Below are 56,467 nucleotides of genomic sequence, written 5' to 3' on the forward strand. Positions count from 1 at the left end.
CCGTGATGGTGTTCGCCATGATGTCATGCCTCCAGTGAATATTACCTGGAGTGTAGAGAAGGCCATTGCGCCTGTTTGGAAGAATTTACGAATTGTGATCTGGATGGAGAGGCGCGCGTTTCCTGAACTACCACGAATTTAAGCGGTTCAGGCCCCGGGCAACTATTTCAACCCCTTTCCAAAAAATGCTTGTTACTCAATTAGATTGAATGTTAATAATATTTTGCTAGCAGGTTATCAAAATTAAACAACTTCACTTGTCACGCGTAACGCTCTGTTTTTAACATCGCCTATGGAAAAAAATGGTTTGTTTAGTCAGCGCATTCGTTTGCGCCATCTGCATACTTTTGTGGCCGTCGCTCAACAGGGAACACTGGGACGCGCGGCTGAAACCCTTAACCTGAGCCAGCCTGCGCTTTCAAAAACGCTGAACGAGCTGGAGCAGCTCACCGGCACGCGCCTGTTCGAACGTGGACGCCTGGGCGCGCAGCTCACCCTGGTGGGCGAGCAGTTCCTGACCCACGCGGTCAAAGTCCTCGATGCCCTGAATACTGCGGGCCAGTCCCTGACCCGGCGCAACGATGCGCCGGGCGACGTGGTGCGCATTGGCGCGCTGCCGACCGCGGCGCTGGGCATTCTTCCGGCGGTCATCGGCCAGTTCCATAAACAGCAGCGCAACATAACGCTGCAGGTCGCCACCATGAATAACACCATGCTGCTCGCGGGGCTGAAGTCCGGCGAGCTGGACCTGGGCATGGGAAGAATGTCCGATCCGGAGCTGATGAGCGGCCTGAACTATGAGCTCCTTTTTCTGGAATCTCTCAAGCTGGTGGTGCGTCCGCGTCATCCTATCCTCAATGATACCGTGACCCTAAGCCGGGTGATGGAGTGGCCGGTGGTGGTGTCGCCGAAAGGCACCGTGCCGCGCCAGACGGCGGAAACCCTTCTCCAGACCCAGGGCTGCAAACTGCCGTCGGGCTGTATTGAGACCCTTTCGGCCTCGCTGTCGCGCCAGCTGACGGTGGATTTTGACTATGTCTGGTTCGTCCCGTCCGGGGCGGTGAAAGAGGATCTGCGCCAGGGCACGCTGGTGGCATTGCCGGTCACCACTCCCGGCCCCGGCGAACCTATTGGGGTTTTAACCCGCGTTGACGCCCCGCTCTCCGCCGCCACCCAGACGCTGCTCAGCGCGATACGTAAATCCATGCCGGTGTGATCACACTTCCCTCCAGCCCGTCTTGATGACGGGCTTTTTGTTTCCATTACTCAAATAATGCGAAATCATTCATTAACAATTGCACTAAACAATTTAACAGATTTATCATACCCGCCGAATTCACCAAATGGTTCATTCAAACAACACAGCGGTGACTTCTTTGGCGCTACATTGGCGTCATGTTCGACTTTTTCATCAAGGATCTTCTCTTCTGTTACCCATTTGGTTCAGGGTTGAGTCTGCCCTGTCCAGTGAAGACAAGATTATTCAGGAGACAGAAATGGCTATAGGTAATTCGCTACGTGGGTTCCCCAGGATCCTGCAGTGGCTGCTGGTCGGTCTGATGGCGCTCATCGGACTGGCCGTCGGTGGACTGGGCTTTAAGCTTGCCACCGTCGGGGGAAGCTGGTACTTCCTGATCATGGGCGTGGTGATGCTTGTCGCCGCGTTTATTATTGCGCGCGGTCGCACAGGCGGCATCATTCTGTATGCGGTGGCGTTTATCGCCTCGCTGATCTGGGCCGTGAGCGATGCGGGCTGGGATTTCTGGCCGCTCTTCTCGCGCCTGTTCACCTTCGCGGTGCTGGCGTTCCTGTCCGCCCTCGTCTGGCCTTTCCTGCGCGGTGCGGATCGTCCGGTCAACAAAGCCCCGGCCTTTGGCATTGCCGCCGTGCTGGCGGTTGCGATGCTGGTGAGCTTCGGCTGGATGTTCAAGCCGCAGACCCTGGTCAGCGCCAGCGAGCCGGTGCCGGTTAAGCCGGTGGCGGAAGGCCAGCAGCAGAAGAACTGGGAGCACTGGGGTAACACCACCCACGGCGACCGCTTTGCGGCGCTGGACCAGATTAACAAGCAGAACGTCAACGATCTGAAGGTGGCCTGGGTTGCCCACACCGGCGACATCCCGCAGAGCAACGGCTCCGGCGCGGAAGATCAGAACACCCCGCTGCAGATTGGCGATACGCTCTTTGTCTGTACCCCATACAGCAAGGTGCTGGCGCTGGACGTCGACTCCGGTAAAGAGAAGTGGCGCTATGATTCCAAAGCCACTGCGCCAAACTGGCAGCGCTGCCGTGGTCTGGGCTATTTTGAAGACACCACCAGCGTGACAACGTCACCGACAGAGACGCAGCCCGCCGCCTGTGCGCGCCGTCTGTTCCTGCCGACGACCGATGCCCGTCTGATCGCCCTTAACGCCGACAACGGCAAGGTCTGCGAAGACTTTGGCGATCATGGCGTGGTTGACCTCAGCGTCGGCATGGGTGAAGTGAAGCCTGGCTACTATCAGCAAACCTCCACCCCGCTGGTGGCGGGCAACGTGGTGGTTGTGGGCGGACGCGTGGCGGATAACTTCTCTACCGGCGAGCCTCCGGGCGTGGTGCGTGCCTTTGACGTGCATACCGGGAAACTGGCCTGGGCCTGGGATCCGGGCAATCCGAACATCACCGGGCTGCCGCCGGAAGGCCAGACCTACACCCGCGGGACGCCGAACGTCTGGTCAGCCATGTCCTATGACGCGAAGCTGAACCTGATTTACCTCCCGACCGGTAACGCCACCCCGGACTTCTGGGCCGGCGAGCGTACTGAACTGGATGATAAATACAGCTCTTCGATTGTGGCGGTGGATGCCACGACCGGACAGGTGCGCTGGCATTTCCAGACCACCCACCACGACCTGTGGGACTTTGACCTGCCGTCGCAGCCGCTGCTGTACGATCTGCCGGACGGTAAAGGCGGCTCCACGCCGGTACTGGTGCAGACCAGCAAGCAGGGTATGATCTTCATGCTCAACCGCGAAACCGGCCAGCCAGTGGCGAAGGTGGAAGAGCGTCCGGTGCCTGCCGGTAACGTCGAAGGCGAGCGTTATTCCCCTACCCAGCCGTACTCTGTCGGCATGCCGATGATCGGCAACCAGACCCTGACCGAATCGGACATGTGGGGTGCCACCCCGGTTGACCTGCTGCTGTGCCGCATCCAGTTTAAAGAGATGCGTCATCAGGGCGTCTTTACCCCGCCGGGTCTGGATCGCTCCCTGCAGTTCCCGGGCTCGCTTGGCGGGATGAACTGGGGCAGCGTGTCGGTTGACCCGAACAACAGCCTGATGTTTGTGAACGACATGCGTCTGGGGCTGGCGAACTACATGGTGCCGCGCGCAAATGTTGCTAAAAACGCCAGCGGGATTGAGATGGGGATCGTGCCGATGGACGGTACGCCGTTTGGCGCCATGCGCGAACGCTTCCTGTCTCCGCTGGGCATTCCGTGCCAGAAACCGCCGTTCGGTACTATGTCTGCGGTGGATCTGAAGTCCGGCAAGCTGGTGTGGCAGGTGCCGGTGGGTACCGTGGAAGATACCGGCCCGCTGGGGATCCGCATGCATATGCCAATCCCGATCGGTATGCCGACCCTGGGCGCGTCGCTCTCCACCCAGTCCGGCCTGCTGTTCTTCGCCGGGACTCAGGATTTCTACTTGCGCGCGTTTGATACCGCGAACGGGAAAGAGATCTGGAAAGACCGTCTGCCGGTGGGCAGCCAGTCCGGCCCGATGACCTACGTGTCGCCGAAAACCGGCAAGCAGTACATCATCATCAACGCCGGCGGTGCGCGTCAGTCTCCGGATCGCGGGGATTACATCATCGCCTACGCGTTGCCTGATAAGAAGTAAGCGCGTTAGCGTCAAGCCGGCCCTCAGGTGGCCGGCTTTTTTTTGCTTACGGCTTCGCGGTGAGTGAGTTTTCGATCCAGGTCGCCGTTGTGCCGTTCTGATAACTGACCACCAGGTTCTGATGGACCCCGGCTGGCCAGCAGCTGCGCATTACCGCGCGTTTGGTTTCATCGAAGAAAGGTTTATCCCCTGCCGCTTCGTAGTCCGCTGCGCGGCCGTTCAGCTTGACGTTAAACGACACCGTCACCCGGCCGGAATATTTCTGCGCCGCGGCCTGCTCAGGATAGCGCGGCTGCACCCGGTAGACGTCGCCGTCGCAGTCCACCTGCCCGTTATCCGCGGTCGACGAACTGCCGCCCACCGGAAAGGAGAGCCCGACGCCCACCCCGCTGTTGCCCCCGCCGCCGCCAATCCCTATTCCGCCAATGCCCACGCTGCCGCCCGATGCACATCCGGCCAGCAACCATGTGACGCAAATCACCTGCGTAAACTGTTTCATTGCCTTTTCCTCTTCAGCCCTTACAACCAGCATAGCGGGGAATAAAAAAGGGTTCATGTCGAAACATGAACCCTTTTTTTGCCCGGCGGCGCTTCGCTTGCACGGGCCTACATGCTGTGCCGAACCCGTAGGCCCGGTAAGGCGCAGCCGCCACCGGGCAAATCACGCATCAGACCCGTAGGCCCGGTAAGGCGCAGCCGCCACCGGGCAGGATACGCGTGGGGATCAGAAGGTTTCCCAATTATCGCCATCGGCGACGGCCGGGCGCAGCGGTGCGGCTGGCGCTGCTGGTGCGGCCTGAACGCTGCTGCGGGCCGGGTTCATACCCTGCAGGCGGAAGGTGCCTACCGCTTCGGTCAGACGCGCAGCCTGATCTTCCAGTGAGGCTGCTGCCGCAGAAGCTTCTTCCACCAGCGAGGCGTTCTGCTGGGTCACTTTATCCATCTCCGAGATGGCCTGGCTGACCTGCACAATACCGCGGCTCTGCTCGTCGGAGGCGGCAGCGATCTCCAGCATGATATCGGTGACGCGTTTAACCGCTTCGACGATCTCGTTCATGGTGTTCCCTGCGGCAACCACTTCGCCGGAGCCCTGGTCGATAAGGGAGACCGATTCGCTGATCAGCCCCTCAATCTCTTTCGCGGCGTTGGCGCTGCGGCTGGCCAGAGTGCGGACTTCGCTGGCGACCACGGCAAACCCGCGCCCCTGCTCACCGGCTCGGGCGGCTTCCACCGCGGCGTTGAGCGCCAGGATATTGGTCTGGAAGGCGATACTGTTGATGACCGCGGTGATCTCAGAGATTTTCTTCGAGCTGCTGGAGATGTTGCCCATGGTTTTCACCACCCCGGAGACCATCTGGCCGCCGCGGCTGGCTTTGCCGGAGGCATCTTCCGCCAGCTTGCTGGCGTGGTGCGCGTTATCGGCGTTCTGCTTCACGGTGGCGGTCAGCTGTTCCATGCTGGCGGCGGTCTGTTCAATGGCCGCAGCCTGCTGCTCGGTACGTGATGAGAGGTCGGTGTTACCGGCGGAGATTTCGCTGGTGCCGCGATAGATCTCTTCCGCGCCCTGGCGCACGGTGCCCACGGTATTCACCAGCGAACGCTGCATGGTTTGCAGATCGTGGGTCAGACGGCCAATCTCGCTGCGCCCGGTCAGGTCTTCGGCCAGGGTCAGGTCGCCCTTCGCGATGTGCGCAATACGGTTCGCGGCGCGTTGCAGCGGGTTAATCACCGTGCGACGCAGCACGATAAAGGTGATCACCGTCAGCACCAGCGCCAGACCAAAGGCGCCAACCATAAACATCAGCCCCAGCTGGGTGCGGGTATGTGCCTGCTCGGTGAGCATATTGGCGCGATCGGTACGGATCTTAATCGCCTTCAGCAACACCTCGTTATAGGCGTCATCCAGCGGACGCGCCGATTCATTTTCATGGTTGATGATGGCTTCGAACATGCCGTTCTTGGCATATTTCAGCATCGGCTGCATGCCGTCGATATAAGCCTGGTAATTCGTTTTCAGTTCGCCGTCCAGCGCTTCGTCCGCCGGGGTGCGAACGCCACGGTTCATGTAAATGGCGAAGCTGTCCTGCGACTGTTTGATGCGCTGTTCGGCTTCGGCGATGTTCTTTTTCATCGCGTCCATTTCGGCGATACGGCTGGCCGCACCCGCGTGGATCATATTGATACGCGCTGTGCGCAGATGGTTTGAACTGTTTGATAACCCGGTACGCACCTGAATTTCAGACGTCACATCCTGCTGGTCTTTGTCCGCCTGCAGTAAAAAATAGCCTGCCAGCCCGGCGCTCAGGGCAAACAGCACAATAATACCACCCAAAATCGAGGAGATAAGCGGGAGCAGCCTGATGTGGTGCAGGAAGCCCAGCTTATGTTGCGCCCGAACTGTTGTTGTTTTGTCCATAGCCGTTGACTCTCTCATAGGTAAGATGCGTGGAAACACGCCTGTAAAGTAGTCATCGGCACTACAACGATTTTGATTACGGCTAAAATCGCAACACTGGTCACACTTTCGCAATGATTTTTAAAGAGATGTCGTCCCGCTGCCCATCAAGGCCAGCGGGAGAAAGGTTTATCAGTTATCGCCGAAATGGATAACGGTACGGATGGACTTACCTTCATGCATCAGATCGAAGGCTTCGTTGATCTGATCCAGCGGCAGGCGGTGGGTAATGAACGGATCGAGCTGAATTTTGCCCGCCATCGCATCTTCTACCATGCCCGGCAGCTGGGTACGGCCCTTAACGCCACCAAACGCAGAACCACGCCATACGCGGCCGGTAACCAGCTGGAATGGACGGGTTTTGATCTCCTGACCCGCACCGGCCACGCCGATGATGACGCTTTCGCCCCACCCCTTGTGGCAACACTCCAGCGCGGCACGCATCACGTTCACGTTACCGATGCATTCGAAGCTGAAGTCGACGCCGCCGTCGGTGAGTTCAACAATGACGTCCTGCACCGGCTTGTCGTAGTCGTTCGGGTTGATGAAATCGGTCGCGCCCATTTCTCCAGCCAGCTTGAATTTTTCCGGGTTGGTGTCCACGGCCAGAATGCGTCCGGCTTTCGCCTGCACTGCGCCCTGAATCACGGCCAGGCCGATACCGCCGAGACCGAATACCGCAACGGTATCGCCCTCTTTCACTTTTGCGGTGTTGTGGACGGCACCGATGCCGGTGGTGACGCCGCAGCCGAGCAGGCAGACTTTATCCAGCGGTGCCTGCGGGTTCACTTTTGCCAGCGAGATTTCGGCGCAGACGGTGTATTCGCTGAAGGTGCTGGTGCCCATGTAGTGATAGATCGGCTCGCCGTTGTAGGAGAAACGGGTGGTGCCGTCCGGCATCAGGCCTTTACCCTGGGTGGCGCGAACGGCCTGGCAGAGGTTGGTTTTGCCGGATTTACAGAACTTACACTCGCGACACTCTGCGGTGTACAGCGGGATGACGTGGTCGCCCGGCTGCAGGCTGGTGACGCCCTCGCCGACTTCCACCACCACGCCGCCGCCCTCATGGCCGAGCACCGCCGGGAAAACGCCTTCCGGATCGTCACCCGACAAGGTAAACGCATCGGTGTGGCACACGCCGGTATGGGTGATTTTGACCAGCACTTCGCCTTTTTTCGGTGGCGCCACGTCAATTTCAACGATTTTCAACGGCTGGCCAGGGCCAAATGCAACAGCAGCACGTGATTTCATCTTGCTTTCCTTTTAGTGATGTCAGGTTTTTATTTTAGATAAGAGCGCAGCAAATGGCCGACTTCCGCCATTCTGACGGCCCGCTGATCGGCAGTGGTCTCGCCCGCCACCAGCTCATCTTTGAGGTGAATTTCAACCATCTCGCCCATCAGGCCGTTTGCGGCGCCGCGCACTGCGGCGATCTGCTGCAGGATAGAGAGGCAAGGCTCGCCGGATTCAAGCGCCCGCTCCAGGGCATCGACCTGCCCGCGAATGCGGCGCACGCGCGTCAGGACACGTTTTTTGTCTTCAGGTGAATGTGGCATCGGAGGGCTCCTGGATACTGTAGGGGGGTATACTATTTTATTTTATACAGACCTGCAAACGGGAATGTCCAAAGATGTTTTGGGGGAACGCGAAAGTCTGGATGGGAAAGGTTTGATGAGAATACAGGAGAAATTGCTGCCCTGTTTAAGGGCAGTCGGCGTAGGCAGTATTATGCGTGATCGCTATTAAGCAACTTATGAATGAAACCCGTCAGGCATAAGTGATGCTTAAATATCATCCCGCGTGAAACCAACAACTATTTCGAGCGTATTGCGGATGACTTCGGCAGCCTCTTGATCGGATGTTTGTTCAAGGGCGTAAATCAACTGCAGAATAATTTGCTTATTGGTAAGGTTATCTCCGCTGAGAATAATACATCTTATCGCTGAACCTAAAACGGCAGCCTCAACGGACAAGGAACTTCCAGCTGAACGGAAGTAAGTTGCCAGCGCCTGATCCTGAAGTGCATTGAAATGCTGTGTATGCAGAGAAGTCGCAGTATTCATATTTTTCACTCTAAGGTTAATGTTTTTTATCGTATTTATGCTGTGCAGTATTCACCATGAGATGGTGCATGCTGTTGATAAGACAATTTTTTCTGGCTTCTGGGTGTACGCGACTACTGGATTTAACCTTTTGCTCAACCTCGACTGCGGCCGCAGAGAGCGCGCTTCTTCTTTCAGCGTCACGCTCCATGCTGGCCATAATTTTCAGTTTGACTGCCAGCGTCTTAAAATTTATTGGACCGTTGTCTTTTAAAATTAACAACACAGCTTCGCCAATAAGATCGTCTCTCAGTCTTTCAGATTTCGTTCTGTGCATAACTGTTCTCACGTGCCTGCTTTAAGCCACAGATGTGCTAACATTCTTTATCGTTCAAAAAACAGAGCGATCAGCTGATTGTAATGGGCAATTTCTTCTTCATCTTCCGTCTGTTCTACCCGGCGTAATAACCTGGTACAGATAGCAAGACGGCTTAGATTACGTCCCTCATTCAGGATCTCACCGACAATTAAGCCCAGCGTCTCCTGCTGGCTACGCATACTGGCTTTATTAAAATAGGCGGTGATTGCCTCAGCTGAACTTTGGCGCGAACTGTTGCCTCGCATAGGTGCTCCGGATTGACATTTAGGTTAGGGGTTAAACTGATGTTAAAAATATACTAAACCTCAGTAGTTGTACATGGCGACTGTACAAGTTTTTGCGATTTTAATTAGCCAGCTAAATTAGCTTTACAAATAACAGCGTGTTAACAAGCACTTAAAATTGTCAGGCGTTCAAAAATTTACAAAACTTTCTTGCGTAAGTCTTTCATTAATAAAACTTAAGTATTACCCATCAAGCATCTCTCCCTGCATGAAATCAGCGCTTTCAGCAGATCGTAAACCGCTCTACGGACCGCTCATTTCGACACAAAGGCTGTACAACTTCTTGCATGTTCAGATACGCCCTGGGAAAGGAGAAAATTTTGCAGGGCTGCGCCTGACGTTTAGCTACCCCAGTTTTTCACTGCATACGGTCATCAGGCGCAATCCCGGCCTTACACCGGCTTGATATTCTGATTCATCCGGAACAGATTCATCGGATCGTACTTACTTTTCAGTTCCACCAGCCGATCCCAGGTTGCGCCGTAGGCAAAGGCGATACGGTCGGTCTCCTCCTGGGTGAGGAAGTTGATATAGGCCCCGCTGCTGGCGAAAGGCTGGGTTTTGGCGAAGAACTCCCGGGCCCAGGCGACGCAGCGTTCATCCTCTTCGGCGGTTTCCCAGCGCCCGTGCACGTTCATGACGTAATTTGCATCCCGGCTTGAGTAGGCCATCGCCTCGGGCGCAACCTGGGTCGTATGGCCGCCAATGGTGCCAATGAAGATCTCGCAATGAGGTGACGGCAGTCTGGCGGCGTAGTCGACGATGGCATCGATGACGCCCTCGCTGATTTGCACGAAGTTGTGCGATTTCCAGTAGTTACGCGCCCCTTTTGCCAGCAGCGGATCGAAGGCCTGCTGCCAGGCGACGTAGGGCATTACGCCGATGTGCTCGCCGATTGCCGTGCCGAACCCGCGCAGCGGCGCAATGAGTTGCTCGCCCATTTCGGGATGGCCCACATAGCACAGAGCGAGCGCCACCATCTCCTTCCCGTGCGCCTCTTCAGGCAGGAAAGGCAGCGGCGGCGCCTTGCGGGTGACCATCCAGACGTTCAGCTCTTCCGGCATCGTCTGGGTGAAGCGGGCAAACTGCGATATCACGGACCTCGCTTGATCGAACGGAAAAACGATCAGCCCACTCAGCACGTCCGGTCCGACGGGGTGCAGCTGGAATTCAAAGCGCGTCACCACGCCAAAATTGCCCCCGCCGCCCCGCAGTCCCCAGAAGAGATCTGCGTTTTCGGATCCGCTGGCATGCAGCAGACGGCCATCTGCCGTAACAACTTCCGCCGAGAGCAGATTATCGATGGTCATACCGTACTTGCGGCTCAGCCAGCCAAACCCGCCCCCCAGCGTCAGGCCGGCCACCCCGGTGGTGGAATTAATGCCCAGCGGCGTGGCAAGCCCATGCGCCTGTGCCGCCGCATCAAAATCACCCAGCGTGCAGCCGGGCTCGACGGTGGCCCGGCGGGTGTTCAGATCCACCTCTACCCGCTTCATCAGCGAAAGGTCGATCATCAGACCGTCGTCACAGACGGCATTGCCCGCGATGTTGTGCCCTCCTCCCCGGATTGAGATGAGAAGATGTTGCTCGCGTCCAAACTGGATGGCTTGCACTACGTCCTCGGTGGATGTGCAGCGAACGATGAGCGCGGGCTTGCGGTCGATCATGGCATTCCAGATCTGACGCACCTCGTGGTAATCGTCATCTTCAGGAAAGAGTATCTTCCCCTGAAAATGCGCTCTGAACTCATCGATTTCTGCCTTTGATAACGCCTTCATGATTGTTCCCCCTGCTCTGTTTAACCCTACTAATTATGGTAGGTTTGAGAGCATCGGGCGTTAAAAATGGGGGAGCAAGCCGGGCCACAACCGACACTTTTCAGCTTAACCTTAAGGCAACATCTCTATTTCCCTACCAGACTTAGGCTTTTTACTTTTAAGGAGCCCACGCCATGAGGCGTCTGTTTACGTCGATTTTCTCCAGCCCCGAGTCGCTGCTACAGGTGATGAGCCAACAGGAAATTATTGAAGCCGTGGAGGACGGGGATCGCATTATTATCGATCAGGATGGTAACGCCTCGGTCAACTTCAAAAGCCGGGAGGTGCGGGAGGACTTTCTGCGCCATGTTAACGCGCTGAAGAGGGCCTGAGATGGGAACGGCGATCTTTATGGTGCTGATGGTTTCCGGGTACTGGTACACCAGCCGCGATCTCTCCACCCGCTTTAAAATCAAGCGATCCTTTGGCTGGGACGTCTATTTTCTCGTGGCGCTCTACGGCTGCATCTTCGTATTGCAGGGCGTGCTTGCCACCGGCCTGGTGTGGCTGGTGCTCCTCGCCGCCTCCTGGGCCGCCAATACTTTCCACTTTGCCTCGCAGGACTACGCCAACTGGCAAATGGACTTTATGAACTGGAGCTTTCTGGGGATTCAGGCACCGGTGGTGGTGATGCTGGCCTTCGCCATTCTGTTTTGCCTCTACCGTTCGAACTGGGCGGGCAGCGCCAGGCTGGATGGCGAAGGCCGCAAGCAGCTTTACAAGCGCCTGTCACAGGCCAGCGGTATTGAACAGTTGCTCTATCAGTGTATGGAAGAAGGCGAACTGGCGCTGGTGACGCTGAAATCGCGGCGGATCTATATCGGGATGATCCATACCGCGACCCTGGAATATGAAAAAACCGCCAATATCGTGCTGATCCCGATGCTGAGCGGCTATCGCGACGGCAAAACGCTGAGCCTGTGCATTGAGCATAACTACAGCAAATGGTACGCCGACCACGATATTACGCTCGATTCACAGCCCAAAAGCGCGATGGCTTTCCGCAAGGTGATCATGCTGGACCAAATTGAAAGTCTTTCACTTTTTGACCCTGCCAGCGCCAGTTCGCTGGATCTGGAACGGCACGCGGAGAGTGCAGAGTGAATTTTTTTCACGATCATGAAGATGGCTCATGTTGCAGTGAAATTTAGTCGCTTTCACTCCCCTCCTGGCTCTGGCATAACGTTACTCATATTAACGTATGAGCAACATAAAGGGTGATTTCGCAACAGCGTCACGCTTTATGCCAGAGCCAGGAAACGTCACCATGAATAACGATTTCACCTTTACCATTAAGCGCAGCCGTTTCGATGAGAATTACAATCCTTCGGAAAACACGCGCATCACCACTAATTTTGCCAATCTGGCCCGCGGCGATAACCGTCAGCAGAACCTGCGCAACACCCTGGTGATGATGGATAATCGCTTCAACACCTTAGCGCACTGGGACAACCCGAAAGGCGATCGTTATTCCGTCGAACTGGATATTATCTCCGTTGAGATGAATATCGCAGGTGAAGACAATGCCACCACCTTCCCGGCAATTGAAATTTTAAAAACCAATATCATTGATAAAAAAACCAACGAGCGTATCGAAGGGATCGTCGGGAATAACTTCTCGTCCTATGTCCGGGATTATGATTTCAGCGTACTGCTGCCCGATCACAATAAAAACCAGCCTGCATTCAGCATTCCGGATAACTTTGGCGAACTGCACGGCAACATCTTTAAGCACTTCGTTAATTCTGCGGAATATAAAGCTAACTTCAGCAAACCGCCCGTGATCTGCCTGAGCGTCTCCAACAAAAACAGCTACCAGCGTATTGGCAATGTGCATCCGGTTTTAGGCATTGAGTACCAGCAGGAAGGCACCTCACTGACGGAGGCCTATTTCAAAAAGATGGGCCTGCAGGTTCGCTATTTTATGCCGCCAGACAGCGCCGCGCCGCTGGCATTTTTCTTCTCCGGCGATTTGCTGAGCGACTACACCTTCCTGGAACTGATCGGCACTATCAGCACCATGGAAACTTTCCAGAAAATCTATCGTCCTGAGATTTACAACGCCAACTCGGTGGCCGGGCACTATTACCAGCCCAGCCTGACGAACCAGGATCACTCCCTGACCAAGATTGTTTACGATCGCGAAGAGCGTAGCCAGCTGGCGATTGAGCAGGGAAAATTTACCGAGAAACATTTCATCAAGCCGTACAAAAATATTCTTGAGCAATGGTCTGCTCACTGCGCGCTTTGATTAATTAAAACGATAAGGTCACCTGTTATGAAAACATTGCTCCCCACCTCCACGGCCGGCAGCCTGCCGAAACCGTCCTGGCTGGCACAACCGGAGACCCTCTGGTCGCCGTGGAAATTGCAGAACGAGGAATTACTCGCCGGGAAACAGGATGCGCTGCGTCTCTCTCTGGACGATCAGCTGCGGGCCGGGATTGATATCGTCAGCGACGGTGAACAGACCCGCCAGCACTTCGTCACCACCTTTATCGAGCACCTCAGCGGCGTCGATTTTGAGAAACGCGAAGTGGTGAAAATCCGTAACCGCTATGACGCGAGCGTGCCGACCGTCGTGGGTGCCGTCTCCCGCCAGAAGCCGGTGTTTGTTGACGATGCGAAGTACTTACGTCAGCTCACCACCCAGCCGATCAAATGGGCGCTGCCGGGCCCGATGACCATGATCGACACCCTTTACGACAACCACTACAAAAGCCGCGAAAAACTGGCCTGGGAGTTCGCAAAAATTCTCAACCAGGAAGCAAAAGAGCTGGAAGCGGCCGGGGTCGATATTATTCAGTTCGACGAACCTGCCTTTAACGTCTTCTTTGATGAGGTGAATGACTGGGGGATCGCCGCCCTGGAGCGCGCCATCGAAGGGCTGAAATGCGAAACGGCGGTGCACATCTGCTACGGATACGGCATTAAAGCCAATACCGACTGGAAGAAGACGCTTGGCTCAGAGTGGCGCCAGTACGAAGAGGCGTTCCCAAAACTGCAGACCTCAAATATCGATATTATCTCGCTGGAGTGCCACAACTCCCGCGTGCCGATGGATCTGCTGGAACTTATTCGCGGCAAAAAGGTGATGGTCGGGGCCATCGACGTGGCAACCCATACCGTCGAGACGCCAGAAGAGGTGGCCGCTACGCTGCGCAAGGCGCTGCAGTTCGTCGATGCCGACAAGCTCTACCCTTCCACCAACTGTGGGATGGCGCCGTTATCCCGTGAGGTGGCGAACGGTAAGCTCAACGCATTAAGCGCCGGAGCGGAGATTATCCGCAAGGAACTGGCGGGGAAATAAGCGTTCAGGCCGGGCTCGCGAGGCGCGCCCGGCTGATTACAAACGGCGGCCGCGAGCCCAGTAGGCCATAAAGCTGATTGTCTCCTTCGACAGGTTTCGTTCCCCGCTCAGATAACGTCGCAGATGCTTCACCGCGCTGGATTCCGCCGCCACCCAGCCGTGGAACCGATTATCGCTTTGCGCGCGATCCCACAGCAGTTCTCCTTCGGCCTCTTCCCGCACCTCCTGACTCCGGGTCAGGGCATACTCCGGCAGCTTCACGTGCTGTTTGACGGCCTGTAGCAGGGCTTCACCGTGGCAGGCCCCGGTCAACTCGCGCGCCCGCCAGTGCACTTCCGCAAAGTCATAGGCGCTGAGATCGATACAGTCGCCCTGCTTCGGCACTTCGATAAACACCTGTACCTGCGGGGGCGTATCACGCTGAGCAAGTTGCTCCAGGATCCCTTTCACCGCAGGCCAGGCCGTTTCATCCGCAATAATCAGTCCCTGTTCTGCCTGAGGATGGGGATCCCACTCGTAGCCCCCGCTGTCTTCGGGATAGTCACGGTTGGGCGCGACGATCTGCAGTTCATCGCCCGGTTGTGCCCCTGTTGCCCAGGCAGACGCCGGACCTTCGGTGCCATGCATGACAAACTCCACCTCCATCTCGCAGGCCTCAACGTTCACACGACGCAGCGTGTAGGTGCGCAGGATCGGCCGTATCGCTTCCGGCAGAGACTTGATTTGCTCCCACCAGGATCCTTCTGGGGTCAACGCCAATGGCGTGCCGTTCAGCGACGGGAAAAGCAGCTTAATACGCTGATCCGGTGCGTCTGATTTCATATGGCGCACGTCGTCGCCCCGGAACACGCAGCGCAGCATAGAGGGCGAAAGCACCTCTTTTCGCGCCAGTTTTACGTTGAATAAGCGATAACTCTGCACAGCCGACATACCTTCACCTTAACGCGCGTCGTGAATTTGTGATGTGCCGATGGTAACAAACGAAAATGATAATGAGAACGCTTATTAAGTGCGGAGTGCTGCGAATCAAAACCTTACTTTTCAAGGGCAGCCACGATAGCGGCTTCCATCTTCTCCGGGGTGGTTATCGGCGCAAAACGCTTGATCGGTTTACCGTCGCGCCCGATCAGGAATTTCGTGAAGTTCCACTTGATCCGCCCGCCCAGCACGCCGGGCAATGCGTCCTTCAGGTAACGAAACACCGGGTGCGCAGCCGCGCCGTTAACCTCGACTTTCTCGAACATCGGGAAGCTCACGCCGTAGTTGATGTGGCAGGTCCGGGCGATGTCATCAGCCCCGCCGGGTTCCTGTTTGCCGAACTGGTTGCAGGGAAAACCCAGCACCACCAGCCCCTGAGAGGCGTACTTTTTATAGAGCGTTTCAAGACCTGCATATTGTGGGGTGAAGCCGCACTGGCTGGCCGTGTTGACCACCAGAACGACTTTACCCGCATAGTCGGCCATGGAGATGGGCTCGCCATTCAGACGGGTGGCAGAAAGTTGATGAAAATTCGTCATCCAAAAAACCTCAAAATCATGATGGCACCCTGCCACCGGCAAGGTGCCCACAGAAAAACTTACTTCACCGTTTCAATTTTAGGCGGCTGCCAGGTGCCATCCAGAATCGGCTGTTCACCCCAGTACGCGCGAATGTAGAGGGACAGATTGCCCTCAGGCGCCGGAAGCCAGTTATTCACTTTATCATCCGATGGGCGGGTTTTGCTGACATACAGCGTCAGGGAGCCGTCATCGTTGTACTTCAGGTTTTTGTTTTTGGTCCCCAGCGAGAAGCGGTTCAGCTCGTTAGGGCTGAACAGATGCTTACTGTTATAGAGCGTTAATGACCAGAACCCTTTCACCGGCGGCAGTTCGCCTTTCGCGAAGGTCACCGTGTAGTCATGGTCGCCGGATAGCTGGGTGCCCGCAGCATCGTTATCGGTGTAGAAATACTGGGTTTCGTTCGGTTTGTTATCGAACATGTTCGATTTTGAGGTGCCGGTACGGTTGTAGTAGTCCACCCCAAACTCGGCGTTGTTTTTTGAACGGTTCCAGCCGTTGCCCGCCGGTACGCCGTTGTTCTTCCACTTAAAGAAATCAGCAATGACGGTTTTATCCGTCTCTACGGCGGCAGCATCCATCCATTTGCGGATTTCCGGGTTTTTCTTGCCGGCCTCGACAAGGTGACGGTACTGGGCGTACATGGCCTCTTCGCCAGGCAGCGGCGGCACTTTTTCCAGAACATTGGCGAACTGGTCGAAGAATTTCTCCGGAATAACCCAGCGCGTCTCGCCTGCGCTGGCATCCGGTTTATCGCCGATGGCCGGGATTTTCGAGTATTCGAAGGATTTCATTTTGCCGTCAAACTGACTCAGCGGGTAGGTCATAATCTCTTTGATCGGGGCCTGGATCGCCGCCCGGTCTTCCGGGGTGTCATCCATCTGGACGCGAGGAATAACGTTGGCCATTTCGGTGGAGGACTGAATCACACCGTTAATGCCCTGCGGGGTTTCCCCTTTCCAGTTGGGCCCGACAAGCAGATAAAAACCGGGTTTGGTGGCGTAAGGTTTACCGACGTTACCAATCTGATTGGTGCGGGCATCGTAAATGGCGTACACCCAGAAGCGATCGCCGAAATCGGGAACCTGAATGACGATCGGCTCTTTATCCAGTTCGAAGAAGCCCAGCCCGTAGGCCACGTCCTGGTTTGGACAGGTAACGAAGGTCTCCTCCGGCTTGATGTAGTCCGTCAGCATGCTGAGCTGGCCCATCGGCGCTACCGGCACCATGCCGCCGTTCAGCGCCGGGTAAGGCGCTTTGGTGATGGTTTCCCGACGGTTAAACTGATTCACCATCGGCCAGCCCCAGATATAGGCCTGCTGCGCGATGGCTTTGACATAGCTCTCCGGCATGGTGACATCCGCCGACGGCTGCGTGAGCTGATCGAACTGGGTGGCATGAGGAATGGTGAGCGGTTCGGTCTGGGCGAACGCGCCCGCGCTAAGCGCCAGAGTTGTAAACAGTGCCAGATACTTTATTTTCATCACGTCATTCACCTTTATTGGTTTGTCTGGACCAGGTCATCCGGGATCCATGTTTGATCGTAGAATCCGTCTTCGGTGCCATACAGACGCAGCGCCACGAGGAAATTGCGGTCAGGAACGGTTTTGATAAAGGCGCTGTCTTCCACACCGTCCGGTTTGTTCGGCCCGAACCAGAGGTCGATAGAGCCATCGTTGTTTTTCGGGATGTTGTAATAGCCGTTGGTGGACGGTAACAGCTGATCGGTTTCCGGCATGGTGCCGTCGGTAATGTTGTAGGCAGTCACGGCCCAGAACAGCGCCGCAGGTGGGTTTGGCGGCAGGTGCAACTTATAGGTATTGCTGCCGTTCAGGAACTTGCCGGACCCGTCTTTGGTGGCAAACGGATATTTGGAACCCGCACCGGTGGTATGCATCACCATTGCCGCCGCGCTGGAGTACGCAATCTGGAAGAAGGCCGCGCGCTGGTTGGCATCAAGGGTGCCGTACTGCATCCACTCTGCGGTAGCACCCGCCCAGGAGGTCTCCCACTGACGGTCTTTGTAATAGAGCTGACGCTGGTCATCACGCCCCACCTGACGACGCGCGAGGATCATGCGCGGCGCGGTTTCCACGGCTTTGTTCAGTAACTCCTGCTGTTTGGCCGTCGGGGTGAACGGCTTGCCCTTCACAATGCCGATGCTGAGCAGCGCGCTGCGGGTGGCATCCGGGATCGCGGTCAGCGGTTCATAATCCACAAAGGTTTTCAGCTTTTGCCAGTAGCTGGCGTCGGTGGGATAAACCATGTTCACCCGCTTCCCGCTGGCATCCGGGAACTGCATCGGCTTCACGTCCTTTTCCACATCCCAGAGGGGATAGACGCGGGTGGTTTCGGCATTTTTCACCGCCGGGAGCGGATCGGGTTTGCCTTCACCTTTCCCCATGATGGTTCTGAAGAAGAGGAAGACGTTATAGGTTGAGGATTTAAAGGCGTAATACCCCTGCGGCACAGGACCGTCGTAATCCGGCGGCAGAAGTAAATAGAGGCCACCCCGGGCGCGGTCTGGCCCGATGGCCCCCACGTCGGTAATGGTTTTCTGGAAGAAGTCGGTAAACATCCCGATGACGTTCGGTGGCGCTTTGATCACCAGCGGCCCCGTATCCTTCAGATCCAGATAACTCATGGAATAGATCACATCCCCGTTAGGCGTAGGCACCACCGCCCGGCTGTCCATTCGCTCTTTCCAGATCGGCAGGACGTTATAGCCTTTGCCAAACGCGGCTTCAGAGCCATCGCGCAGGCCAATGGTATTCAGCAGCGGCAGGGTCTGGATGTAGGCCTGAATCGCATCCTGATAATAGAGTTCGTCGCTTAATGACTGCGCTTCCTGCTCCGGTAACCAGTTACCGTTATTCAGTTGCTTCATCAGGGGGGAAAGCGGCGCGTCGGCGGCCATTGCGGGTTGGGCTAAAGCGAGTGACAGCACAACGGCAGAAGTGATTATTCGGAGTTTCATAGGTGTATCCCGATATAAGAGTAGTAAAAGCGAAATGAACGACTTACATACGATCGGTGATGACTTTTGGATTAAAACAAACGAGACAGAATGTTCTTAGAAAGGATAGTTGGTTTTGCAAAATGAATAGTGTTTTGAGCTATTTAAAATCCGGGAAATACACAACCTATACTTAAGAAAACCCTCGGAGGTAATTATGTGCGGACGTTTCGCCCAGGCGCAGACCCGGGAAGAGTATCTCGCCTTTCTTGCGGATGAAGCGGAGTGCGACATCCCCTACGACCCGGAACCCATCGGGCGCTATAACGTCGCGCCTGGCACCAAAGTATTGCTGCTCAGCGAGCGCGACGATCTGTTGCATCTCGACCCGGTGTTCTGGGGCTACGCCCCTGGCTGGTGGGATAAGCCGCCGCTGATCAACGCCCGCCTGGAAACCGCCGCCAGCAGCCGGATGTTTAAGCCGCTGTGGAACCACGGTCGGGCGATTGTCTTTGCCGACGGCTGGTTCGAGTGGAAAAAAGAGGGAGACAAAAAGCAGCCTTACTTTATCGCGCGCGCCGACGGACAGCCCATTTTTATGGCGGCGATCGGCAGCACCCCGTTTGAGCGCGGAGATACCGCGGAAGGGTTCCTGATCGTGACCGCCGCGGCAGATAAAGGGCTGGTGGATATCCACGACCGGCGACCGCTGGTGCTGACGCCGAAGTCAGCACGCGAATGGCTGCGCGAAACGGTGAGCGGCAAAGAGGCTGAAGAGATAGCCCGGACGGGCGCGGTACCCGCAGATGAATTCCACTGGCATGCCGTCACGCGGGCGGTGGGGAATGTAAAAAATCAGGGGGCAGAATTGATCAATAAAATAAGTGAGCCGTAAAATAAAACCCGATTTTATTAATAATGATTATTTGCAGAAATAACGAAGCGCCAGCAAATATACATTCATCACCAGCGTAGCGGTAAAATAATAATTCAGGAGGGCCAGAATTAACCCTCCCCTTTAACACCTAAACCACCTGTTTTGGCCAGCGTCTCCTTTTGGGAAGCGGCACGCATGAGTGTGCGGTGAGTCGGGTTCCGCAGACGGAACAAACAGCACCATGAGGTTGGGTTTGCGTGGGGCAAAAAGAGGTAAAACGAAACCTCTTGCTTGTGCAAACCGGGCACTCAAATTTTATGTTGGGAATAGCCCCTCCGGGCAGGTGAATAGAGTCACCACTATAGCGCAATTCTTAATCGCCCAGGGATATATCTTCCTTATCTGACAAATAATTACTTTTATCCTTTGCACTATTTTAGTGAAAGAGATTTATCTGACCCGAAGAAAGTCAGAAAAACGCGTGGTATATCGCGGGGATAACATTTCCCTTTTCATTTGCCATTTCTGCTCTATTCCCTGCCCGGCAAACCAGATGGTTCCGCGCCCTTGTTCATTAAGTTTATCGATAAGCGCCATTAACTCTGCGCTGTTGCGCCGGGGCGGATTTTCATCAAACAGATTCAGCTGCGCGACGCCAGAACTGAAAAAATCCCCCAGCATGACGCCGGCTTTCTGATAGCGCAGCCCTTCTCTCCAGATAATATCCAGACAGTGTGTCGCCGCTTCAATAATATCCCGGCTGTCTTCCGTTGGCGTCAGCAGTTTGGTTGAGGCGCTATTACCGTAATAAGGCTCGTTCAGCGCAAACGGCGACGTCTTCACGAAGGCTGAAATAAACCGGCAGTACTGGTGTTCAGCCCGCAGTTTCTCGGCGGCGCGGGCGGCATAGCTGCAGATGGCCTGGCGCATTGCCTCGTAATCCGTCACTTTTTCGCCGAACGAGCGGGAGCAGATAATCTCCTGCTTGTGCGGAGCATACTCTTCAAACCCCAGACAGGATTCGCCGCGCAGCTCGCGTACGGTACGCTCCAGCACCACGCTGAAATGTTTGCGGATCAAGGCCGTGGGGGTGTCCGCCAGTGCCAGTACGGTATTAATGCCCATCGCCTCCAGCTTTTTGCTCATCCGCCGCCCGATACCCCACACCTCGCCGACGGGCAGCGCCGCCATCAGCTTGCGCTGACGCTCAACGCGGGATAAATCCACCACGCCGCCGGTCTGCCGCTGCCATTTTTTTGCCGCAAAGTTTGCCAGCTTGGCGAGGGTTTTGGTGGGCGCAATGCCCACCCCGACGGTCAGGTGCGTATGTTGTAGCACCGTCTGGCGAATTTCGCGGCCAAAGGCCTCCAGATTGCAACAGTTGCTGACCCCGGTGAGATCGCAAAAAGCCTCATCAATCGAGTAGATCTCAACCCGCGGAGCCATCTCCTCCAGGGTGGTCATCACCCGATTGCTCATATCGGCGTACAGCTCGTAGTTACTGCTGAAGGCGACAATGCCGTGGCGGCGGAAAATCTCTTTCTGTTTAAAATACGGCGCCCCCATCGTCACCAGCCCTTTCGCTTCGGCGCTGCGGGCAATCACGCAGCCATCGTTATTCGACAGCACCACCACCGGCCGTCCCTTCAGGTCCGGGCGAAACACCGTCTCGCACGAGGCATAAAAGCTGTTCACGTCGACAAGCGCAAACATGGTTATTTGCGCCCTTTTACGGGCGCGGTAACGCGTGGGTAGATGGGTGGCATAGTCTCAAATCCGTTTAACTGTATATATATACAGTATCAATGATTTTGCGAACAAATCAAGGTGCTTACCGGCACAACGGCTGAGACTATGGTTCAGGTTAATAACCGAAGAGGCTTATTTGCAGGCCACCAGATCGGCCATCTGCTTAGCGTCAGGCAAACCGACGATCTGCTGCAGGGCGCGATCTTTATTCAGGTAATAAATGGCAGGCGTACCGCTGGCTCCGAGTTGCTCCATCAATTGCTGGTTCTGCTGGATCTGCTTAAACACCGCTGGCGGCGTATTACCTTTCAGCGCCGGTTTCGTTTTCCCGTCGCTGCTTTCAAGGTCATGCCACACTTTAGCCGGATCGCTGGCGGAGAGGATCGCCGCCGCGTACTGGGCACTGTCCGGGCGGATCACGCCCACCAGCAGGGTTTTGGTGCTGATGCTTTTATCCTTGAGATAAGGCTGGGCCTGATGCCAGAACTTGTTGCAGTACGGGCAGAAGGGATCGGAGAAGACCACCACCTGACACTTCGCGTCCGCGCTACCTTCTGCGATCCCCGGCGCGGCGGTGAGCTGTTTCCACATTTCGCGCCCGGCAGGAATATAGATCTCATCGTTGATGACCTTCTCGCTCAGGTTATTGCCCTCGGCATCGTACATATAGCCTGAAATCACGTGCTTTTTATCCGGGGTGAGATAGAGCGTGACGCCCATATCCTGATATTTCCCCAGCCACCCTTCCACCCCGCCGGGGGCGCTGAACGGTTTAATAATTTCAATGCCCTGTTTCTGGACGTGTTTAATGGGTTCGGGTAAATCAGCGGTCTGCGCCAGGGCGCTGAAGCTTAAGGTCAACATCAACAGGGACAGGATCTTGTTCATTTTTTTTCCTCAGTAAAATCAGATGGCGCGGCCGTGTCGGCCTTTGCCAGGGCGGTCAGCAAGGCGTCTTTGCTCAGCAGGGAGGGCAATACATGCCCCTGCGGAAGTGAAGGGCCAAAAATGGCGTTAAACGGAATGCCGCTGGCGCCGTAGCGCCTCAGGAACTGCTCGATTTCAGCGGAAGGCTGGCTCCAGTTGCCCTGCAACAGTACCACGTCGTCGCGGTTTAACGCGGCGATCACCTCAGGCCGGTGAAGCACCAGGACTTCATTCACCCGGCAGTTCAGACACCAGTCGGCGGTGATATCCACCAGCACGCGTTTTCTGGCGTTCAGCGCGTCACTGAGCGCGGCCTCACTCAGCGGCTGCCAGTTCAGGGGTGAACCGGCCTTGCCCTGGGGTTGTGGAGCCAGAAAAGCATACAGCCCGGCACCAAACAGCACGCCAAAGGCCAGGCTGCGCAGATTTTCCCGGTGGTTCGGCATGGCCTTCGCGCAGCGGTAAAGGAAAAACGCCACCATCAGGCCGCCGCCGATCAGCACATAGCGTGCGCCCCACTCCTTCATCAGCAGCGACATCAGCCAGATGCAGGAGCCGAGCATCAGGATCACCAGCACCAGACGCAGCTTCCCCATCCAGGGGCCGGGCTTCGGCAGCCAGCGCGCCACGCCCGGCACCATGCTGATGGCCAGCCAGGGCAGACTCATCCCGATACCCAGAACAAAAAAGATGAGCCACAGCTGATGGACGGGAGCCGCCAGGGCGAAGGTCACAGCCGTACCGAGGAAGGGTGCCGTACAGGGCGTGGCAAGCAGGGTCGCAAACGCGCCTTCGAGAAAACTCCCGCCGGTACCGTTGCCGCCCGCGGTCGCCAGCCGGGTGGTGAGCGTGGAAGGCAGACGGATCTCTATCAGGCCCGCCAGGCTGAAACAGAAAATCCACGTCACCAGCACCATCGCGCCGATGAACCAGGGATTCTGGAACTGAAAGCCCCAGCCAATCCAGGCCCCGGACAGCCGCAGCCCGGTCACGACCGCCGCCAGCACCAGAAACGAGAACAGGATCCCGGACGCGGTTGCCAGAAAACGCAGCCGCGTCTGACGGCGGGTGCTCTCTGCCAGGGTCATCAGCGACGCGAGCTTGATGCCCAGAACGGGCAGCACGCAGGGCATCAGGTTGAGGATCAGGCCACCCACCAGCGCCACAGCCAGAATCTGCCACAGCGAGGTAGAAGCATTGATATCAACGCTGAGCTGCTGACTCCGGGTGCCGTCGCTGACCAGCAGCGCGATCTGCTGTAGATGAGAGGCCTCCAGCGGTTGGCCCTGCTCATCGCTGACCCTAAACCGTGCCGTCAGGGTGTCGCCGTCGATCGTCGTCTGCGGCGGGGAAAGAGTCGCCCCCGCCGGGTTATCCGTGAACAGTTCAGGCCGGGACCAGCCTTCCGGTGAGGTCAGTTTAACCGTCAGCTGATCTGCGTCAGTGGCGACAGAGTTCACCGCCATCGCCCCGCTGGTTGCAGGAACCGCGCGCATCGCGTTATCCCACGCGCTGGCAAAGCCCGTCGACGGACCGGATGCCAGGTTGAGATCCAGCGGGAAGGTTTTGACCACGCAGAGGTTGCTGCACAGGGAAAGCGTCAGCTTCCCACGCAGTCGCTGCACCTCATCGGTGGTGATTTCCAGTGGAAACACCACCCGGCTCTCGTAGCCCACCGAGCTGAACCCGGCAGACGTAAAGCGCACGGGCCGCGGCCAGTGCCACTGCGTACTGGCCTGCGGCGTCCAGTCGATCACCGGCCGAAAGCCGCCGTCACCGGGGCTTCGCCAGTAGGTTTTCCACCCGTCATCGGGGGTGACATCCAGCAGCAGGCGCACTTTCCCGTTAGCGGGCGCATCGTGTAAGACATGCACCTGAGCATGGGAATTGTCAGGCTGCATCGGCCAGCCCGGGACCGCCGCATAAGCGGTGGACAGGCTGAATAACAGGAACCACAGGCTCCTGAAAAGCGTATTCATACATTTTCTCCGTGAAAAATTAACTAAACAGGGACAGCCCGTTCAGTCATTCACGGAAAACGCAGTTTTTGAGATGTATTCGGAGGAGCGGAGGACGAAACAGGATGACCGGCCTCGGCAGGACGCTGATTTTGATCAGCACCGCTAAAACGAGAACCAGCAGTGTGGGTAACAGCAGAAGGTTATCAAAATGAAGAGGCTGGGCGGCCAGCAGGGAGTGGGCGCTGAGCTCGCAGGGCGACAACCCTGGCGACGTCAGCTCCTGCGGGCTGTTTTCAGCGGTCAACGAGAGCGTGGCGGCTTTGACCTGCATGTGGTGCAGGATGCTGGCCCGCTGGGTCAGACAGATCAGCATGACAATACAGGCAACGAAAAGAAGCACGACGGCTCTTAGTTGCCTGTTTTTATGTTGAGTCGGACCCGTCAGGATATTCATGGGCAATGAGAATAGTGAGCGACGCGTCTTCGGGCAAGGAGCAATTTGTAAAGTAATGACAAGGTGCGGGGAACTCAGCTTACCGCGCAATCAGCCACAGGAAAGCATAATGCCGCTTAATCAACCGACGTCTCAATGCGCGTGCCTAATTTAAGGGCTAAGCGCATCACCCGGTAATTTTCGTATGCTTTCCGCGATAAAATAATTTCAGGAGAGTAAACGACATACAGCGACTCCCTCCTCCGGCGGAAAATCGACGAAGCGTTGACCGCAGGCCGGGGCGAGGCGCACGGATGCACCGAGAGGGGGCGACCTACATGGATGTAGGATCGCCCCCGACCCTAAGCCTGCGGGAATAAGCTGAGTGCACCGCGAAGCGGCGATTTTCCTGGCCGGGAGCCGGGATTGCTAAGGGGGCGGCGGCGAGCCCACTTAGCACGTTCACGGGTGACGGGGCTTACAGAGAAGCACAAAACATACAGTGAACGGAACCACCACCACAGCCGCATGCTCCCCCTCACCCCACCCCTCTCCCTGAATGGAGAGGGGGCAGGCCGTGCCAATATTTATTGTGGTGCTCCCTCAACCTGGTGCAGCGGACATTGCTTTTAAAGAAAAATAAATGCAATAATATTTTATAAATTTGCATTTTCCTCTCCTGAATCAGGGCGCCTGCATGAAAATTAGTGCACTCACTGAACGTATCTCACAGAAATTACTGGGTTTAATCGACAGCGGCGATATTGCTCCGGGATCGCATCTCAGCGTACCTAAGCTGGCGGAAACCTTTGATGTTTCGCGCTCCCCCGTTCGTGAAGCGCTGGTATATCTGGAACAGAAAGGGGTGCTGCTGCAAAAGCAAAACCGCGGTTTTTTCGTTAAAGAGGACTACGCCCCGCAGGCGGATACCCAACCGGCACCTTCTGAAGAGCTGGATCTGCCGGAGTATTACCAGCTTGCCGAAGACTGGCTGCGGGATGAGATCGAGTCGGAAGTGACCGAGCTGTTCCTGATGAAGCGCTATAACCTCACCAAAAGCCAGCTGTCGACGGTGCTGGCCCGGGGCATCAGCGAAGGATGGGTTGAGCGCAAGCAGGGCTACGGCTGGCGTTTTTTACCGGTCGCCAAAACCAAGACCGCGCTGGAGCAGATTTTCAGTTTCCGTATGGTCATTGAACCGATGGCTATCCTGGAGCCTACGTTCAACGCACCGCAGGAGAAGATTAACGAGATCCGCCGCGAGCTGGAAATGCTGCTGGAGAGCGGCATTGAGCGCCTCTCCCCTACTCAGCTGCAACTGGCGGGCTACCGTTTTCACGAAACGATCATCAGTTTTTCCAACAATCCCTTCTTTGAAATCTCTCTACGTAACGTCAACCGCATGCGTCGGCTGATGGACTATCGCATCATGGATGACCGCAACCGCTACTACGCGGAAGTGAAAGATCATATGCGCATCCTCGCCCTCATTGAATCCGGACAGCGGATTGAGGCGTCGTACACCATGAAGCAACACCTCTCCGTCGCCCTCGATAATAAAAAAATGCGCCGGATCAGCGCGGAAAATTAACCCTTGTCCCCAAAAAAACGGCTCACAGTGTGAGCCGTTTTGCTGTCAGCTGGCGACCGAATAGACCGGATAAAGCCCCAGTAAGAGCCCCGACCCGAGGAAGATCATGCACAGCAGGAACGCCCACTTGAAGGTGTATTTCTGATGGTCGCTGAATTCCACCCCCGCAAGCCCCACCAGCAGATAGGTTGAGGCCACCAGCGGGCTTAACAGGTGCACCGGCTGGCCCACCAGCGACGCGCGGCCTATCTCAACCGGATCGATACCGTAGGCTTTGGCCGCCTCGGCCAGGACCGGCAGCACGCCATAATAGAAGGCGTCGTTGGACATAAAGAACGTGCCCGGCAGGCTGATAAGGGCGGTGATCGGCGCCAGATACGGCCCCCAGGACTGGGGCAGCACGTCTAACAGCGTGTTGGACATGGCGGTCACCATCCCGGTGCCGGAGAGAATACCGGCGAAGATCCCCGCCGCCAGGAAGATAGAGGTCTGGTTCAGCGCGGCAGGCGCATGGGCCGCAATACGCTGGCGCTGGGCATCCAGATGCGGATAGTTAATCAGCAGCGCAATCGCAAAGGCCACCATAAACAGCACCGACAGCGGGAGCAGTTCCATCACCAGCGAGGCCATCAGCGCCAGCGTCAGGGCGGCATTGAGCCAGAACATTTTTGGCCGACGCAGCTCGTCATTCACCTCATTGATAGCAGGCAGATAGCTCTCGGCATCCTCTTCCGTGACCGCGCCGTTGCCGTTGGTCTGAATGCTCAGCTTGCCCAGGCGGCGGCGTTCACGGATGCCGATATACCAGGAGAGCACCAGCACCCCCACCAGGCCGCAGATCATCGAGGGGATCAGCGGGATAAACAGCTCGCTCGACTCCACCTTTAACGACGCCGACACGCGCGCCAGCGGCCCGCCCCACGGCAGCAGATTGGTGACGCTCCCGGAGAGGAACACCACGCAGGTCAGGGCCAGCGGGTCGAGACGAATACGCTTAAACAGCGGCAGCATCGCCGTCACGCAGATCATGTAGGTGGTTGATCCGTCACCGTCCAGGGAGACCATCGCCGCCAGCAGCGCCGTACACATCACCGCTTTAACCGGGTCGCCGTTAATAATGCGCAGGAAGAAGCGGATTATCGGATCGAATAATCCGGTATCGAACATGGTACAAAAATAAAGAATGGCAAAAATCACCATAATCGCGGTAGGCGCGACCTTCTTTAACCCCTCAATCATCATATCGCCCATCTCACCGCCAAAACCGGCAATAAGCGCAAACAGAATGGGAATAATAGTCAGGGCCGTCAGCGCGGATAATTTTTTGGTCATGATAAGGATCATAAAGACCACAATCATGCCGTAACCCAGGAACGAGAGCATAAGAGTCTCCGACGCAGATATTGCTAAATGCGTAATGAAGTTATGTACGTAATTTAATTGTTGTGGAAAAGCGATTAACTCATGTGCATGCCGCCGTTGACGGAGAAGTTCGCCCCGGTGGCATATCCGGCTTCATCGGAGGCAAGCCAGGCGCAAATAGAGGCAATTTCTTTTGGCGATCCCAGCCGCCTGACCGGTATTTCCTGCACAATCTTGTCGATAACCTGAACGGGAGTGACCGTCTTCAGTTTGCTGGTGGCAAGGTAGCCAGGGGAGACGGTATTCACCGTGACGCCGCGCGCCGACACCTCGCGCGCCAGGGCGCGGGTAAAGCCCCGGACGGCATATTTTGCGGTGGAGTAGTTCACCTGGCCGACGGTGCCAATCTGCGCGTTTAACGAGGAAATATTAATAATGCGCCCCCAACCGCGCGCCATCATGCTGTCCACTACCTGACGCGTGACGTTAAATAAGGAGTTCATGTTGGTATCAATAACCGCCTGCCACTCCTGGGGCTGCATATCGCGAAATAATACGTTGCGCGCCGTGCCGGAATTATTAATCAGCACGTCGACCTCGCCCACTTCCGCGCGGATCTTTTCAAAGGCTTTAACCGTGGAATTCCAGTCTGCAACGTTTCCCTCAGAGGCAATAAAATCAAAACCTAATTTCCTGTTATCTTCCAGCCAGGCGTTTTTTCTTTTGGAATTCGGCCCGCAACCCGCGATGACAATAAATCCGTCCTGCGCCAGCCGACGACAAATAGCCGTGCCGAGACTCCCCATTCCCGATGTTACATACGCGATACGTTGGGTCATACCCCTCTCCCGTTGCAGATTATTAACATTGCTCACTTCTCATTAACATTAAGCGGTGGGCATAGTCATTCCGCAACCTGACCTTGTTGGAAATGTGAGCAAGATCGTTCAATTTCTGCATTTGCAAATAATTAAATGCAATTATCAGGACAGAAAAGAATCTGCATTCGTTATCTTCATGGCAGGAAATCTGCCATCAAAGCCGCACAAACACAGGCATAACGAGGGTTGGCACTGAGAAACGAGACAACCATCACAGCACGATAATTGCATTTATATTATAAAAAATGCAAAGAAAACAGGAGCTCTCATGACAACCTATGCTTACGTTGGCTGCCGGACTTCGGCATGGCGCGGTGCGCGCGGTAAGGGGATCACCCTGTTCCGCATTACCGAGTCGGGTAAATGGGAGCCGCTACAGTGCCTGGCTTCCGTGCAGGAAAATCCCTCCTGGCTGACGCTTGATATGCGGCGCAACCGGCTGTATGCGCTGCACGGCGATGGCGACCGCGTGGCGGTGTTCGATCGCGATCCTGACACCGGCCTGCTGACGTTAAGTAGCGAGCAGACCACCGGGCCACGCCACCCTCACCCGGATCTGGAGCCCGCCCGCAGAAATAATCCGGTTGGGGCCGCGCTGACGCCCGACGGCAACACGCTGCTGATCGCCAACCATGAAGGGGGCAACATTGCCGCCCTGCCGGTCAGCGATAAAGGGCTGGAGCCGCCCATCGATTTCGCTCGCATCGCCGGTCATACCGGCCCTGACTCCCTGTCCCGTCCGCATGAGATCGTCTTTGCGCCGGGGTGCAATCTCTTTGCCGTCCCGGTTCAGGGCCGCAAGGCGGGCAACGGCATCGATATGATGCGCCTTTATCACTGGGAGCAGACCCGCTCATGCCTTGCCGATGAGGTGATGCTCCCGGCAGGCAGCTGGCCCCGCCACGCCGATTTTCATCCCAATGGCCAGTGGCTGTACGGCCTCAGCGAGCTGAGCAGCACCGTCACCTTTTTTCACGTTGACCGGGAAAACGGCACGCTCTCGCTGCGGCAAACTCTCAGCGCGCTGCCGGAGGGTTACGACCTGCGCAGCGACGCCAGTGAGATCGAGGTGCATCCTTCCGGGCGTTTTGTCTATGCCGCCAACCGCGGGCATGACTCCATCGCCGTGTTCAGCGTCAGCCCGCAGGATGGCTCACTCACCGCTGTTGGCTGGGTGCCGTGCGGCGGAAAAACGCCCCGCTTTACCACCCTGTCGCCCGACGGCAGGCAGTTCATCAGCGCCAACGAAGATTCCGACACTCTTCAGGTGTTCGACGTCGACAGTGAAACCGGCATGTTGTCGGCAACGGATGTCGTGGTTGCCACTGCCAGCCCCACCTGCATCTGTTTTGCCTGACTACTCCTGGCCAGGTTCACAGGGGATCAGGCTGCCGATAAGGGATTTAACCGACGGCGAGGCCTGGGCGTAATCTTTTACGCCCACCAGCAGCTCCCGCTGCGCCCAGGGCTCGGCGAGGGGAATTAACCGCACGCCGCGGTGCAGCGTTGAAGAGGCTACCTCGTTCACCGGAACAATGGCGATCCCCAGCTGCTGAGCCACCAGCTCGGCCATGGAGATAAAGCTGCTCACCCGCAGCCCGACGCTGAGGGTCTTACCGCAGGCGCGGGCCTGGCGCTCAAGGATGTGGCTCACGGCGCTGTTGCGGTGCGCGCCAATCAGCTTCTCATCAATAATGTCTTCAAATTTCAGCTCGCTGCGCCCCGCCAGGGGGTGAGTGGGCCACACCAGCACCGACAGCAGATCGTGCTGCCAGGGCCAGGAGACGATCCCCGCCGCAGACGTCCAGCTGGAGAAGAACCCGACGTCCGCCTCGCCCGACAGCAGCCCCTGCACCACGCTTATCCCGGTGTGCTCCTCAATCTCAATATCGGTCTGCGGATAGTGGGCCAGATAGTCGCTCACCACCCGCGGCAGGTTATTCATCAGCGCCGCCGAGATGGTGTAGATGCGGATATGGCCGCGGATCCCCGCGGCATAGTCACTGAGCTCTTCTTCCATCTTCTCAAGATTGCGGAACACCTGGCGGGCATGGTAGAGCAAGGAGTGGCCCGCCGGGGTAAGGGTGATGCCCCGGGGCATGCGCAGCATCAGCGGGGTGCCCACCTGCTGCTCCAGCTCCGCGATACGCTTGCTGACCGCCGATACCGCGGTATGCTTCCTGCGGGCCGCGTGGGTGAGGTTTTGCTCCTCGGCGACCGCCACGAACAGTGATAGAGAGACCAGATCAAAGCGCATTGTTTTATCCATGGTTAATGCTTCAGCGTTTGCTGAATAACATACGGCAAAATACCGCCGTGGCGGAGATAACGCAGCTCCTGCTGCGAATCGAGGGTCAGCGTCAGCCCGAATTCGCCCAGCAGGCTGTTGTCCCGCCGGATACGCATCGTCAGCTGCGTCCTGCCCGCCTGGAGGTTTTCCAGCCCTTCCACGTCGATCGCTTCGCGCCCGTCCATCTCCGGCAGGCGCGCGGCGTCAGCCGGGTCGAGATGCAAAGGCAAAATCCCCATGCCGATCAGGTTGGTGCGGTGGATCCGCTCGAAACTCTGCGCTATCACCGCCTTCACCCCCAGCAGCGCCTGGGCTTTAGCGGCCCAGTCCCGGCTGGAGCCCGCGCCGTAGCGCTCTCCGGCGAAGATCACCAACGGCGTTTCACGTTGCAGCCAGCTTTGCGCGGCGTCATACGCGGGCAGGATCTGCTGATGCGCGGCATCCCAGGCCTTTCCGCCGCCGCCACGTAGCGCCGCCGGAAGCAGGCGGTTAGAGAGCGCCGTATTACTGAAAGCTCCGCGCACCATCACCTCGTGATTGCTGCGACGCGTGGAGTATAAATTCAGGTCCTGCGGATCTTCGTGATGCTCAATCAGCCACTGCCCGGCGAGACTCGCCAGCGGGATCGCTCCGGCCGGAGAGATATGGTCGGTGGTGACATCATCCCCTAACCACAGGAACGGATGCGCGCCGGAGAGCGTCAGCGGCGCGGCGGGATCCCGGGGTAAACGCTCAAGATAACCCGGACGGCGCAGATAGGTGGAGCCCGCCTCCCAGGGATAGTGCACGCTTCCCGGGGCAACGATCTCCTGCCAGTGGCCCGTACCCTGCCAGATAATCTCCCGGCGCTTAACGTAGTGCTCGCGTTTCATTACCCGCCCGAGCCAGGTTTCTACCTCTTCGCGCGACGGCATAAGATCGCGCATCATGATCGGGCGCTGCGCGTCGTCAACCCCGAGCGGTTCGTTCAGCATGTCATGAGAGATATGGCCTGCGAGAGCCCAGGCGATCACCAGCGCCGGAGAGGTCAGATAGCCGTGTCCGAGGGAGGGATTCACCCGACGGGGGAAATTACGGTTGCCGGAGAGGACGCAGACCGCCTGCAGGCCGTCGTTGACCAGCGCCTCCATGGCCGGTTGCAGCGCCCCGGAGCTGCCGATGCAGGTCATGCAGCCGTAGCCCGTCACGTCAAAACCGACCTTTTCCAGTTCGGACAGCAAACCCGACTCGCTGAGATAGTCGGTCACCGCACGTGAGCCCGGCGAGAACGAGGTTTTCACCCAGGGCTTTGGCTTAAGGCCGTGCTTCGCGGCGTTGCGGGCAAAGAGCGCCGCCTGAACAATCAGCCACGGGTTCGCGGTGGTGGTGCAACTGGTAATCGCCGCGATGGCCACCGCCCCCTGGCGGATCGGCTCCGGGTAGTCCGCCCGCGTCCACTGCCGCCCTTTCGCTTCGACGCTCAGCGTCTCGTCGAAGCTGCTGGCCGCCTGCCCCAGCGGGATCTGCTGGTGCGGGTTTACCGGCCCGGCCATGCAGGGCTCGATGGTGGAAAGATCGAGCTCTATGCGCTGGCTGAACGCAGGCTGCGGCGACGCTTCTGTGCGCCACAGGTGTTGCGCCTGCATATAGGCCCGGATTAACGCCTGCTTTTCTTCGCTCCGCCCCGTTAAGGCAACGTATTCGGCGCTGCGTTCGTCAAACGGAAAGAACACCACCGTCGCGCCGTATTCCGGGGCCATATTGGCGATGGTGGCCCGGGATTCAACCGACATAGCGGCTAACGCCGGCCCGGTGAACTCGACAAATTTACCCACCACCCCCGTCTCCCGCAGCAGACGGGTGATGTGCAGGGCCAGATCGCTGTCGCTCACCTCAGAGGAGAGTGCGCCGGAGAGCGAGATGCCCACTACCTCAGGGAAACGCAGCGTGACCGGTTCCCCCACCAGCGCGGCCTGCCCTTCGAGGCCGCCCACGCCCCACCCCAAAATGCCCAGGGCGTTGATCATCGGGGTATGGCTGTCGGTGGCGATCATGCAGTCCGCATGCAGCAGCGGAACGGCAGCGGTGTTATCCACCGTCACCACCTCCGCGACGGCCTCAAGGTTCATCAGATGGATGATCCCGGTGCCGGGCGGGATCACCCGGAAATTATCCAGGCTCTTTTCTGCCCAGCGGATAAAGCGGTAGCGTTCGGCATTACGGCGAAAATCGAAGCGCAGATTCTCTTCCAGCGCTGCAGGTGAGGCGTAGCTTTCGACAATCACCGAGTGATCGATAGTCAGCACCGCCGGAATGCGCGGGTTAATCGCCGTGGCATCGCCGCCCAGTTCGGTCGTGAGATCGCGCATGGCGGCAAAATCGGCCAGCGCCGGCAGGCAGGTGGTGTCGTGAAACATCAGACGATCGGGATAAAAGGCCACTTCGCCCTTCTCCGCCGACCCGGCAAGCATCTGCAAAAACGCGGGCAGCGCTCCCGGCGAACGCAGGGCCACGTTTTCCAGCAGCACGCGCAGGCAGAAAGGGATGGTCTGCAACCTCTCCAGCGGCAGCAGCCGGGTGAGATCCAGAAAATGGTAAGGCTGATTATCAATGATCAGCTCTGATTGGTTGAGGGCCAGGATCGATGTCATAAAACCTTCCGTCACAGCAGTATTGTTATGTTCATGTGCGGATAACGTTGCCATGCCGGGGAGCGGGTGAAAATTGAACTCTTGATAAGATAGCGTTCTCGAAAGGAGAACGCTAAGGGAAATGTCTGTGTACGGTGGGAAAGTATTTTGGGAATGGCCTTGTGACATTAGCTCAAATCATGCAGTGCCTTATCCAGCGGCGGCGTTAAAAGGATGTCCTCAAACACGACATCCAGGCCCGCCCGCTCCGGAGTACAACACATTGCACCGATCCTGACCGGCCCCGGCGGAAAATAGCTCAGGCGTATTAAAGGCCACGTCTGTCCCTCCGTTGAATACTGCAGTCTCAGGCTGTCTCCTTTACGCGTGAGCCTGAGCCAGAACGCTCGCGCATCACCGGGAAAAATTCCTGTAGCCCAGTCGGAATGGCCGAGCGTCAGCACGCTGCCAATGGCGGGCGCGCCGTCGTTATATTCAATCCCCGCTTTTAACCAGTGCTGTTCATCACCTATCATCATCAATCCGGCCTGATCGTACAGCGTGGTAAAGTCTGCGCAGATTTTGAGCTGGAAAGTAAAATCGCCCTCAGCCTCAGTGGCAAAGACATGACCGGAAAAGCGTTCAAACCCGTACCAGGTTTCGCGCCAGAAATCAGTTTTGTCATCGGTGGTGACCTGTAGAGTGCCGTTCTGGCACTGCCACGTTGCAGGCTCATTTATCCAGGCGAACGATTTAAACATAACAGCTCCAAAATGGGTTTTTCATCTGCGCAGCGGTAAGAAATAATGACATCTGTATTATTCACTCGCCCTCACTATTTTATGGAGCCAACTTCGCTCAGATTCTTGCCATGATCCCTGCCAGAGGTCAAAACGTTTTAGTTTCTGAAGTTTGCGCTGAACGACATCGTCCCCCAGGGAGGAGAGAATTCTTTCCGGTACTGAAATACCAAAAAGGCCTTCAGCGACCGGGAAAATCTCGCATTCTGACGCCAGCGACCCTAACGATTTTTCTATCTTCTTAAGGTCGGCTTTTACGATTAACTGAAGTCCCATCAGCTTTTAAACTCCACAATAGCTACCTGCTCAAGCGCTTGTCTGATCTGGGCTCTAACCTGGTCGGAGATTGATTGTCCTCTGGTGTCGTAAACGACCCTGCAAGTTTGAATGTGAGGAGGAAGCTGTGATCGCCCATATGATATTCTGGCTGTATTATAAGCAATACTGAGACTTATCGATTCCGGAGAGCCCAGGCAGTGATTGGCTACGAGAACAAACTCTCCGCCATCTTCAGATATAAATTCCGGGGTAAACATCATCTCTCCTTTTTATTACAATCGCTGACCATACATGGATACTCAATGTCATTACAAGCAACCTGGCATGAACAGCCTGCACCCGGTGATGAAACAGAAGGTGTTTCGATCATCGACGTCAATCCTTTTGGCCCTAATGGAGAAAAGGATCGGCGATTGCTAATCAGTAACGACGGTGAGCCCCTTCTGATTTTACAGTTATATATACGTGCAGATGAGGATGGCTGGCTTATTTCCAGCGCCTTTTCTGGTTTTCTCCTGAATGAATCCCACGTGGCTATCATTTGTGGCGACCACTTTCATGTTTTTGAGATGGCCACACATACGTTCAGAAGCTATCCACTGGGTGATTACGTTGGCCATCTTTACTCAGTTCCTGACATCCATTCTGACAGACTACAGGATCGGGTTCTGGTCGCCACTTACTGCCACGTTTTTCTGATGGATATTGCTGCGGGCATTCTCTGGAAATCCGGGCAGTGCGCCATCGATGGCGTGATCGTTACATCCATAGAGAATGATACGGTGCTTGGTGAGGGAGAATGGGACCCACCAGGAGGCTGGGAATCTTTTAAGCTCGATCTCAAAACGGGTATTCTGATTTGAAGAAGGGCTCACCCTTAGGGTAATAGCCCGGCAGATTGAACCAGCGTTCAGGTTCGAATGATCTCGTAATCAACAACAATTAAATCGTTAACAGCTGCCGCTTCTCGCTCACAGGAAAGGGAATATCAGATGCCTGGTTTATACTCACTCAACGATTTGCTCGGACTGATTGTTTTTTCACGGAAATATCACTTTCTCCACAGTGATCTGGACGGTCTGATCGTTGCATGGGCTGAAGCTCAAATTACCGCAGGAAATGATTCGGAAACGCTTTTAATTCTCGCTTCACTGGGGCTTGATAATCAACCTGAACGGACCGAGGTGGAATTATATCTGTCGCGGTACCTGGCCGAGCAGCGGATAGTTCTGCCATCGTTCAAAACAGCAGCACTGATCTGGATAAAGCTCTTTATGAGTCAACTTTCCCGGTGCGCGTCCATCCATGATGCAGAACAGAAAATGTATTTTCTGGTGTGTCATTGGTTTGAGCCTGACGTAAAGATTTTCGAGGCGGTGGTCGATACGCTGAAATCGCTTTACTGGCATCTTTTTGATGAATGGGAAGGGCCAGGGACAAGCGAAGCAGTAAAGATGGGTGAACAAGAATTCTTTGAGCTGATTAATCGTGCGATGCTGCCCTATTCCCGTAAAATTGAGGATCCTGATTGGCTGGAGCTGCTTGTTCGGTAGTTTTTATTAGTATCCTTATCGGCTCGCTGTTTCTTGAGTGGTTAGCCCCAGCTTTTCCGGTACGACATGGTTGAATATTGCTATCAACTCAGGATCCATAAAGAGGTAATCATCGGCGATATCGAGCACATGAAGAGGCTTAAATGCGATGAGCCGGCCATATTGAGCCAATAAACGGTTTTTGTGCTTCTCTTCCATCACGCAGACAACATCAGCCCATTGAAGCAATTCAGCAGAGACTCTTTTTTTAGCATTCCGGCTAGTCCCAGCGGAAAGTACGGAAAGGGATGGATAACGGCGGAACACCTGTTCCGCCGTCGGGCTTCGCCATTGATTACGACTGCATATAAAAAGTACGTTCATCAGAATAGTGATACTCTTCAAGACCTCTCAGGGCACGTTGTTGGTTAGTCATACGTGGATACTCATGCCCCAGTTGTGCGGCACGTAACAATTTATCTGACCGCGTGTAAAGCATCTTCCAGTTTTTTTCGCCACGGAAGGTTAATAAGGCCTTGTGGACATCACGAGACTTGTTGCGTCGCTTCTGTGCATTGCGCCAATCTCGGGTACGTTTTATTTCCATTATTTTACTCTCTCAGATTAATCGGGTCAGCAGCCGCGATAATACGGGGAGGAAAAACTGGAAAAGTATAGCTTCTTCCGAAGACAATTTATATCCCGGGTTGGGTGAGTCATATTCCCTTATCTAGCTTCGGCGACAGACATAGTGGGATCTAACGAAGGGAAAACAACCCCTTAAAACAGGCCCTCTACACCACGCCTCCCCTGCCAAACCAACAATATTTCTGACCCTAACCCCTAAGAATTTCTGTCAGTTCTTTGCGTTTCCTTGTCGCCCATTCAGGGTTAATGGACAGCAGTAAACTATATTGTTTTCGGAAATAAACATGCCTGAATTCCTTATCAGGGGCGCTGTTCAGGGCTGCATACTCTGCAGCCAGAGCGACCACACCACAGTCAACAAACCAGTACAGGATCTCATCATCACTCAGCGTCACTTTACGCGCTATTTCGATCCCTCGTTCAGCGACGACGAAATGATATTCTTCACCATGAATTTCCAGATATGGCGTTGCCAGGCCATCAGGACTGTCAGGGATGGTGAAGTAATGATTGGGTCTGACCCCACCGCCCATTTTCACGCCGATTTTGAGGAGTTCGGCGCGTAACTCTTCGATATTTTTCATGATTTTTTATGGTCAATACGTTACAGAAACCCTGGAAGCCTTAAAAGTCTAACCGCATCCCGACGCGCCGCGCCGGATCGAAACCCTTTCCAATTTCCTCTTCTATCTGGCTTATCAGATGAAGCGGGCACGATTCCCCTTCCACTATTTCAAAACCCAGCGAGGCGTAAAATTTTGCATTAAAGGCAGCCACCTTATCTGTTGTTAATGTGGCGCCAGCCAGGCCGCGCTGCCGCGTGGACGCGAGCATCGCCTGCATTAACAATCTGCCGATCCCCTTCCCTTGCCAGTCCGGGTGCACATCAATTTCGGCAATGTGCAGCCATCTGCTTTCGAACGTGCCAGCTATAAACCCGACGGGGGTAGAATCTGCAGCTAACGCGGCAAGCAGCACACCGTCGCGGCTGAAGTCACAAAAATCCTTCAGGCTATTTGCGACAGCCTGACCTGTCACCGCCCCTGCGCCACGCAGTGTCTCAAAGGCAGCCAGTTCGATGGCGCGCAGTGCATCAAAATGTTCACACTGCGCATTGCTGATGGTGATTTCCAGGACCGAACTCTCCATGTATGTCTCCCCGCTCATTAACGCAAAATTATGCCAGGCGACCAGCAATGGCCGCCCGGAATAGCCTGTCGCTCCACTACCAGCGCGTGGCCTGCATATCGATGACAAAGCGATACTTTACGTCACCCTTAAGCATACGGGCAAAGGCAGTCTCAATATCCTCGCCACCGATCGTTTCGATATCGGCGGTAATATTATGCTCGCCGCAGAAGTTCAGCATCTCCTGGGTTTCCTGAATGCTGCCAATTGACGATCCGCTGATGCTTAAACGCCGAAACACCATGGGCGTAATATCCGGCGAGAGGTGTGGCTGGTCCGGAATACCGACCAATACCAGGCGACCGTTGGTTTTCAACGTCGCCAGATAAGGGTTCAGGTCGTGCGGTGCCGCCACGCAGTCAATGATAAAATCCAGTGAGGTTTGGCAGGCCGCCATTTGCGCGGCATCGCGCGATACCACCACCCGTTTTGCCCCCAGACGACGGGCATCTTCGCCCTTCTCCGGGGAGGTTGTAAACAGCGTCACTTCCGCCCCCATCGCACTGGCGAGCTTCACTGCCATATGGCCTAGCCCACCCAGACCCACGACACCCACGCGATCGCCGGCAGCCACATTGAAATGGCGCAGCGGCGACCAGACAGTCACACCCGCACACAACAGCGGTGCAACCCCGGTAAGCGGCAGGTTGCGCGGCACAGACACAACAAAATGTTGATCGACGATCACGCTCTGCGCATAGCCGCCCCGGGTTCTTTCGCCGGTAAATTTATCCAGGCCATTGTAGGTCGCCGTGAAGCCTGCTTCGCAGTACTGCTCTTCATGGCTCTGGCAGAAATGGCACTCGCGGCAGGAGTCGACCATCACGCCCACACCGACGATATCACCCGGTTTAAAATGGGTGGCCTCGTCGCCAGTCTCAAGGACGCGCCCGACGATTTCGTGCCCCGGCACCAGGGGATATTCACTTACCGCCCATTCGTTACGCGCCATATGGAGATCGGAGTGGCACACGCCGCAATAGAGGATCTCAATTTTGACATCCTGTTTTTGTAGCGGGCGCAGCGAAACCTGGCCTGATGTTAAGGGTTGTGCCGCGTCATGTGCGACTAGTGCATTGATTTTCATCTTACCTCAGGAATGTGCTGGTTCAGGCTAACTCAAGGGGGCAGACTATAGTCAACAGGATCCCATATTGATAGTAGTTACCATTTGGTGACCATAAGCAGAGGAGAGAACGGTGCCAGCCTGGGTTGAAGGTAAACTTTATTTTTATGCGGACTCGCCGCCGCGCCGCCTGATGGAACTCTTTTCCGTTAAATGGACCACGATGGTGCTGCACGCGCTGTATCACTGGCCGGATGAACGCGCACGCACCGGTGAGTTACAGCGTAGCCTGGAGGGAATTTCTAAGAAAATGCTGTTCCAGACGCTGAAAGAACTGGAACAGCGGGGGTTGATTGCCCGCCATGTGTACGACGTGATCCCACCCAAAGTCGACTATCGGCTGACCCCACTCGGCAGAACTTTTGCCGAGCCCATTGAGCAAATGTACCAGTGGGGGTTAGAACATCAGGATGCACTTGATGAAATGGAAGCCTGTTATCAGGCGGCGTCCGGCTAACAAAATCACTATTGTGAATTTATTTTCACTATAGTAAATTTTAATGAACTCATTTTTTATGTGAATACACAAAGCAAAGAACACGTTAAGGAAGAAAAATGTTGAACATCAGAAAGTCACAACCGGCTGAAGCGCCAGAAATTATCCAGATCTGGAAGCGTTCAGTGGATGCTACACACGATTTTCTGACAGCGGAGGATCGCCAGGAGATCGAAAAAGAAGTTGTCGGCTTTTTTTCAGAAACCCCGGTATGGGTTGCTACAAATCAGGATGACCAGCCATTAGGATTTATGTTTTTGCATGATGGTCATCTGGAGGCGCTATTTGTGGATGCGTCTGCTCGCGGACTTGGCGTCGGCAAAGGGTTGATCTCACATGCGCTCGCCCTGCATCCCGATCTCAGCGTCGATGTAAATGAACAAAATCAGCAAGCTGTAGGGTTTTATCAGCACATGGGTTTTGAGGTTTCAGGGCGTTCAGAGCGGGATAATCAGGGGAGGCCATATCCCCTGTTACACCTGAGCAAAGCAAATGGGATCTAGCCGTTGTAGCAGCACAGTGTCATGGATTTTTTTGGCTAAAAGCGACGATGTAAGAACAGCCCTGCTCACTGTCAGGATTACTCATTTGGCACTCGCTTGCGAAGGTCAGAGCAAGGCAGTCCCCGGCGCGTAAATGATGTGTCTGATGATTGACGCGAAAATCAAGGCTGCCACTCAACATCCAGAGTGTTTGCCCGGAAAGATGCTCATTCGCGGAGGCGGGTATCGTCAGCTCACCCTTAGCCGGAATCTCAACTCTTATAAGTTCCGGGCAGGCCCCTGCAGGGGAAAGCGACCAGCGGGTAATGCCTGAGTGTTCATCCGTCCAGTGCTGCTGCTCATGAGCAAAAAGAACAAGTGAGTTCTGATGTTGCTCAAGCTCTGCGAAAAGCTTTGATAGCGTAAGATTCATCGCGTTAGCTAAACGACTCAGTATCGTTGCACTGGGGCTGGAGGTGCCTCGTTCCACCTTGCTAATCATGGCCTGACTGACGCCCGATCGTTGAGCAAGCTCAGTGACAGTCAGGTTGCGAGCCTTTCTGTGTTTAAGCAACAAACGTGCGATGTCGCTATCGAGTATCTGATTTTTAGATGTTTTTTCCATTTTCACCCCTGGTTTCGCCAGCCTGATTATGCCATTTCATAAATCAGGCTGAAACTGATGATTTAACAGCTATGAAAATCAGGTTTTATCAAACGTTCTTAATCTTTCACGCACCCTGATCGCCGCGGTCAACCCTAAATATGGTGGTGGTGCCACCTGCCTTCATCGCGTTAGTCTGTCTGCGTCAAAAGAACCAGAAAAACGAAGCTCTTTATGGAAATTATTCTGATGCGTGATGGAAAGCCGGCTTATGCTGGCTCTGCGAGGGTAACAAGCCTTGAGATGGCTGAATGGATTTCAGAATACGATCTCTCTGATACGGGCAGCGATATGCCCCCGCAATCCAGTAAAGCATTAGCATCCAGCGCATTGCACATCATAAGCAGTCCTCTTCCCAGAGCGCTCTCATCCCTGAGGGCATTAGGGCGTGAACCGGACCTCATTGATAAAGTCTTCAGGGAAGCAGACCTGCCCATAATCCGGATGCCCGCTCTCAGATTGTCCCCCCTCTTCTGGGCGGCTTTTTTCCGCGTGATGTGGCTGTGTGGCATATCCCGTAACGCAGAGTCCCTGGGAATAGCGAAACAACGCGCCGCTCGGGCTGCGGATATCCTGATTGCGTTTGCAAAAGAATCAAACGGTCCTGTGCTGCTCATAGGTCATGGGGTGATGAATCGGTTGATCGCAAAGGAACTCATATCGTCAGGCTGGAGAGAGTGCCGTCGTCAGGGGAGTGGTTACTGGAACGCGGGTATTTACAGCTTACTCCAGACCCGTTCCTCTGCCTGAGCACTCAGTGGGTCAATTAATCAGCCCAGGCTCCCGCTTTTTTAAACCGGCTGGCTTAAACAGGAAGATTTGATGTATACCAAAAATATTTGTGCGATGCTCGGCGGGACTTTTTTACTGATGTCTGCGTTCATTACCACGTCCAAAGCTCAATCTCTGCCCCTGGCATCAGAACAGCCGAATTTGCAGCTGATGTCCGTTCAGACGCAAGGCTCAGGAACGGATGTCATATTGATTCCAGGCCTGGCGTCGTCTCACGAAATCTGGACCGATTTAGCATCAGGTTTACAGTCTGGCCACCGCGTTCACATTTTAGAGCTGGCGGGCTTTGCGAGTACACCTGCTATTTCCAGCCGGGACGGTAAGGTCATAGCCCCAGTCGTTGACGCCATCGCTGAATACATCCGCACCCAGCACATCAACGCTCCGGCGATCGTTGGCCATTCTCTTGGCGGCGAGATTGCATTGATGTTGGGGGCCCGGTATCCCGATCGGGTTGGTCGCTTAATGATTGTCGATGCTTTACCGTTCTATTCGTTAATGATTGACCCTGAAGCGACCAGCGAAACAGCTTCCCAGCGTGCAATTGCTACAAGGGAGTGGATACTGGCGCAATCGCCGCAAGAATTTGAAGCGTTTCAGAAAGCATCCATAGCCCGTTTAGCTAAGACCGAAGCGGTGAGGCCCGCTCTGGTGGCGGCAGGGCTCAGTTCCGATCGCAGAACCATTGCAGACGCTGTGTATGAATTGATGGTTACCGACTTGCGCCCCGAGCTTGGCCGCATTAGCGCACCGATTGAGGTCGTTTATGCGTATGACGCCTTATTCGGGGTGCCTGCCTCCGGTGTGGATGAAATGTACCGTCGAGCCTATACCAATGCGCGAGATATCCATTTCACACGCATCGATGACAGTTTTCACTTTATCATGCTCGATCAGCCAAAACGGTTCTCCAGCGCGGTTCAGTCATTTTTAAATAAATAAGGCATGGTCATCAGGCGTTACGGCCCGCCATCACGCCGCCATCAATATCCCAGATAGCGCCGGTGACCCAGCCAGTCTTGTCAGAAAGCAGGAAAGCCACGGTTTCGGCGATATCAACCGGTGTACCTACGCGACCGATCGGGTGGAAGCTGTCAAAGCTGTTCATCACCTCCTTCACCTCGTCTTTCGCAATAAAGCCTTCGTAAATCGGCGTGTGAACAACGGCTGGAGAAACCGAAACCGGCCAGCTGGCTCAGCTGCATCCCGACCATCGGTGGCAGCTCAATTGGTCTTATTATCTGGTCACCGCGCAGCAAAAAGTCATGCGTGCTGAAGTCAACGTCTTCCATGACTGGCTTCTTCAGGAAGGAGATTGTCGAAGCACATTTCCACCAGGCTTTACCATTACGCCATAGCCAATTCACGATCAATAATCCCCTGCACCGCACCGTCCGCCTGCCAGCGGGTCAGCATCTCAACAAGCTGGTGATAGCGCTGTTCATTACCCCGGGGTACGCAGATCGCCTGATGTATCTGACCGAAATTATCGGGCAGAACCCGATATCCAGAGTGCGCGGCAGATGTGCGCTCCAGCGGCTGGCGAATTCCCGCCGCCATGTCCCCCTCCCCCTGCAGAAACGCATCAATGGCGGCCTGGGATGAGGCGAGCCGGTTGAGGGTGGCATGCTGCAGGTATCGGGTCAGATGCAGATCGTATGCCGCCCCCTTACCGACGTTGATCACAACCCCTGGCTTATCCATCTGTTCAACGCTCTGCCACGAACTCCCTTCGTGAACCAGCACCGTGCCCTGAATGGTGATATAGGGCTGAGTAAACTGCAGGATCGTCTCCCGCTGCGGGTCCACCGCCAGAAAGGCGATGTCCCAGTAATCCTTCTGCGCATCCTCCACCACCTTTCCGGCGGCCGGGTAGGTTTTTAGCTGCGCGCTGCAGCCCAGCTCCGCGGCTATCTTACGCGCCAGCTGGACCGTTATTCCGCCGGGACTGCCGTCCGGTAGCTCCCTTGCCAGAACAGCATTGCCCAGATTAATAGCAAAACGCAGGTTTTTAGTGACTGACATGAGGCTCCTCCGCAAGTCGCTCAGGTTCATGATTATCAGTGTCAAAACTCAGACGCTGGATTTTCCCTGCGACGAATAAATAACAGCACAGATTCAGGAACGCACAGACGCCAACGAAGATAAGCGCCCCGTTAAATGAGCCGGTGTCTTTAATAATGTAGGCGATAATAATCGGCGTGAAGATCCCGGAAATATTACCGATCATATTGAACAGTCCGCCGCTCAGGCCAATCGCCTCTTTTGGCGAGAAGTCGGAGACCACGCACCACCCCATCGCCCCGAACCCTTTGCCGAAAAAGGCCAGCGACATGATTGCCACCACAATCCACGCCGAGTCGACGTAGTTACAAATCACCATGCTCACTGCCAGCAGCATGCCGATCACAATCGGCGTTTTACGCGCCGCAGAGAGGCTAAAGCCGCGCGAGAGCATGTAATCGGACAACACGCCGCCCAGCAGCGCCCCCGCACAGCCGCACAGGGCGGGTAACGAGGCCACAAACCCGGCTTTGAGAATGGTCATGCCGCGATCGTGAACCAGGTAAACGGGAAACCAGGTCAGGAAGAAGTACGAGAGCACGGTAAAGAAGAACTGCCCCATATAGACGCCGAGCGCCAGGCGGTTAGTCAGCAGCTTGCGGGTATAACCTTTGCCCGCGCTGTCACCTTTTTTCGCGGCCTTAAGGTTGGTCAGCCCTCCGCCCGACTGGATATAATCCAGCTCCGCGCTGTTCACCAGCGGGTGAACCTTCGGCGTGTCGGCAAGCACCCGGTGCATCAACAGGGAGACCAGAATGCCCAGCCCGCCCATAAACCAGAATACCGATTCCCAGCCGTAACTATAAGAAAACCAGCCCATTAAGGGTAAAAAGACCACCAACGCAAAGTACTGTGCCGCCGTGGTAAACCCGGACGCTTTACCGCGTTCACGTGCCGGGAACCAGGCGGCAAGAAAGCGGGAGTTGGCAGGCAGGGTCGGTGCTTCAATCAACCCCATCATAAAGATAAAGCCGAAGATCATGATCCGGGTGACCCAGACGTTATCAAACGAGGTGCTGAACCCCACCAGGAAAACAAACAGCGACCAGGTAAAGACGCCGGTCACCAGCACCCGTTTGGAGCCGAAACGATCGAGCAGCCACCCGCCGGGATACTGGCCCAGCACGTAAGCCCAGGTGAACGTCGATATCAGGTAGCCCAGCGCCACAATATCAAGGCCAGCGGCGTTAACCATATCGGTACCGGCAATGGAGAACGTGGCGCGATCGCCATGATTTAACGCGATACTCAGGAACACCATCAGCAAAATCATATAGCGATAGTGCGTGGGTTTCTTTTTAGATGAAGCAGAGTCAGGTGTTGTCATTCTTTTCGGCCTTATCACGAAGACGAAGAGTTAAATCCGTAAAGGTCTGCCGGGTTGTGCACAAACAGACGGTGCCGGACCCGGTCGTTATTTGCCCAGTGCGCAATGCGCGAGAGGATCAGCGCGTCGTCGGGCATGTTTTTATTGGCGCTGATGAGATTCGGGTGCGGCCAGTCGCTGCCCCACACCACCCGCTCGGTGGCATCAAAGAGAAAACCTTTAATTATTCCCGCCATATCAGACACATCATCCCGCTGCGACTGATGGTAAAGGGCGGAGAGTTTGACCCAGCAACGTCCCGAATCGATAAGCTCCCAGGCCAGTTTCCATGCCGGATGGGAGAGCGGTTCCGGCTGCGGCAGGCGAAAGAAATGGTCGATGACCAGCCTGCCCGGAACCTGCTTCAGCACGGACCGCAGGGCCCAGAGCCGATCGGCGCTGGCATGAACCTGCACATGCCAGCCGCGCTCCGCCACCCGGGCGGCCAACGGCAGCAGCATCTCCGGCGTGGTGATACTCCCGGCAGCAAAATTGAAGCGAATGCCGGTCACCCCGGCGTCGGCAAGGGTGTCCAGCTCCGCGTCGCTGACCGACGGCGTCACCACCGCCTCGCCGCGCGCGTTCTCCCCAAAGGCCTTCAGGGCATCGAGTAAGCAGCGGTTATCCGCCCCGTAGGAAGACGGCTGTACCAGCACGTGGCGCGTAAAACCGAGCCATGACTGGAAAGCCCGATAATCATTCACCCTGGCATCAGGGAGGTTGCGTTCATCATCCGGCGCCCAGGGGTAACGCCGGTCAAAAATATGATGATGGCAGTCGCAGCTGTTGGCAGGTAACAGGAGATCCGGCGCAGAGGATATGCGGCTGTATTTAATCTGCGTCTCTTTATGATTATTCACGGCGGTGCCTTACTTCATCATCCGCTTTAATTTATGCACGGCGGACTGCGGGCTACTGAATACCGCGCAGGAGACGGCGGAACTCACCTCCTGCCAGGCGATCTCCATCGAGAAATGGGCCAGCAGGATCGCATCAGCCCCCTGATGTTGCCGCGCCGCCTCGACGATGAGCTGGTTATGCAGGCTGGCATTTCCTGCGTTCAGGGCATCACGCGCGCCGGGCACCACGTAGCTTTGCAGCCTGGCGTCCACCTGGCGGGCAGAAGCCAGAGCGCTGAACTCCTCCTCCATCCCTTTTACGGCGGGCGCGAAGGTCGCCAGCATCACGATATTGCGCCCCTTCGCCAGGGCATCCTCGAACATCGCCTCGTTAGGCTTGAGCACCGGCAGAGAAACGACTTGCGCGCTGGACTCAATGGCGGCCCCGAACGCCGAGCAGGTAAACAGCACTGCGGCGGCATCAATGCTGACGGCATACTCCACCAGCGCGTGAATACGCTGATGCAGGCGCGGGGTCAGGGTTGGCTCTTTGGCCCGATCGACGCTTAAGGCATCGTCGAGCAGATTGCTGATTTCTGCTTCAGGCCACAGGTTCCTGAAGGTGTCGTTGATCGGCGCGACGGCCAGGGGCGTGGCGTGGATCAGGACAATACGTTGGCTCATGGTGCTCTCCGGAAAACGGGCTGCCCGCAACGAGGGCAGCCGCAAATCATGCTCAGGAGCGAATAGCCGCTGCCACTTTTTCTGCAAAGGCTTTGGTGCCGCAGGTGCCGCCCAGATCCGGCGTGCGGGTTGCCGGGTTCTCCAGCACTTCGTCCACCGCACGGCCGATCTCGTCCGCCGCTTTGAGGAATTTCGGCTGGTTGTGCTTCTCGGCATACCAGGCCAGCATCATCGCTGCGGAGAGGATCATCGACACCGGGTTGGCTTTATCCTGGTTCTGAATATCCGGCGCGGAACCGTGCTGCGCCTGAGCGCAGCAGTGGGTATCGCTGGCCATGATAGAGCCCGCCAGGCCGAGGCTGCCGGAGAGTTCGCTTGCCAGATCGCTGATGATGTCGCCATAGAAGTTAGTAGCCACTAACACATCGAAGCGTTCCGGGTTACGCACCAGGTGCGCGGTGGAGGCGTCCACCAGCAGATCGTCGAGCTGCACTTCCGGGAACTCTTTTGCCACCGTGCGCACGGCTTCGAGGAACAGGCCGTCGGTCATATGGAAGCTGTTGGCTTTGTGAATAGCGGTCACTTTTTTCTTACGCTGCATTGCCAGCTCAAAGGCTTTACGGGCAATACGCTCAGAGCAGTGACGGGTGATTTTGCGCGTGGACAGGGCCATATCCGGGCTTGGCATGACCTCCCCCCAACCGCGGGTCATGTTACGGTCCGGATAAAACCCTTCCGTGGCCTCGCGCATAATCACCAGATCCATGGTTTTGCCCTCTTTCATGTTCGACGTCAGGAAAGGACGCGTCCGTGCCGGGCGAACGTTGGCATACAGATCCAGACCGATACGGAAGCCCGCCGAGACGTTGCGACCGCCCTTTTCCGGTGCCGGATAATCTGCGTGTGACTGGGTGCCCAGGATAATGCCATCGTAGGTTTTCGCTCTGTCTAACGACTCCTGACGCAGCGTGGTGCCGTATTTCTCCAGGCTGGTGAAACCCACCTCTTCGTAATCAAATTCAAAATCCAGGCCGAAGGCTTTATCCAGTGAATTCAGCACGGTTACCGCAGCTGAGGTGATTTCAGGGCCGATACCGTCACAAGGCAGAACCAGAATGCGCATAAAAAACTCCAGGTAGGTTGTTTGCTTTCGATTGCATTTTTATAACAATAAATGCATCTATGGCAAGGTGATGCAGATCACATTTATCCGATAAGTCTTTTGAGATTTAGCATTTTCTTTACCTTTCATATACTTGCAAGCAGCAATTTTTTGCGTCTTAAATGCCTGCAACTTCTGGATGCAACCGGGAGGTAGCACTTTGGGACACAGTGTCGCAAATTGACCCAAAATGTGATCTTAACCACGTTTTAACAATCACCACATTTGCATTTATATATACATAAAAGCAATATAGCGACATCAACGGGTTTGTGAGGAATGAACATGACTAAGTTAGGCGTCATCGCCGACGACTTTACCGGGGCAACCGACATTGCCAGTTTTATGGTCAACGCAGGCTGGAAAGTGGTGCTCTTTAATGGCGTGCCCACCGATGGCTTCGACGCGCAGGACACCGACGCCATTGTCATTGCCCTGAAGAGCCGTTCGATTCCGGTCAACGACGCGGTGGAGTTGTCCTTAGCGGCCTCGGCGTGGCTGAAGGCGCAGGGGTGCCAGCGCCAGCTCTTCAAATATTGCTCGACCTTTGACTCCACCGCCCAGGGCAATATCGGCCCGGTGACCGATGCGCTGATGAAGTTTCTGGATACTCCAGCTACCCTGATCTGCCCTGCGGTACCGGATAACGGTCGCACCATCGTGCACGGCCACCTGTTCGTGAAGGGTGAGCTGCTGAATGAGAGCGGCATGGAGCACCATCCCGTCACGCCGATGAAGCACGCCTCCCTGAAGAAGCTGATGGAAGCGCAGTCTGTCGGGCTGTGCGGGCTGATCAATCTCGATACGGTGAAAAACCATCCCGCCGCACTGGCAGCGGAGATGGAAAAACAGCGGGCGAACCGGGCCCGCTACTTCATTTTCGACGTGCTCGATAACCAAGATCTGCTGACCGTCGCCAGCGCCACGTCGCACTTCCCGCTGGTGACGGGCGCGGCCGGGCTGGGTTACGCCATCGCCACCCTTGATAAACAGCATGCCGGAACCGCAAAACAGACGATGCAGGTCAAGGCCAGCGGCGCGGGGGTGGTGCTTTCCGGCAGCTGTTCAGCGATGACCAATCAGCAGGTAGATTTCTACCAGCAACGCGCCTCGTCCCTGGCGCTGGATGTGGAAAAGATCATTCACGACCCGGCGTATCTGGAAAGCGTCTCGCAATGGGTCATCACCCGTGGCGGTGAACCGCTGGCCCCGATGGTCTACGCCACCCAGCCGCCGCAAATCATCGAGCTTATCCAGAAACACTACGGCGCGGCGTTCGTCAGCGACAGGATCGAAACCTTCTTCGCATCGCTGGCCCGGACGCTTGCCCGGGCTGGCTTTAACAAGTTTATCGTCGCGGGGGGCGAGACCTCCGGCGCGGTGACTCAGGGTCTGAACATTGAGGGGATGATCATTGGCGAGCCTGTGGCACCCGGGGTGCCCTGGACCCAGGTCCTCAACAAACCGCAGTGGGTGATCCTCAAATCCGGCAACTTTGGCAGCCAGGATTTCTTTCAGAAAGCACAGGAACATTATGATGAGTGAACAACAGTTAAGAGAAGAGATGGTGCGCTATGCCCGTTCCATGTTTGAGCGCGGCTACAGCAGCGGCGGCGCGGGCAATATCAGCCTGAAACTCCCGGACGGCACGATTCTGGCGACCCCCACCAACTCCAGCTTTGGCGATCTTGTTGCGGACGAGCTGAGTAAAGTCACCATGGAGGGGGAACAGATTTCGGGTCAGAAGGCCTCGAAAGAGGTACTGATGCACCTGGCGATGTATCGTCAGCGCCCGCAGTGCGGCGGCATTGTTCATCTGCATTCGCCGTGGCTCACCGCCCTGTCGTGCCTGCCGGGCATTGATCCTGAAAACGCCCTGCCGCCGATCACCCCCTATTACGTGATGCGTGTCGGCAAACTGCCCGTCGTACCCTACATTCGCCCGGGTTCACCGCTGATCGCCGAGCATGTCGAAAAACTGGCGGCGGAACATAACGCCATTCTGCTCGCCAGTCACGGCCCAATTATTTCCGGCAAGACACTTCGCGAGGCGGTATTTAACGCCGAAGAGCTGGAAGAGACGGCTAAACTCTATTTCATGCTCAAGCCATTTGGGATGAATACCCTGACTCAGGAAAACGTCGACGAGCTTAACGCCACTTTTAATATGAAATAATAAAATTTCCCTGCGTTATTCCTCGCGCAGGGGATCCCCACAATAAATAGCGGCACGGTCGGCTCCCTCTCCTCTTTGGGGAGAGGGCTGGGGTGAGGGGGAACATGCGACTCTGGAGGTGGTTCCGTTCACTGTATGATTTGTGCTTCTCTGTCAGCCGCGTCACCCGTGAACGTGCTAAGTGGGCTCGCCGCCGCCCCCTTAGCAATCCCGGCTCCCGGCCAGGAAAATCGCCGCTTCGCGGTACACTCAGCTTATTCCCGCAGGCTTTCGGGTCGGGGGCGATCCTACATCCATGTAGGTCGCCCCCTCTCGGCGCATCCATGCGCCTCGCCCAGGCCTGCGGTCAACGCTTCGTCGATTTTCAGCCGGACCAAGGCACCGCTATAAGCCATTAATTATCCTGAAATTATTTTATCGCATTAAGAATACGAAAATTACTGGGGGTTCTTCAACACCATTGCGGTCGCAAAGTCTGGGTCATGAGCGTTTGCGCCCTTCTCGCCGCGCTGGTACCCGGGATTACTCCGCTGTAATACGGCAAAACAGGGGCGGATAACTCTCTGCCTTTTTTTGCCTCCTTTTTTTCATCATATTCTTAATACCGCCCCGCCTCTTTTCCATAAAAACTCCATATTCCCTCCATTATTAAAATCCGGAAATATTCATTCGTTATGTAAATAAAAAAAGCCTTTCCAATTCGCTCCTGAAATGCATAATGAGAACGATCATTCTCACTTTTACAGGATTGCCCTGATGAGCACGAAACTGGAACAACGCCAGAAACAGCGGCAGGACGAGATCATTACGGCTGCCCGCCGCTGCTTTCGATCCAGCGGGTTTCACGCCGCCAGCATGTCGCAAATCGCCGGAGAAGCGCAGCTGAGCGTCGGGCAAATCTACCGTTATTTCAGCAACAAAGACGCCATTATCGAAGAGATGATCCGGCGTATCATCGACTCGCGCATCGAGGAGATGCAGGGGAAAACGCTGGTTGAAGGGATGCCGCAGATGCTCGCCTGGCGACAAACCCTCAACGAAGATGACGATGCGCTCATGCTCGAGATGTCCGCCGAGGCCACGCGCAACCCGCAGGTTGCCGCCATGCTGAAAGAGGCCGAGGCGCGGATGTTTGCCAACGCCTGCGAGCACCTCAAAAAGCAGTTCCCTCACCTGAGCGATGACCATATTCGCTGCTGCGTGGAAATTACCGCGGTGATGATCGAGGGGACAATTTACCGTCGATTAACTCCGTTAAAAGTGCCGTCAGAACAATTAGAGCCCATTTATCAGGATATTTTAAATATGCTTTTCTCTGCTAAGTAATCGCATGTAAATAATCAGCCGTACCCGATTATTTCCTTATTTTCATTTCCGGCACTGCCGGAGATGCGGCATCGCTGTGCCTTTAATCAGTCCTCCACCCTGTTAAGCCATTAACAGGGCTGGCTTCGTTCACCCTGGAAAAAGATTATGAAAACCATAATAACCCCCATCGCGGCATTACTCCTCCTGACCGGGTGCGATGATGCACAAACATCTGCTCCCCCACCTCCCCTGCCGGAAGTGGGGATTGTCACCCTGATGAGCCAGCCGGTTCCCGTCGTCAGCGAACTGACCGGCCGCACCACCGCCGCCATGAGCGCCGAAGTGCGCCCGCAGGTGGGCGGCATTATCCAGAAACGGCTCTTCACCGAAGGCGATACCGTCAAAGCCGGACAGGCGCTGTATCAGATTGATCCCTCCAGCTACCGCGCCGCATTTGATGAAGCCGCGGCCGCGCTGAAACAGGCGCAGGCGCTGGTGCAGGCCGACTGCCAGAAAGCCCAACGCTATGCCCAACTGGTGAAAGACGACGGCGTGTCGCGCCAGGACGCGGAAGACGCAAAATCCACCTGCGCGCAGGACAAGGCCAGCGTGGCGTCGAAGCGAGCGGCCCAGGAGAGCGCCCGCATTAACCTCAACTGGACCACCGTCACCGCACCCATTGCCGGGCGCATCGGCATCTCCTCCGTGACGCCCGGCGCGCTGGTCACCGCCCAGCAGGATACCGCCCTCGCGACCGTTCGCGGCCTGGACAGCATGTACGTCGATCTCACGCGATCCAGCGCCGATCTGCTGCGCCTGCGCAGGCAAACCCTTGCCAGCAACAGCAATACGCTGAGCGTGACGTTAACCCTGGAGGACGGCAGCACCTACAGCGAAAAAGGCCGCCTGGCGCTGACCGAAGTGGCGGTGGATGAATCCACCGGCTCGGTCACCCTGCGCGCCGTCTTCCCGAACCCGCAGCATCAACTTCTGCCGGGAATGTTTGTCCGCGCCCGCGTGGACGAAGGCATTATGAATGATGCGATCCTCGCCCCGCAGCAGGGCGTTACCCGCGACGCCAAAGGCACCGCCACCGCGCTGGTGGTCAATGCCAGCAATAAGGTGGAGCAGCGCCAGCTGCAAACGGGCGACACCTACGGCGACAAATGGCTGGTGCTGAGCGGCCTGAAGGCGGGCGATAAACTGATTGTGGAAGGTACCGACAAAGTGACCGCCGGGCAGGAAGTGAAAGCCGAAGAGATGAAAACCACCGGAGGAGACGCCTGATGTTTTCCCGTTTCTTCGTGCGTCGTCCGGTCTTTGCCTGGGTGATCGCCATTCTGATCATGCTCGCCGGGATGCTGGCGATCCGCACCCTGCCGGTGGCGCAGTACCCGGACGTTGCCCCGCCGTCGATCAAAATCTCCGCCACCTATACCGGTGCCTCTGCGCAAACCCTGGAGAACAGCGTCACCCAGGTGATTGAGCAGCAGCTGACCGGGCTGGATAACCTGCTCTACTTCAGCTCCACCAGCAGCTCGGACGGCTCGGTGAGCATTAACGTCACCTTCGAACAGGGAACCGACCCGGATACCGCCCAGGTGCAGGTGCAGAACAAGGTTCAGCAGGCGGAATCGCGCCTGCCGACCGAGGTGCAGCAGTCCGGCATTACCGTTGAAAAATCCCAGAGCAACTTCCTGCTGATCATGGGGGTGTACGACAAAACCGATACCGCCAGCAGCTCGGATATCGCCGACTGGCTGGTGAGCAACATGCAGGATCCGCTGGCACGCGTGGAAGGCGTCGGCAGCCTGCAGGTGTTCGGCGCGGAATACGCCATGCGCATCTGGCTCGACCCGGCGAAGCTGGCCTCTTACGCCCTGATGCCCTCCGACGTGCAGAGCGCGATTGAAGCGCAAAACGTGCAGGTCTCTGCCGGGAAGATCGGCGCCCTGCCTTCGTCGAACGCACAGCAGCTGACCGCCACGGTGCGCGCCCAGTCGCGCCTGCAGACGGTGGATCAGTTTAAAAACATCATCGTCAAGAGCCAGGCCAGCGGCGCGGTCGTGCGCATCGGCGACGTGGCGCGGGTGGAGATGGGCAGCGAAGACTACACCGCCACCGCGAAGCTGAACGGCCACCCGGCAGCGGGGATGGCCGTAATGCTTTCTCCGGGCGCGAACGCGCTTAATACCGCCACGGCGGTGAAAGACAAAATCGCCGAATTCAAAAAGTCGATGCCGGAAGGCTACGACGTGGCCTACCCGAAAGACAGTACAGAGTTCATCAAGATCTCAGTTGAGGACGTGATCCAGACCCTGTTCGAAGCCATTATCCTGGTGGTCGTGGTGATGTACCTGTTCCTGCAGAACATCCGCGCGACGCTGATCCCGGCGCTGGCGGTCCCAGTGGTCCTGTTGGGCACCTTCGGCGTGCTGGCGCTGTTCGGCTACTCCATCAACACCCTGACGCTGTTTGCGATGGTGCTGGCGATAGGCCTGCTGGTGGATGACGCCATCGTGGTGGTGGAGAACGTCGAGCGTATTATGCGTGACGAAGGGCTGCCTGCCCGGGAAGCGACCGAAAAATCGATGGGCGAAATCTCCGGCGCGCTGGTCGCCATTGCGCTGGTGCTCTCGGCGGTCTTCCTGCCGATGGCCTTCTTCGGCGGTTCGACCGGTGTAATCTACCGTCAGTTTTCGGTCACCATTATCTCGGCGATGATCCTCTCCGTGGTGGTAGCGCTGACCCTGACCCCCGCGCTTTGCGGCGCGATCCTGAGCCACACCACACCGCATAAAAAAGGCTTCTTCGGCGCCTTTAACCGCTTCTACGGCAGGACCGAACACGGCTATCAGAACAAGGTCCTGCGCGGCCTGCGTCGTTCCGGCGGCATGCTTGTGGTCTACGCCCTGCTCTGCGGCGCGATGGGCGTGGCGATGCTGAAACTGCCGGGCAGCTTCCTGCCCACGGAGGACCAGGGTGAAATCATGGTGCAGTACACCCTGCCCGCGGGTGCCACGGCAGTCCGAACCGCCGAGGTCAGCCGCCAGGTGCGCGAGTGGTTCCTCACCAAAGAGAAAGCCAACACCGACGTTATCTTCACCGTCGAGGGTTTCAGCTTTAGCGGCAGCGGCCAGAACGCCGGGATGGCCTTTGTCTCCCTGAAAAACTGGTCCGAGCGTCAGGGCGACGAGAACACCGCCCAGGCGATTGCCCTGCGTGCCACCCGGGAGCTGAGCACCATCCGGGATGCCAGCATCTTTGCCATGACGCCCCCGGCGGTTGACGGTCTGGGTCAGAGCAATGGCTTTACCTTTGAGCTGATGGCGACCGGCAATACCGATCGCGACACCCTGCTGAAGATGCGTAACCAGCTGATTGGCCAGGCCAACCAGCAGAGCACCCTGCAGGCGGTGCGCGCCAACGATCTGCCCCAGATGCCACAGCTGCAGGTGGATATTGACAACAACAAAGCCGTGTCGCTGGGGCTCTCCCTGAGCGACGTCACCAGCACCCTCTCCAGCGCCTGGGGCGGCACCTACGTGAATGACTTTATCGATCGCGGGCGCGTGAAAAAGGTCTACATCCAGGGCGACAGCGATGCCCGCGCCGTACCGACAGATCTCAACAAGTGGTATGTGCGCGGCAGCGACAGCAGCATGACCCCGTTCTCCGCCTTCGCCACCACCCGCTGGGAGTATGGCCCGGAGAGCCTGGTGCGTTACAACGGTTCGGCGGCGTATGAGATCCAGGGCGAAAACGCCAGCGGCGCCAGTTCCGGCACCGCCATGAGCCAGATGGAGCAGCTGGCGAACAGCCTGCCGTCCGGCACCACCTGGGCGTGGAGCGGCCTGTCATTGCAGGAAAAACTGGCCAGCGGCCAGGCGATGAGCCTGTATGCCCTCTCCATCATGGTGGTGTTCCTCTGCCTGGCGGCGCTGTATGAGAGCTGGTCGGTGCCGATTTCGGTCATCCTGGTGATCCCGCTTGGGGTGCTGGGCGCGGCGCTTGCCGCCTCGCTGCGCGGCCTGAACAACGACGTCTACTTCCAGGTGGCGCTGCTGACCACCATTGGCCTGTCGTCGAAAAACGCCATCCTGATTGTGGAGTTCGCCGAAGCCAAAGTCGCCGAAGGCTACTCCCTCACCCGCGCCGCCCTGCGTGCCGCCCAGACGCGTCTGCGTCCCATCATCATGACCTCGCTGGCGTTTATCGCGGGCGTGACGCCACTGGCGATTGCCACCGGTGCCGGGGCCAACAGCCGCGTGGCGATCGGGACCGGCATCATCGGCGGGACCCTGGCCGCCACGCTGCTGGCGATCTTCTTCGTTCCTTTATTTTTTGTACTGGTGAAACGTCTGTTCTCCGGTAAACACGCAAACCGGAGGTCATAATGTTTCGTGTATCTGTTTTAGTTCTGGCCCTGCTGAGCGCAGGCTGTGTGTCGTTAGATCCCACTTATCAGCGCCCGGCCGCCCCCGTCCCGGCCACCCTGCCCGGCACCCACGGCGAGGCCACCGTGGTGGTCAGCCAGTGGCAGCAGGTGATGAACGATGCCCGCCTGAAAAGCGTGGTGACGATGGCGCTCAACAGCAACCGCGACCTGCAAAAAGCGATTGCCGACATCGATGCCGCCCGCGCCCAGTATGGCGAAACGCGTTCATCCCTCTTCCCGACGCTGGATGCCGGGCTGAGCCATACCCGCAGCCGCACGCTGGCGGGCGGCGTGACCACCAGCGATGAAGCCAACGGTACGGTCTCCAGCTTTGAACTGGATCTGTTTGGCCGTAACCAGAGCCTGTCCCGCGCCGCGCGGGAGACCTGGCTTGCCAGCGAGTTCACCGCCCAGAACACCCGCCTGACGATGGTCAGCGAACTGACCACCGCCTGGGTGACGCTGGCGGCGGATAACAGCAACCTGGCGCTGGCGAAATCCACCCAGCAGAGCGCCGCGAACTCGCTCAAAATCGTCAAACGCCAGCAGGAGGTCGGCGTAGCGGCGGCCACGGACGTCAGCTCCGCCATGGCGGTATACCAGCAGGCGCGCGCCAGCGTGGCGAGCTACCAAACGCAGGTGATGCAGGACAAAAACGCCCTCAACCTGCTGGCGGGCGACACCGTGCCGGACAACCTGCTGCCCGGCACCCTGGAGAGTCTGAGCGACAACGCCATCACGCTGATCCCGGCGGGGGTCAGCTCCGGCACGCTGCTGCGTCGCCCGGATATTCAGGAGGCGGAGCATAACCTGCTGAGCGCCAACGCCAGCATCGGTGCCGCGCGGGCTAACTTCTTCCCGACCATCTCGCTGACCGCCAGCGCCGGGGTCGGCAGCGATTCGCTCTCCTCTCTGTTCAGCCACGGGATGCAGGTCTGGTCGTTCGCGCCGTCCATCACCCTGCCGCTGTTCAGCGGCGGCAACAACATGGCGCAGCTGCGCTACGCCGAAGCGGAGAAGAAGGGGCTGATCGCCACTTACGAGAAAACGATTCAGAGCGCCTTTAAGG

The 56,467-nt window shown here is 56.5% G+C and carries 56 protein-coding genes and 1 pseudogene (2 of these 57 cut by a window edge); 21 read left to right on the plus strand and 36 right to left on the minus strand.

Annotation, left to right across the window (positions count from 1 at the left end; genetic code table 11):
* A protein-coding gene (gene hglS, locus ACOYA6_RS07575; RefSeq protein WP_422654418.1) for a 2-oxoadipate dioxygenase/decarboxylase HglS crosses the window boundary here: on the minus strand, positions 1-19 show its beginning. Its footprint begins 1,325 nt before the window's first position; the window shows 19 of its 1,344 coding nt (coding positions 1-19); it begins with the start codon at positions 17-19; its stop codon lies beyond the left edge, outside the window.
* Between the two features lie 273 nt (positions 20-292).
* On the opposite strand from hglS, the gene ACOYA6_RS07580 reads away from it, so the two are divergent.
* On the plus strand, positions 293-1,216 hold the full coding sequence (locus ACOYA6_RS07580; protein WP_039028629.1) for a LysR substrate-binding domain-containing protein: 924 nt from the start codon (positions 293-295) through the stop codon (positions 1,214-1,216).
* Positions 1,217-1,496: 280 nt separating this feature from the next.
* Positions 1,497-3,875, plus strand: coding sequence for a glucose/quinate/shikimate family membrane-bound PQQ-dependent dehydrogenase (locus ACOYA6_RS07585; protein ID WP_422654419.1), 2,379 nt, complete (start codon positions 1,497-1,499; stop codon positions 3,873-3,875).
* Positions 3,876-3,921: 46 nt separating this feature from the next.
* On the opposite strand, the gene ACOYA6_RS07590 is transcribed toward ACOYA6_RS07585, so the two are convergent.
* The 8 genes from ACOYA6_RS07590 to ACOYA6_RS07625 form a co-directional block, all read right to left on the minus strand.
* Positions 3,922-4,374: an energy transducer TonB gene (locus ACOYA6_RS07590; protein WP_422654420.1), complete on the minus strand. Its 453-nt coding sequence runs from the start codon at positions 4,372-4,374 to the stop codon at positions 3,922-3,924.
* A gap of 225 nt (positions 4,375-4,599) precedes the next feature.
* Entirely contained in the window at positions 4,600-6,291 is a 1,692-nt protein-coding gene (locus ACOYA6_RS07595; RefSeq protein WP_422654421.1) for a methyl-accepting chemotaxis protein, read from the minus strand.
* A 171-nt stretch (positions 6,292-6,462) separates the two neighbouring features.
* The gene (locus tag ACOYA6_RS07600; RefSeq protein WP_103179746.1) at positions 6,463-7,581 is read right to left on the minus strand and encodes an S-(hydroxymethyl)glutathione dehydrogenase/class III alcohol dehydrogenase; all 1,119 of its coding nucleotides are present in this window, start codon (positions 7,579-7,581) and stop codon (positions 6,463-6,465) included.
* Between the two features lie 29 nt (positions 7,582-7,610).
* A complete protein-coding gene (locus ACOYA6_RS07605; RefSeq protein ID WP_039028624.1) occupies positions 7,611-7,886 on the minus strand; it encodes a metal/formaldehyde-sensitive transcriptional repressor in 276 nt (91 codons plus the stop codon).
* Between the two features lie 228 nt (positions 7,887-8,114).
* Positions 8,115-8,393: a biofilm development regulator YmgB/AriR family protein gene (locus ACOYA6_RS07610; RefSeq protein ID WP_039028620.1), complete on the minus strand. Its 279-nt coding sequence runs from the start codon at positions 8,391-8,393 to the stop codon at positions 8,115-8,117.
* A 16-nt stretch (positions 8,394-8,409) separates the two neighbouring features.
* Positions 8,410-8,709, minus strand: a complete 300-nt coding sequence (locus ACOYA6_RS07615; RefSeq protein ID WP_052246150.1) for a hypothetical protein — start codon at positions 8,707-8,709, stop codon at positions 8,410-8,412.
* Between the two features lie 47 nt (positions 8,710-8,756).
* Positions 8,757-8,996, minus strand: a complete 240-nt coding sequence (ycgZ, locus tag ACOYA6_RS07620) for a regulatory protein YcgZ (protein WP_039028619.1) — start codon at positions 8,994-8,996, stop codon at positions 8,757-8,759.
* 431 nt (positions 8,997-9,427) lie between these two features.
* Positions 9,428-10,813: an FAD-binding oxidoreductase gene (locus ACOYA6_RS07625; protein WP_138369069.1), complete on the minus strand. Its 1,386-nt coding sequence runs from the start codon at positions 10,811-10,813 to the stop codon at positions 9,428-9,430.
* A 173-nt stretch (positions 10,814-10,986) separates the two neighbouring features.
* Between ACOYA6_RS07625 and ACOYA6_RS07630 the strand changes: the two genes are divergently transcribed.
* The 4 genes from ACOYA6_RS07630 (at position 10,987) to ACOYA6_RS07645 (ending at position 14,162) form a co-directional block, all read left to right on the plus strand.
* Positions 10,987-11,184: a hypothetical protein gene (locus tag ACOYA6_RS07630; protein ID WP_039028617.1), complete on the plus strand. Its 198-nt coding sequence runs from the start codon at positions 10,987-10,989 to the stop codon at positions 11,182-11,184.
* 1 nt (position 11,185) lies between these two features.
* Positions 11,186-11,956, plus strand: coding sequence for a hypothetical protein (locus tag ACOYA6_RS07635; protein WP_039028616.1), 771 nt, complete (start codon positions 11,186-11,188; stop codon positions 11,954-11,956).
* Between the two features lie 163 nt (positions 11,957-12,119).
* Positions 12,120-13,103, plus strand: a complete 984-nt coding sequence (locus tag ACOYA6_RS07640) for a DUF1852 domain-containing protein (RefSeq protein ID WP_039028615.1) — start codon at positions 12,120-12,122, stop codon at positions 13,101-13,103.
* A gap of 27 nt (positions 13,104-13,130) precedes the next feature.
* Positions 13,131-14,162 (plus strand): methionine synthase, encoded by a 1,032-nt coding sequence (locus tag ACOYA6_RS07645; RefSeq protein ID WP_422654422.1) that lies wholly within the window; start codon positions 13,131-13,133, stop codon positions 14,160-14,162.
* Between the two features lie 36 nt (positions 14,163-14,198).
* Here the strand turns inward: ACOYA6_RS07645 and ACOYA6_RS07650 are convergent, their stop codons facing one another.
* The 4 genes from ACOYA6_RS07650 to ACOYA6_RS07665 form a co-directional block, all read right to left on the minus strand.
* Positions 14,199-15,092: a siderophore-interacting protein gene (locus tag ACOYA6_RS07650; protein WP_223075358.1), complete on the minus strand. Its 894-nt coding sequence runs from the start codon at positions 15,090-15,092 to the stop codon at positions 14,199-14,201.
* A gap of 104 nt (positions 15,093-15,196) precedes the next feature.
* Positions 15,197-15,679 carry a glutathione peroxidase gene (locus ACOYA6_RS07655; protein ID WP_422654423.1) on the minus strand — a complete coding sequence of 161 codons (483 nt, stop codon included), beginning with the start codon at positions 15,677-15,679 and terminating at the stop codon, positions 15,197-15,199.
* Positions 15,680-15,738: 59 nt separating this feature from the next.
* Positions 15,739-17,202, minus strand: a complete 1,464-nt coding sequence (locus ACOYA6_RS07660; protein WP_422654514.1) for a DUF1254 domain-containing protein — start codon at positions 17,200-17,202, stop codon at positions 15,739-15,741.
* Positions 17,203-17,216: 14 nt separating this feature from the next.
* Positions 17,217-18,695, minus strand: a complete 1,479-nt coding sequence (locus ACOYA6_RS07665) for a DUF1254 domain-containing protein (protein ID WP_422654424.1) — start codon at positions 18,693-18,695, stop codon at positions 17,217-17,219.
* A 196-nt stretch (positions 18,696-18,891) separates the two neighbouring features.
* Here ACOYA6_RS07665 and ACOYA6_RS07670 point away from each other — a divergent pair, with 196 nt between their 5' ends.
* Positions 18,892-19,569, plus strand: coding sequence for an SOS response-associated peptidase (locus ACOYA6_RS07670; protein ID WP_422654425.1), 678 nt, complete (start codon positions 18,892-18,894; stop codon positions 19,567-19,569).
* Positions 19,570-20,001: 432 nt separating this feature from the next.
* Here the strand turns inward: ACOYA6_RS07670 and ACOYA6_RS07675 are convergent, their stop codons facing one another.
* From ACOYA6_RS07675 to ACOYA6_RS07690, 4 genes are all read right to left on the minus strand, one after another.
* Positions 20,002-21,264, minus strand: coding sequence for a Y-family DNA polymerase (locus ACOYA6_RS07675; protein ID WP_039028608.1), 1,263 nt, complete (start codon positions 21,262-21,264; stop codon positions 20,002-20,004).
* A 168-nt stretch (positions 21,265-21,432) separates the two neighbouring features.
* Complete coding sequence (dsbG, locus tag ACOYA6_RS07680; protein ID WP_039028607.1) at positions 21,433-22,188, minus strand: thiol:disulfide interchange protein DsbG; 756 nt, start codon at positions 22,186-22,188, stop codon at positions 21,433-21,435.
* Positions 22,185-24,206 (minus strand): protein-disulfide reductase DsbD family protein, encoded by a 2,022-nt coding sequence (locus ACOYA6_RS07685; protein ID WP_422654426.1) that lies wholly within the window; start codon positions 24,204-24,206, stop codon positions 22,185-22,187. The genes dsbG and ACOYA6_RS07685 overlap by 4 nt, the downstream gene beginning before the upstream one ends.
* Before the next feature lie 46 nt (positions 24,207-24,252).
* A complete protein-coding gene (locus ACOYA6_RS07690; RefSeq protein ID WP_251929549.1) occupies positions 24,253-24,588 on the minus strand; it encodes a copper-binding protein in 336 nt (111 codons plus the stop codon).
* A 730-nt stretch (positions 24,589-25,318) separates the two neighbouring features.
* On the opposite strand from ACOYA6_RS07690, the gene ACOYA6_RS07695 reads away from it, so the two are divergent.
* Positions 25,319-26,212, plus strand: a complete 894-nt coding sequence (locus ACOYA6_RS07695; RefSeq protein WP_039028604.1) for a GntR family transcriptional regulator — start codon at positions 25,319-25,321, stop codon at positions 26,210-26,212.
* 45 nt (positions 26,213-26,257) lie between these two features.
* Here ACOYA6_RS07695 and ACOYA6_RS07700 read toward each other — a convergent pair whose 3' ends face one another.
* Together ACOYA6_RS07700 and phbB are read right to left on the minus strand one after the other, a co-directional pair.
* Positions 26,258-27,595, minus strand: coding sequence for a CitMHS family transporter (locus ACOYA6_RS07700; RefSeq protein ID WP_139565210.1), 1,338 nt, complete (start codon positions 27,593-27,595; stop codon positions 26,258-26,260).
* Positions 27,596-27,669: 74 nt separating this feature from the next.
* Positions 27,670-28,413: an acetoacetyl-CoA reductase gene (gene phbB, locus ACOYA6_RS07705; protein ID WP_422654427.1), complete on the minus strand. Its 744-nt coding sequence runs from the start codon at positions 28,411-28,413 to the stop codon at positions 27,670-27,672.
* 310 nt (positions 28,414-28,723) lie between these two features.
* On the opposite strand from phbB, the gene ACOYA6_RS07710 reads away from it, so the two are divergent.
* Complete coding sequence (locus ACOYA6_RS07710; RefSeq protein ID WP_422654428.1) at positions 28,724-29,812, plus strand: lactonase family protein; 1,089 nt, start codon at positions 28,724-28,726, stop codon at positions 29,810-29,812.
* On the opposite strand, the gene ACOYA6_RS07715 is transcribed toward ACOYA6_RS07710, so the two are convergent.
* The 4 genes from ACOYA6_RS07715 to ACOYA6_RS07730 form a co-directional block, all read right to left on the minus strand.
* On the minus strand, positions 29,813-30,724 hold the full coding sequence (locus tag ACOYA6_RS07715) for a LysR family transcriptional regulator (RefSeq protein WP_422654429.1): 912 nt from the start codon (positions 30,722-30,724) through the stop codon (positions 29,813-29,815).
* Between the two features lie 2 nt (positions 30,725-30,726).
* Entirely contained in the window at positions 30,727-33,375 is a 2,649-nt protein-coding gene (gene acnA / locus ACOYA6_RS07720; RefSeq protein ID WP_422654430.1) for an aconitate hydratase, read from the minus strand.
* Between the two features lie 167 nt (positions 33,376-33,542).
* Complete coding sequence (locus ACOYA6_RS07725; protein WP_422654431.1) at positions 33,543-34,115, minus strand: DUF1349 domain-containing protein; 573 nt, start codon at positions 34,113-34,115, stop codon at positions 33,543-33,545.
* Positions 34,116-34,172: 57 nt separating this feature from the next.
* Positions 34,173-34,430 carry a hypothetical protein gene (locus ACOYA6_RS07730; RefSeq protein WP_039028598.1) on the minus strand — a complete coding sequence of 86 codons (258 nt, stop codon included), beginning with the start codon at positions 34,428-34,430 and terminating at the stop codon, positions 34,173-34,175.
* Between the two features lie 305 nt (positions 34,431-34,735).
* Here ACOYA6_RS07730 and ACOYA6_RS07735 point away from each other — a divergent pair, with 305 nt between their 5' ends.
* Entirely contained in the window at positions 34,736-35,296 is a 561-nt protein-coding gene (locus ACOYA6_RS07735) for a hypothetical protein (protein ID WP_039028596.1), read from the plus strand.
* 129 nt (positions 35,297-35,425) lie between these two features.
* Positions 35,426-35,986, plus strand: coding sequence for a hypothetical protein (locus ACOYA6_RS07740; protein WP_039028595.1), 561 nt, complete (start codon positions 35,426-35,428; stop codon positions 35,984-35,986).
* A 15-nt stretch (positions 35,987-36,001) separates the two neighbouring features.
* Here the strand turns inward: ACOYA6_RS07740 and ACOYA6_RS07745 are convergent, their stop codons facing one another.
* The 5 genes from ACOYA6_RS07745 to ACOYA6_RS07765 form a co-directional block, all read right to left on the minus strand.
* Entirely contained in the window at positions 36,002-36,349 is a 348-nt protein-coding gene (locus tag ACOYA6_RS07745) for a low molecular weight protein tyrosine phosphatase family protein (protein WP_039028594.1), read from the minus strand.
* A complete protein-coding gene (locus ACOYA6_RS07750; protein ID WP_072036612.1) occupies positions 36,321-36,572 on the minus strand; it encodes a hypothetical protein in 252 nt (83 codons plus the stop codon). Before ACOYA6_RS07750 ends, ACOYA6_RS07745 begins: the two co-directional genes overlap by 29 nt.
* 229 nt (positions 36,573-36,801) lie before the next feature.
* Positions 36,802-37,197, minus strand: coding sequence for an Imm63 family immunity protein (locus tag ACOYA6_RS07755; RefSeq protein WP_039028593.1), 396 nt, complete (start codon positions 37,195-37,197; stop codon positions 36,802-36,804).
* Between the two features lie 40 nt (positions 37,198-37,237).
* Positions 37,238-37,762, minus strand: coding sequence for a GNAT family N-acetyltransferase (locus tag ACOYA6_RS07760; RefSeq protein ID WP_171029924.1), 525 nt, complete (start codon positions 37,760-37,762; stop codon positions 37,238-37,240).
* Between the two features lie 76 nt (positions 37,763-37,838).
* Positions 37,839-38,888, minus strand: a complete 1,050-nt coding sequence (locus ACOYA6_RS07765) for an NAD(P)-dependent alcohol dehydrogenase (RefSeq protein WP_422654432.1) — start codon at positions 38,886-38,888, stop codon at positions 37,839-37,841.
* Positions 38,889-39,000: 112 nt separating this feature from the next.
* Between ACOYA6_RS07765 and ACOYA6_RS07770 the strand changes: the two genes are divergently transcribed.
* Positions 39,001-39,384 (plus strand): winged helix-turn-helix transcriptional regulator, encoded by a 384-nt coding sequence (locus ACOYA6_RS07770; protein ID WP_138369089.1) that lies wholly within the window; start codon positions 39,001-39,003, stop codon positions 39,382-39,384.
* Between the two features lie 98 nt (positions 39,385-39,482).
* On the plus strand, positions 39,483-39,926 hold the full coding sequence (locus ACOYA6_RS07775; protein ID WP_422654433.1) for an acetyltransferase: 444 nt from the start codon (positions 39,483-39,485) through the stop codon (positions 39,924-39,926).
* Between the two features lie 19 nt (positions 39,927-39,945).
* On the opposite strand, the gene ACOYA6_RS07780 is transcribed toward ACOYA6_RS07775, so the two are convergent.
* Positions 39,946-40,530 (minus strand): helix-turn-helix domain-containing protein, encoded by a 585-nt coding sequence (locus ACOYA6_RS07780; protein WP_422654434.1) that lies wholly within the window; start codon positions 40,528-40,530, stop codon positions 39,946-39,948.
* A 213-nt stretch (positions 40,531-40,743) separates the two neighbouring features.
* Here ACOYA6_RS07780 and ACOYA6_RS07785 point away from each other — a divergent pair, with 213 nt between their 5' ends.
* Positions 40,744-41,319, plus strand: coding sequence for a histidine phosphatase family protein (locus ACOYA6_RS07785; RefSeq protein ID WP_422654435.1), 576 nt, complete (start codon positions 40,744-40,746; stop codon positions 41,317-41,319).
* A 72-nt stretch (positions 41,320-41,391) separates the two neighbouring features.
* Positions 41,392-42,303, plus strand: a complete 912-nt coding sequence (locus tag ACOYA6_RS07790) for an alpha/beta fold hydrolase (protein ID WP_138369092.1) — start codon at positions 41,392-41,394, stop codon at positions 42,301-42,303.
* A 10-nt stretch (positions 42,304-42,313) separates the two neighbouring features.
* On the opposite strand, the pseudogene ACOYA6_RS07795 reads toward ACOYA6_RS07790, so the two are convergent.
* The 7 genes and pseudogenes from ACOYA6_RS07795 to ACOYA6_RS07825 all read right to left on the minus strand — a co-directional run.
* Positions 42,314-42,541 (minus strand): annotated as a pseudogene (locus ACOYA6_RS07795) (SDR family oxidoreductase); the annotation flags it as partial.
* Positions 42,456-42,653, minus strand: a complete 198-nt coding sequence (locus ACOYA6_RS07800; protein WP_171029925.1) for a hypothetical protein — start codon at positions 42,651-42,653, stop codon at positions 42,456-42,458. The pseudogene ACOYA6_RS07795 and the gene ACOYA6_RS07800, both read right to left, overlap by 86 nt.
* A gap of 55 nt (positions 42,654-42,708) precedes the next feature.
* Entirely contained in the window at positions 42,709-43,386 is a 678-nt protein-coding gene (locus ACOYA6_RS07805; protein ID WP_138369093.1) for an ABC transporter substrate-binding protein, read from the minus strand.
* The gene (locus tag ACOYA6_RS07810) at positions 43,373-44,752 is read right to left on the minus strand and encodes an MFS transporter (RefSeq protein ID WP_138369094.1); all 1,380 of its coding nucleotides are present in this window, start codon (positions 44,750-44,752) and stop codon (positions 43,373-43,375) included. Before ACOYA6_RS07810 ends, ACOYA6_RS07805 begins: the two co-directional genes overlap by 14 nt.
* Positions 44,753-44,766: 14 nt before the next feature.
* The gene (locus ACOYA6_RS07815) at positions 44,767-45,651 is read right to left on the minus strand and encodes an amidohydrolase family protein (protein ID WP_422654436.1); all 885 of its coding nucleotides are present in this window, start codon (positions 45,649-45,651) and stop codon (positions 44,767-44,769) included.
* Positions 45,652-45,660: 9 nt separating this feature from the next.
* Positions 45,661-46,314 carry an arylsulfatase gene (locus ACOYA6_RS07820; RefSeq protein ID WP_422654437.1) on the minus strand — a complete coding sequence of 218 codons (654 nt, stop codon included), beginning with the start codon at positions 46,312-46,314 and terminating at the stop codon, positions 45,661-45,663.
* Positions 46,315-46,366: 52 nt separating this feature from the next.
* On the minus strand, positions 46,367-47,437 hold the full coding sequence (locus ACOYA6_RS07825) for an isocitrate/isopropylmalate dehydrogenase family protein (protein WP_039028582.1): 1,071 nt from the start codon (positions 47,435-47,437) through the stop codon (positions 46,367-46,369).
* A 324-nt stretch (positions 47,438-47,761) separates the two neighbouring features.
* On the opposite strand from ACOYA6_RS07825, the gene otnK reads away from it, so the two are divergent.
* The 6 genes from otnK to ACOYA6_RS07855 form a co-directional block, all read left to right on the plus strand.
* Entirely contained in the window at positions 47,762-49,021 is a 1,260-nt protein-coding gene (gene otnK, locus ACOYA6_RS07830) for a 3-oxo-tetronate kinase (protein WP_422654438.1), read from the plus strand.
* On the plus strand, positions 49,014-49,652 hold the full coding sequence (gene otnC / locus ACOYA6_RS07835; protein WP_422654439.1) for a 3-oxo-tetronate 4-phosphate decarboxylase: 639 nt from the start codon (positions 49,014-49,016) through the stop codon (positions 49,650-49,652). The genes otnK and otnC overlap by 8 nt, the downstream gene beginning before the upstream one ends.
* 756 nt (positions 49,653-50,408) lie before the next feature.
* Entirely contained in the window at positions 50,409-50,978 is a 570-nt protein-coding gene (locus ACOYA6_RS07840) for a TetR/AcrR family transcriptional regulator (RefSeq protein WP_039028579.1), read from the plus strand.
* Positions 50,979-51,125: 147 nt separating this feature from the next.
* Complete coding sequence (locus tag ACOYA6_RS07845; RefSeq protein ID WP_422654440.1) at positions 51,126-52,247, plus strand: efflux RND transporter periplasmic adaptor subunit; 1,122 nt, start codon at positions 51,126-51,128, stop codon at positions 52,245-52,247.
* On the plus strand, positions 52,247-55,357 hold the full coding sequence (locus ACOYA6_RS07850) for an efflux RND transporter permease subunit (protein ID WP_422654441.1): 3,111 nt from the start codon (positions 52,247-52,249) through the stop codon (positions 55,355-55,357). The genes ACOYA6_RS07845 and ACOYA6_RS07850 overlap by 1 nt, the downstream gene beginning before the upstream one ends.
* On the plus strand, positions 55,357-56,467 hold the 5' portion of the coding sequence (locus ACOYA6_RS07855) for an efflux transporter outer membrane subunit (protein ID WP_139565230.1). The gene runs 251 nt beyond the window's last position; the window shows 1,111 of its 1,362 coding nt (coding positions 1-1,111); its start codon is at positions 55,357-55,359; the stop codon falls past the right edge of the window. The genes ACOYA6_RS07850 and ACOYA6_RS07855 overlap by 1 nt, the downstream gene beginning before the upstream one ends.

This window comes from Leclercia barmai, from assembly GCF_049312895.1.
Lineage (GTDB): Bacteria > Pseudomonadota > Gammaproteobacteria > Enterobacterales > Enterobacteriaceae > Enterobacter > Enterobacter barmai.

Bases quoted from the DNA above. Each gene is read 5' to 3' on its own strand.
- ACOYA6_RS07580 (WP_039028629.1), top strand. From the start codon at position 293: ATGGAAAAAAATGGTTTGTTTAGTCAGCGCATTCGTTTGCGCCATCTG.
- ACOYA6_RS07585 (WP_422654419.1), top strand. From the start codon at position 1,497: ATGGCTATAGGTAATTCGCTACGTGGGTTCCCCAGGATCCTGCAGTGG.
- ACOYA6_RS07590 (WP_422654420.1), bottom strand. From the start codon at position 4,374: ATGAAACAGTTTACGCAGGTGATTTGCGTCACATGGTTGCTGGCCGGA.
- ACOYA6_RS07595 (WP_422654421.1), bottom strand. From the start codon at position 6,291: ATGGACAAAACAACAACAGTTCGGGCGCAACATAAGCTGGGCTTCCTG.
- ACOYA6_RS07600 (WP_103179746.1), bottom strand. From the start codon at position 7,581: ATGAAATCACGTGCTGCTGTTGCATTTGGCCCTGGCCAGCCGTTGAAA.
- ACOYA6_RS07605 (WP_039028624.1), bottom strand. From the start codon at position 7,886: ATGCCACATTCACCTGAAGACAAAAAACGTGTCCTGACGCGCGTGCGC.
- ACOYA6_RS07610 (WP_039028620.1), bottom strand. From the start codon at position 8,393: ATGAATACTGCGACTTCTCTGCATACACAGCATTTCAATGCACTTCAG.
- ACOYA6_RS07615 (WP_052246150.1), bottom strand. From the start codon at position 8,709: ATGCACAGAACGAAATCTGAAAGACTGAGAGACGATCTTATTGGCGAA.
- ycgZ (WP_039028619.1), bottom strand. From the start codon at position 8,996: ATGCGAGGCAACAGTTCGCGCCAAAGTTCAGCTGAGGCAATCACCGCC.
- ACOYA6_RS07625 (WP_138369069.1), bottom strand. From the start codon at position 10,813: ATGAAGGCGTTATCAAAGGCAGAAATCGATGAGTTCAGAGCGCATTTT.
- ACOYA6_RS07630 (WP_039028617.1), top strand. From the start codon at position 10,987: ATGAGGCGTCTGTTTACGTCGATTTTCTCCAGCCCCGAGTCGCTGCTA.
- ACOYA6_RS07635 (WP_039028616.1), top strand. From the start codon at position 11,186: ATGGGAACGGCGATCTTTATGGTGCTGATGGTTTCCGGGTACTGGTAC.
- ACOYA6_RS07640 (WP_039028615.1), top strand. From the start codon at position 12,120: ATGAATAACGATTTCACCTTTACCATTAAGCGCAGCCGTTTCGATGAG.
- ACOYA6_RS07645 (WP_422654422.1), top strand. From the start codon at position 13,131: ATGAAAACATTGCTCCCCACCTCCACGGCCGGCAGCCTGCCGAAACCG.
- ACOYA6_RS07650 (WP_223075358.1), bottom strand. From the start codon at position 15,092: ATGTCGGCTGTGCAGAGTTATCGCTTATTCAACGTAAAACTGGCGCGA.
- ACOYA6_RS07655 (WP_422654423.1), bottom strand. From the start codon at position 15,679: ATGACGAATTTTCATCAACTTTCTGCCACCCGTCTGAATGGCGAGCCC.
- ACOYA6_RS07660 (WP_422654514.1), bottom strand. From the start codon at position 17,202: ATGAAAATAAAGTATCTGGCACTGTTTACAACTCTGGCGCTTAGCGCG.
- ACOYA6_RS07665 (WP_422654424.1), bottom strand. From the start codon at position 18,695: ATGAAACTCCGAATAATCACTTCTGCCGTTGTGCTGTCACTCGCTTTA.
- ACOYA6_RS07670 (WP_422654425.1), top strand. From the start codon at position 18,892: ATGTGCGGACGTTTCGCCCAGGCGCAGACCCGGGAAGAGTATCTCGCC.
- ACOYA6_RS07675 (WP_039028608.1), bottom strand. From the start codon at position 21,264: ATGTTTGCGCTTGTCGACGTGAACAGCTTTTATGCCTCGTGCGAGACG.
- dsbG (WP_039028607.1), bottom strand. From the start codon at position 22,188: ATGAACAAGATCCTGTCCCTGTTGATGTTGACCTTAAGCTTCAGCGCC.
- ACOYA6_RS07685 (WP_422654426.1), bottom strand. From the start codon at position 24,206: ATGAATACGCTTTTCAGGAGCCTGTGGTTCCTGTTATTCAGCCTGTCC.
- ACOYA6_RS07695 (WP_039028604.1), top strand. From the start codon at position 25,319: ATGAAAATTAGTGCACTCACTGAACGTATCTCACAGAAATTACTGGGT.
- ACOYA6_RS07700 (WP_139565210.1), bottom strand. From the start codon at position 27,595: ATGCTCTCGTTCCTGGGTTACGGCATGATTGTGGTCTTTATGATCCTT.
- phbB (WP_422654427.1), bottom strand. From the start codon at position 28,413: ATGACCCAACGTATCGCGTATGTAACATCGGGAATGGGGAGTCTCGGC.
- ACOYA6_RS07710 (WP_422654428.1), top strand. From the start codon at position 28,724: ATGACAACCTATGCTTACGTTGGCTGCCGGACTTCGGCATGGCGCGGT.
- ACOYA6_RS07715 (WP_422654429.1), bottom strand. From the start codon at position 30,724: ATGGATAAAACAATGCGCTTTGATCTGGTCTCTCTATCACTGTTCGTG.
- acnA (WP_422654430.1), bottom strand. From the start codon at position 33,375: ATGACATCGATCCTGGCCCTCAACCAATCAGAGCTGATCATTGATAAT.
- ACOYA6_RS07725 (WP_422654431.1), bottom strand. From the start codon at position 34,115: ATGTTTAAATCGTTCGCCTGGATAAATGAGCCTGCAACGTGGCAGTGC.
- ACOYA6_RS07730 (WP_039028598.1), bottom strand. From the start codon at position 34,430: ATGGGACTTCAGTTAATCGTAAAAGCCGACCTTAAGAAGATAGAAAAA.
- ACOYA6_RS07735 (WP_039028596.1), top strand. From the start codon at position 34,736: ATGTCATTACAAGCAACCTGGCATGAACAGCCTGCACCCGGTGATGAA.
- ACOYA6_RS07740 (WP_039028595.1), top strand. From the start codon at position 35,426: ATGCCTGGTTTATACTCACTCAACGATTTGCTCGGACTGATTGTTTTT.
- ACOYA6_RS07745 (WP_039028594.1), bottom strand. From the start codon at position 36,349: ATGAACGTACTTTTTATATGCAGTCGTAATCAATGGCGAAGCCCGACG.
- ACOYA6_RS07750 (WP_072036612.1), bottom strand. From the start codon at position 36,572: ATGGAAATAAAACGTACCCGAGATTGGCGCAATGCACAGAAGCGACGC.
- ACOYA6_RS07755 (WP_039028593.1), bottom strand. From the start codon at position 37,197: ATGAAAAATATCGAAGAGTTACGCGCCGAACTCCTCAAAATCGGCGTG.
- ACOYA6_RS07760 (WP_171029924.1), bottom strand. From the start codon at position 37,762: ATGGAGAGTTCGGTCCTGGAAATCACCATCAGCAATGCGCAGTGTGAA.
- ACOYA6_RS07765 (WP_422654432.1), bottom strand. From the start codon at position 38,888: ATGAAAATCAATGCACTAGTCGCACATGACGCGGCACAACCCTTAACA.
- ACOYA6_RS07775 (WP_422654433.1), top strand. From the start codon at position 39,483: ATGTTGAACATCAGAAAGTCACAACCGGCTGAAGCGCCAGAAATTATC.
- ACOYA6_RS07780 (WP_422654434.1), bottom strand. From the start codon at position 40,530: ATGGAAAAAACATCTAAAAATCAGATACTCGATAGCGACATCGCACGT.
- ACOYA6_RS07785 (WP_422654435.1), top strand. From the start codon at position 40,744: ATGGAAATTATTCTGATGCGTGATGGAAAGCCGGCTTATGCTGGCTCT.
- ACOYA6_RS07790 (WP_138369092.1), top strand. From the start codon at position 41,392: ATGTATACCAAAAATATTTGTGCGATGCTCGGCGGGACTTTTTTACTG.
- ACOYA6_RS07800 (WP_171029925.1), bottom strand. From the start codon at position 42,653: ATGGAAGACGTTGACTTCAGCACGCATGACTTTTTGCTGCGCGGTGAC.
- ACOYA6_RS07805 (WP_138369093.1), bottom strand. From the start codon at position 43,386: ATGTCAGTCACTAAAAACCTGCGTTTTGCTATTAATCTGGGCAATGCT.
- ACOYA6_RS07810 (WP_138369094.1), bottom strand. From the start codon at position 44,752: ATGACAACACCTGACTCTGCTTCATCTAAAAAGAAACCCACGCACTAT.
- ACOYA6_RS07820 (WP_422654437.1), bottom strand. From the start codon at position 46,314: ATGAGCCAACGTATTGTCCTGATCCACGCCACGCCCCTGGCCGTCGCG.
- ACOYA6_RS07825 (WP_039028582.1), bottom strand. From the start codon at position 47,437: ATGCGCATTCTGGTTCTGCCTTGTGACGGTATCGGCCCTGAAATCACC.
- otnK (WP_422654438.1), top strand. From the start codon at position 47,762: ATGACTAAGTTAGGCGTCATCGCCGACGACTTTACCGGGGCAACCGAC.
- otnC (WP_422654439.1), top strand. From the start codon at position 49,014: ATGAGTGAACAACAGTTAAGAGAAGAGATGGTGCGCTATGCCCGTTCC.
- ACOYA6_RS07840 (WP_039028579.1), top strand. From the start codon at position 50,409: ATGAGCACGAAACTGGAACAACGCCAGAAACAGCGGCAGGACGAGATC.
- ACOYA6_RS07845 (WP_422654440.1), top strand. From the start codon at position 51,126: ATGAAAACCATAATAACCCCCATCGCGGCATTACTCCTCCTGACCGGG.
- ACOYA6_RS07850 (WP_422654441.1), top strand. From the start codon at position 52,247: ATGTTTTCCCGTTTCTTCGTGCGTCGTCCGGTCTTTGCCTGGGTGATC.